33 protein-coding genes are annotated in these 42,437 nt (G+C 45.6%); 8 read left to right on the plus strand and 25 right to left on the minus strand.

Going from position 1 to position 42,437, the window contains the following annotated elements:
* Positions 1–72: 72 nt before the first annotated feature.
* Positions 73–333, minus strand: a complete 261-nt coding sequence (locus tag AB4583_RS02695; RefSeq protein WP_017061084.1) for a DUF5062 family protein — start codon at positions 331–333, stop codon at positions 73–75.
* Between the two features lie 448 nt (positions 334–781).
* Here AB4583_RS02695 and AB4583_RS02700 point away from each other — a divergent pair, with 448 nt between their 5' ends.
* A complete protein-coding gene (locus AB4583_RS02700) occupies positions 782–997 on the plus strand; it encodes a hypothetical protein (protein WP_372051348.1) in 216 nt (71 codons plus the stop codon).
* 162 nt (positions 998–1,159) lie between these two features.
* Here AB4583_RS02700 and AB4583_RS02705 read toward each other — a convergent pair whose 3' ends face one another.
* Positions 1,160–1,816: a QnrS family quinolone resistance pentapeptide repeat protein gene (locus AB4583_RS02705; protein WP_372116332.1), complete on the minus strand. Its 657-nt coding sequence runs from the start codon at positions 1,814–1,816 to the stop codon at positions 1,160–1,162.
* A gap of 320 nt (positions 1,817–2,136) precedes the next feature.
* On the opposite strand from AB4583_RS02705, the gene AB4583_RS02710 reads away from it, so the two are divergent.
* Complete coding sequence (locus AB4583_RS02710) at positions 2,137–2,727, plus strand: TetR/AcrR family transcriptional regulator (protein ID WP_102556057.1); 591 nt, start codon at positions 2,137–2,139, stop codon at positions 2,725–2,727.
* Positions 2,728–2,835: 108 nt separating this feature from the next.
* On the opposite strand, the gene AB4583_RS02715 is transcribed toward AB4583_RS02710, so the two are convergent.
* From AB4583_RS02715 to AB4583_RS02780, 14 genes are all read right to left on the minus strand, one after another.
* On the minus strand, positions 2,836–4,083 hold the full coding sequence (locus AB4583_RS02715) for an anaerobic sulfatase maturase (RefSeq protein WP_372116335.1): 1,248 nt from the start codon (positions 4,081–4,083) through the stop codon (positions 2,836–2,838).
* 116 nt (positions 4,084–4,199) lie between these two features.
* On the minus strand, positions 4,200–5,942 hold the full coding sequence (locus AB4583_RS02720; protein WP_372116337.1) for an arylsulfatase: 1,743 nt from the start codon (positions 5,940–5,942) through the stop codon (positions 4,200–4,202).
* A gap of 61 nt (positions 5,943–6,003) precedes the next feature.
* On the minus strand, positions 6,004–6,435 hold the full coding sequence (locus AB4583_RS02725) for a tetratricopeptide repeat protein (protein ID WP_372116339.1): 432 nt from the start codon (positions 6,433–6,435) through the stop codon (positions 6,004–6,006).
* Positions 6,436–6,629: 194 nt separating this feature from the next.
* Positions 6,630–7,835 carry an iron-containing alcohol dehydrogenase gene (locus tag AB4583_RS02730; protein WP_017070128.1) on the minus strand — a complete coding sequence of 402 codons (1,206 nt, stop codon included), beginning with the start codon at positions 7,833–7,835 and terminating at the stop codon, positions 6,630–6,632.
* 216 nt (positions 7,836–8,051) lie between these two features.
* Complete coding sequence (locus AB4583_RS02735; RefSeq protein ID WP_017070129.1) at positions 8,052–8,495, minus strand: hypothetical protein; 444 nt, start codon at positions 8,493–8,495, stop codon at positions 8,052–8,054.
* Between the two features lie 72 nt (positions 8,496–8,567).
* Entirely contained in the window at positions 8,568–9,983 is a 1,416-nt protein-coding gene (locus AB4583_RS02740) for a coniferyl aldehyde dehydrogenase (protein WP_017070130.1), read from the minus strand.
* Between the two features lie 274 nt (positions 9,984–10,257).
* Positions 10,258–10,740, minus strand: a complete 483-nt coding sequence (locus tag AB4583_RS02745) for a MarR family winged helix-turn-helix transcriptional regulator (protein ID WP_017061075.1) — start codon at positions 10,738–10,740, stop codon at positions 10,258–10,260.
* 362 nt (positions 10,741–11,102) lie between these two features.
* The gene (choV, locus tag AB4583_RS02750) at positions 11,103–12,317 is read right to left on the minus strand and encodes a choline ABC transporter ATP-binding protein (RefSeq protein ID WP_017070131.1); all 1,215 of its coding nucleotides are present in this window, start codon (positions 12,315–12,317) and stop codon (positions 11,103–11,105) included.
* A gap of 2 nt (positions 12,318–12,319) precedes the next feature.
* Positions 12,320–13,162 carry a choline ABC transporter permease subunit gene (gene choW / locus AB4583_RS02755; RefSeq protein ID WP_009845976.1) on the minus strand — a complete coding sequence of 281 codons (843 nt, stop codon included), beginning with the start codon at positions 13,160–13,162 and terminating at the stop codon, positions 12,320–12,322.
* Positions 13,163–13,257: 95 nt separating this feature from the next.
* Positions 13,258–14,229, minus strand: a complete 972-nt coding sequence (locus AB4583_RS02760) for a choline ABC transporter substrate-binding protein (protein WP_017070132.1) — start codon at positions 14,227–14,229, stop codon at positions 13,258–13,260.
* Positions 14,230–14,348: 119 nt separating this feature from the next.
* Positions 14,349–16,061, minus strand: coding sequence for a choline dehydrogenase (betA, locus tag AB4583_RS02765; protein WP_372116345.1), 1,713 nt, complete (start codon positions 16,059–16,061; stop codon positions 14,349–14,351).
* Positions 16,062–16,133: 72 nt separating this feature from the next.
* On the minus strand, positions 16,134–17,594 hold the full coding sequence (gene betB, locus AB4583_RS02770; protein WP_372116348.1) for a betaine-aldehyde dehydrogenase: 1,461 nt from the start codon (positions 17,592–17,594) through the stop codon (positions 16,134–16,136).
* A gap of 105 nt (positions 17,595–17,699) precedes the next feature.
* Positions 17,700–18,302 carry a transcriptional regulator BetI gene (betI, locus tag AB4583_RS02775; protein WP_048610022.1) on the minus strand — a complete coding sequence of 201 codons (603 nt, stop codon included), beginning with the start codon at positions 18,300–18,302 and terminating at the stop codon, positions 17,700–17,702.
* Between the two features lie 430 nt (positions 18,303–18,732).
* Positions 18,733–19,830, minus strand: a complete 1,098-nt coding sequence (locus AB4583_RS02780; RefSeq protein ID WP_372116351.1) for an alpha/beta hydrolase — start codon at positions 19,828–19,830, stop codon at positions 18,733–18,735.
* Between the two features lie 288 nt (positions 19,831–20,118).
* Here AB4583_RS02780 and AB4583_RS02785 point away from each other — a divergent pair, with 288 nt between their 5' ends.
* The 5 genes from AB4583_RS02785 (at position 20,119) to AB4583_RS02805 (ending at position 27,205) form a co-directional block, all read left to right on the plus strand.
* Complete coding sequence (locus tag AB4583_RS02785; RefSeq protein WP_017065179.1) at positions 20,119–20,823, plus strand: response regulator; 705 nt, start codon at positions 20,119–20,121, stop codon at positions 20,821–20,823.
* 35 nt (positions 20,824–20,858) lie between these two features.
* The gene (locus tag AB4583_RS02790) at positions 20,859–22,178 is read left to right on the plus strand and encodes a sensor histidine kinase (RefSeq protein ID WP_372116352.1); all 1,320 of its coding nucleotides are present in this window, start codon (positions 20,859–20,861) and stop codon (positions 22,176–22,178) included.
* Positions 22,179–22,278: 100 nt separating this feature from the next.
* The gene (locus AB4583_RS02795; RefSeq protein ID WP_017065177.1) at positions 22,279–22,554 is read left to right on the plus strand and encodes a hypothetical protein; all 276 of its coding nucleotides are present in this window, start codon (positions 22,279–22,281) and stop codon (positions 22,552–22,554) included.
* A 572-nt stretch (positions 22,555–23,126) separates the two neighbouring features.
* Positions 23,127–25,496 (plus strand): M4 family metallopeptidase, encoded by a 2,370-nt coding sequence (locus AB4583_RS02800; protein WP_372116353.1) that lies wholly within the window; start codon positions 23,127–23,129, stop codon positions 25,494–25,496.
* A gap of 152 nt (positions 25,497–25,648) precedes the next feature.
* Positions 25,649–27,205, plus strand: coding sequence for a M28 family metallopeptidase (locus AB4583_RS02805; RefSeq protein WP_372116355.1), 1,557 nt, complete (start codon positions 25,649–25,651; stop codon positions 27,203–27,205).
* A gap of 143 nt (positions 27,206–27,348) precedes the next feature.
* Here AB4583_RS02805 and lhgO read toward each other — a convergent pair whose 3' ends face one another.
* The 4 genes from lhgO to AB4583_RS02825 all read right to left on the minus strand — a co-directional run bounded on the left by lhgO (position 27,349) and on the right by AB4583_RS02825 (position 33,623).
* The gene (lhgO, locus tag AB4583_RS02810) at positions 27,349–28,563 is read right to left on the minus strand and encodes an L-2-hydroxyglutarate oxidase (RefSeq protein WP_017065174.1); all 1,215 of its coding nucleotides are present in this window, start codon (positions 28,561–28,563) and stop codon (positions 27,349–27,351) included.
* Positions 28,564–28,589: 26 nt separating this feature from the next.
* Positions 28,590–30,767: a TRAP transporter permease gene (locus AB4583_RS02815; RefSeq protein WP_017061065.1), complete on the minus strand. Its 2,178-nt coding sequence runs from the start codon at positions 30,765–30,767 to the stop codon at positions 28,590–28,592.
* Positions 30,768–30,951: 184 nt separating this feature from the next.
* Positions 30,952–31,965 carry a TAXI family TRAP transporter solute-binding subunit gene (locus tag AB4583_RS02820; RefSeq protein WP_372116357.1) on the minus strand — a complete coding sequence of 338 codons (1,014 nt, stop codon included), beginning with the start codon at positions 31,963–31,965 and terminating at the stop codon, positions 30,952–30,954.
* A gap of 317 nt (positions 31,966–32,282) precedes the next feature.
* Complete coding sequence (locus tag AB4583_RS02825) at positions 32,283–33,623, minus strand: sigma-54 dependent transcriptional regulator (RefSeq protein ID WP_102321268.1); 1,341 nt, start codon at positions 33,621–33,623, stop codon at positions 32,283–32,285.
* Positions 33,624–33,853: 230 nt separating this feature from the next.
* On the opposite strand from AB4583_RS02825, the gene AB4583_RS02830 reads away from it, so the two are divergent.
* Positions 33,854–35,917 carry an ATP-binding protein gene (locus AB4583_RS02830; protein ID WP_017065171.1) on the plus strand — a complete coding sequence of 688 codons (2,064 nt, stop codon included), beginning with the start codon at positions 33,854–33,856 and terminating at the stop codon, positions 35,915–35,917.
* Between the two features lie 120 nt (positions 35,918–36,037).
* On the opposite strand, the gene AB4583_RS02835 is transcribed toward AB4583_RS02830, so the two are convergent.
* From AB4583_RS02835 to AB4583_RS02855, 5 genes are all read right to left on the minus strand, one after another.
* Positions 36,038–38,488 carry a family 20 glycosylhydrolase gene (locus tag AB4583_RS02835; RefSeq protein ID WP_372116360.1) on the minus strand — a complete coding sequence of 817 codons (2,451 nt, stop codon included), beginning with the start codon at positions 38,486–38,488 and terminating at the stop codon, positions 36,038–36,040.
* A 141-nt stretch (positions 38,489–38,629) separates the two neighbouring features.
* Positions 38,630–39,259: a bifunctional 4-hydroxy-2-oxoglutarate aldolase/2-dehydro-3-deoxy-phosphogluconate aldolase gene (locus AB4583_RS02840; protein ID WP_055319259.1), complete on the minus strand. Its 630-nt coding sequence runs from the start codon at positions 39,257–39,259 to the stop codon at positions 38,630–38,632.
* Positions 39,260–39,273: 14 nt separating this feature from the next.
* Positions 39,274–40,221 carry a sugar kinase gene (locus AB4583_RS02845; protein WP_372116363.1) on the minus strand — a complete coding sequence of 316 codons (948 nt, stop codon included), beginning with the start codon at positions 40,219–40,221 and terminating at the stop codon, positions 39,274–39,276.
* A 90-nt stretch (positions 40,222–40,311) separates the two neighbouring features.
* Positions 40,312–41,826, minus strand: a complete 1,515-nt coding sequence (locus tag AB4583_RS02850) for a sodium:solute symporter family protein (protein WP_372116365.1) — start codon at positions 41,824–41,826, stop codon at positions 40,312–40,314.
* A gap of 206 nt (positions 41,827–42,032) precedes the next feature.
* Positions 42,033–42,422, minus strand: a complete 390-nt coding sequence (locus AB4583_RS02855) for a RidA family protein (RefSeq protein WP_032545757.1) — start codon at positions 42,420–42,422, stop codon at positions 42,033–42,035.
* Positions 42,423–42,437 lie beyond the last annotated feature (15 nt).

Below are 42,437 nucleotides of genomic sequence, written 5' to 3' on the forward strand. Positions count from 1 at the left end.
GCTCGGCGCACAAGCAAAAAACCCAGCGAAAAATCGCTAGGTTTCAAATATAAAAAATGAGGTAATACAAGTTTACTTCAGCGGGTCATTGTCCGGCAGTGCCTTATGAAGCCAGAGTGCTAAACGCTTCTTGATGTTCGCGCCATCAAGCTTATCGTCCGGTAACGGTGTGATCTGATTGACTTCAACCAGGAACAAGTACACCGCTTTAACCTTTATCGGTTGGGATGAATTTGGTAAATCAAAACCTTGTAGCTTTGCCATCTTAAAACCGACTTCAACTGCTTTTTTTACCAGCTTATCTTCATTAATGATCTTCGCGGTTTTCGACATATCATCTCCATCATCTTTATCGAATGAATATTGAGTATATCAAACCGAAAAATTCACAAGATTACTTCGCTCTCAATTTGAGGAGTCACTTTGATAAATAACATAAAACGAATAACAGGCTCTAGGATGACTCTAATTCGCTTGATAGTTACGCCACCAATACCTGTACGCAAACGGTCTCTTAACAGAACACTCAATAAATGAGATCTTAAGTCAAAAAACAAAAATTCGAATAATATTTGACTTAGCATTCCAAAGAATACGGAATATTATGATGTTCATTTTGAAAGTTAAAATTCAATAAAAGATCAATAAACTGCTGTTATTTAACTGGTTTAATACTAATTCGACTTAGATCTTATTTACAACCAATTGTAACCAATTGTTATTTACAAAATACTCACTAAGAAAATAGAATAAATCCACTAATTTTATACTGGTGTTGAAAATGCGTTACCTCTGGGCTTCATTCTGTCATAAAAATCCAATTCCGGGTCGAATTGTTCATATCCTTGTTATGTTGATAGCGCTAGCTTCTATCACCATTCCATTGATTTCAAAAGACGCCACAACCATCTTAACTTCACTGTGTGCTGCTCTAGTCTGTTTCGTCGTTTTTGTCTTCTTTGCGCTCGCCGACAAAATGCGCTCAAGCATGCATTAATCAACCAATCAGTTCTCTATCACCAAGCATTCTCTTTTTAAAAATTCATTATAAAATGCTGGTTACCAAATACGGAAAAGCCCAAAGTTATTAGCTTTGGGCTTTTCTTCTATAGCGAATTCTTACATATTCCAAATAGCCTGTAGTTAGAAATTACAGCTATCAATCTGGCATCACTACGATACCCATACTTTCAAGCAGTTGCTCTTGCTGCCAAGCAACGATTTTAATCCCCGATGTGTCTACCTTGCGAGGATCTAACCCTTCTAATTCAGCATGGCATAAATTAGCACCTTGCATACTGAATTGCCCCCATACATCTTCCGAGAACACACCTCGGCTGAGATCAGACTCTTTCAGTGACGCACCGCCAAGGTAAGTGCCTATCCAACGGTTCTCAAACAGCTCACACTTCTCTAAACAAGCTTGTTCAAAATTGGCGTATGACAGATTACAGCCCGTAATATACGCAGAGCAAAAATACATTCTATTGCTTACCTGATTGGCAAAATTCGCACGAGTAAAGTTCGCCCCTTTCAGGTCACAATCACGTAACTCAATACCATAGCAATTCGTATTACTAAAATTCGCCATCGCCAACTGACAGTTCTGAAAACTTGCATCACGCAAATCTGCAACATCGAAGTGGCATCCCTCAATATCGCCTTGTTCGATAAACTTACAGTTAATAAACGTTGCATCACGTAAGTTCGAACGTCTGAAATCACAACGGATAAACGTACAGGCTGTAAATGTAAGCTCTGATAAGTCTTGCTGAGCAAAATTGTGGTGATGATAAGTGCTGTTATTGGTGTCCATTTAGCCCCCTAAAGAAATTAAGCTAAGACTACCATTGCGATCTTAAGAAAACACCAAATTAAAAACGAACAAAAACAGCAACTTAAAACACCCAAATTTAGCCATTTTAAGGCACCAAACAGGCCCTTTAAGGTTGTTATTTTCGATTTATAGGATGTGCTTATCTTGAAAAAAGTTTTGTCGCTTAGAAGTGCCAATAAGAGAAAAAGTTACTTTGACGAAACGAGTCAATTATTGACCGCGTCCTAACGCGCTAGACTGGACGGTTGGTATGTTGCTCGTTACACTATTCCTCATTCTCAGCATAAAGAGTAAGAACAATGAAAGACATGCGACAAGCTATGCTCGATGCAGGATTTAGCCTTATTAATGAACACGGGTTTGCTGGTGTTGGCCTGATGAAAATCATCAACCAAGCGGAAGGCACTAAGGGTTCTTTTTACCATTACTTCAAATCCAAAGAACACTTTGGTGAGATCCTTCTTACTAACTACTTTGATGAGCATCTCGCTAAGCTAGACGACTTTTTAAGTGATGAGTCGCTTTCTCTTCGTGACCGCGTAAAAGCCTATTTCGAGTTTTGGTGTGCATCGAAACTGACTGAAGACTTCAATATCCAATGTCTTGTCGTAAAACTGGCGGGAGAAGTATCTGGGTCTGCTAACCCGTTGCAATCGACCATGGCAGAAGGCGCTGAAAAGATCATCCTGCGTATGGCAAAACTGTTTGAAGAAGGTAATGAGGCCGGTGATTTCACTATCGCAGAGCCCGAATCGCTGTCTCGAATGCTTTATGGCCTATGGCTAGGCTCAACGCTCATGGCCGCCATGCAGCGTAACCGTTCGATTCTAAACAACGCCATGGATGAAACTATTCTTGCCATGAGCTCGGCACAAGAATCGGCTGACTAGATATACCCGTTACCAAATACCAAATACCAAATACCAAAAGGCTCGCATAATTTAGCGAGCCTTTTATCTAACTTTAAATCTAGATTGAATCCATTCACGCCTACTCCGTCACCCCAGACGAGACGGAATATTATTGACTTTGAGTAAGCCCTTAATAACCGGGTCGACATGCTTGAAGAAGCTTAGCCATCCTTCACAGAGATAATTTAACCCCGCCTCACCATCTTGGCTTTTGATGATGCGGTTTTTAGGGCACTCGCCATGGCATGCAAATTTAAACTCACAGGCTTGGCATTGTTTCGGCAGAGACTTTTGTTTGGCGAACCCGAAACGCTGCTGCTTTGGCGAGAAGGCTAAAGTTGAAAGTGCTTGTCCCTGAATATTACCCAGCTGAAATTCAGGAAAGACATAATGGTCACATGAATACACATCGCCATTGGGCTCAACCGCTAACCCTTTGCCGCAGATCTCACTCAAGGTACACATGGTGCTTTCTCTGCCCATCCATACTCCGACAAAATTTTCAAAGTACGGCACTAATACCCGACCAAAATCGTGCTCAAACCACTCGTCAAAAATGGTAGTGAGGAATTGTCCCCATTGCGCAGAATCGACACTCCAAGCTTCAACCTCGCCTGATACGGGAATGATCGCTTGTTGGTTGCTCAACCATTTATTGTTGGTGTGAGCTTCGCGCTTATCGACCACAGGAATAAACTGCAATTGCTTCGAACCCACTTCATCACGCAGAAAGCGATAGACCTCTAATGGATACTTTCCTGTCACATCATTCACGCAGCTTAAAGTCGCGAACTCGACGTTATGTTGCTTCAAGTAGCGAATGCCACGCATTGTTTGAGAAAAAGTGCCTTTGCCTGCACGGTTGGTTCGGTAGTGATTATGTAAGTGCTCTGGTCCATCAATACTCACACCAATGATAAAGTCATTCTTCTTGAAGAACTCACACCACGCATCATTCAGTAAGGTGCCGTTGGTTTGAAGGTCATTGCTGATCTTGCTGTGACTAGGGCAATATTTTTTCTGCAGTGCGACCACCTTTTGAAAATATTCAATCCCCAACAAGGTAGGCTCTCCACCATGCCAAGAAAAGATGATTTCAGGCGTATTCTGCCCTTCTATATATTGCTTGATATAACGCTCTAACAGAACTTCATCCATCGTATATTGAGAGCCTTTTGGGTAATCAAGCAGCTGTTGTTTTTCTAAATAATAACAGTAGGTGCAACTGATATTACACACCGCCCCAATCGGTTTTGCTAGCGCTTGAAGCTTGCTGTGTGCTTTGCCATTGAACTGCGGAACTGAACTCAAATTTGATAGCGATAATGTCGTCATGAAAAGTGCCTCGATGTAAAGTTATTGTATTAGCCAAAACAATTCGTAATTCCTTTACACGGTGTTCATCGGCCAACCAAGCTTATTGGCATTAGGTTGGCCGAGTGGTTTTTCCTCTATTTCACGTTTTCAAACGGGTTCCACGTTTCGTCAACTGGGACGATATTTTGCGCTTTTTCGTATTCTTGATATTCAGCGACCATTTCAAGGAACAGATCTGGCATTTCATTTCTCAAGTCATGTTGCTCAGCAGGGTCTTTCTTGGTGTTGTATAAGTGCCACTCACTGTCACCGCCCATTCCCGTAGAAATTCGGATGATCTTATGATCACCTTTAAGCAGAATTCCGCTACCAAACAATTCAAATGGAATCGCATTGTTGGCACTGTGCACGTCTGCCGTTTCCCCTTTGAAGTAAGGCAACAAGCTCACACCACTCATCGGCGCTACTTCTCGACCTTGATATTCCGTTCCTGGATGCTCTACCTCTGCAATCTCAAGAATCGTGGCTGCAATGTCTTTCACTTGTGATAAGTCATCTGTTTGAGTTCCCGGCTGTAACGCATCTTCACCCTCTAGAAGCGCTTTGGCTGGCTTAACGATAAACGGCACACGGATACCGCCCTCTGCTGTGTAAGCTTTGTACCAAGATAGGCCACCGGTTGAAGCGCTTGCCCACTCAGGGCCAAGTGACACACTGGAGTTCGCCTTGCCCAAGTTTTCAGTCGAATTATCAAAATGATGAGCAGTCCATGTTCGTATCAAATCACTGATATTTTCACCGGTAATATCCGCCGCTTCTGGGCCGTTATCCGCTAGGTACATGATGTAAGTATTATCGTATTCCCCGATTTCTTTCAGGTAATCGACTATCTGACCGACTTGTTGGTCCTGCATTTCCATCATGCCCATCGCGACAGCCATTTTCTTTCCGTACCACTTTTGTTCTTTCTCAGAGAGCGAGTCCCAAGGTCGGCTTAATGCGTTACGATCTGAAATATCGGCGTCTTTTGGAATCACACCCATCTCTTTCATGCGTTCGAAACGGTCTTCTCGAACCGAGTCCCAACCATGTTCAACGTAGTAATCGACTTTATCTTGATAAGCAGACTCAGGCGCTTGCAATGGCAGGTGAATACCGGTGAATGGGACGTAAGCGAAGAAAGGCTTACCGTCGTCTTTTTTGCTGTCGATCATCTTGATGATCTCGTTGGTGTAAACTTGGTCTGAGTACTCGCCTTTGTACTTGTCCTCAACCACTTCACCGTTACGGTAAGTTGGCTCAACTTCGACGCCGGGAATATCCCCTTTTTGCAGCGCATCCGCTGTCGCGGCATTTTTGGCCGGGAACATCATATCTCGATTAAAGTGATTCGAGCCGCCCGCTAAGATACCGTAACTCTCTTCAAAACCTCGATCGTCAGGTAAGAAACCATCGTCGTGCCCCAAGTGCCATTTCCCAGAGAGGTAAGTGTTATAACCACTCTCTTTAAGCAGCGTTGCGACCGTAACCCCTTTCTTGGTGAGGTAACCTTCATAACCCGGCTTGCCAATCGCACCCGGATAGACAGCATAGTCGAAGGTGCCTAGCCCAACCTCGTGGCTATTTGCTCCGGTTAACATCATAGAGCGCGTTACCGATGAGGTTGGTGACGCGTGAAAGTTAGTAAACTTAACCCCCTCTTCAGCCAGCATTAGGTTTGGTGTATCCACTTCTGAGCCATAAGGCTGAGTATCGGCAAAGCCCACATCATCGCCAACAATAACAACAATATTCGGTTTTTCTGATTCAGCCGCAAGAGCAGCACTGCTTGCCGCAGCCATTGCAGTGAAGACTAAAGATTTCTTGAATGTCTGCATAAGACGTTCTCCAATTTCTGTGATTAACTTTTTCTGTGATTAACCTGAGTTAGGATTTGAATTAGTGCGCGGCTTGCGACATCCAATGTAATAAGTCGAGCGCGGGGTCATACTCTTGAGCTGCTGCCATGCCGATCCAGATGACAGCTTCCGCTTGGCTGGCTTGAACGCCACTTCCAGAGATATACATCAACCCAAGCTGTGTTTGAGCTTCAGGGCTACCGTTGTTGGCTGCGGTGACGAACCACTCCGCGGCTTTTTCATCATTCTGTTCTACGCCCTCTCCGCTCAGATATAAGTAAGCGACAGAGATCTGAGCATCCAATTGCCCTTGATAAGCCTCATCCAATAATTGCGCGACATCTTGATGCTGCTGCGATTGATCCATGGTGGCTTCATTCTCAAAGCTCTCACTTCCAAAGCTTGCCTTGGCAAAAAACAGAACAACCAAAACACCCGCCAAACTCACGGTAGTTAAACGTTTATTGAGCATTTATTTCCTCCTCGGGAATAAAGGTCACAACGTCCCTGTTGAATGCGTTAGGTGAAAAGTAGGAATGGCGCGATGATGCACAAGCTTGATAGCAATACGTTTTCAATTTTCATAATTGGCTCTCGAGTAATAGTTGTGAGTGAATCAGGGGCTGAACTAAATGGTCATAAAATTCAGTCGATTAAGGCAGAGACTTAAATCGCTTGCTCAATGATGGTTTCAATCGTCTGTTTCGAGATTGGGTAGAACTGAAAGCAGATGTCTTTTTCAATCGCTTCTGCAATGTTGCTCTTCTCTTGCTCATCAAAGTCCCAGCTGCTGAAACGCTTCATCGCACCGACGCGGGTTTGGAAGTTGTTTAAAAAATCCAACACTCTCTGGTAAACCATCTCATCGGTTCCCGTCGTGTCGACAGAGAACGCTTGAGCTAACTTCGCCGCATTCGGCATATAGAATTCAGGCAGCGCTTCAATCACAACCGGCATTAATACCGTGTTGGCATCGCCATGTGGAATGTGGCTAATCGCACCAAAGGCATGAGCACAGTTGTGAATCGGAATACCGCCTAAAGACGAATAGAAAGCAGAAATCGCCATAGTGCTCGCTTGAAGAAGGTTGCCACGTGCCGTTAGGTTTTCTGGCTCTTTTAATGCCAAGGGTAAGTTTTCAACAATCAATTTTGCAGCCTGAATACCGTAAGCGTCGGTGAATGCATTACTCATTGGCGAGACAATTGCTTCAACAGCGTGTGTTAGTGCATCCATGGCGGTAGAACGAGTCAGGTGAGCTGGCAGCTTAGTGGTCACCGTTGGATCAAGAATCGCGATATCAGCTTCCAATCCCGATGCGACTAGGCTTGCCTTAATGTTTTCATGTTCGTTGTAAAAAACAGCAATCGGAGAGGCTTCTGCGCCCGTACCAGCCGTTGTCGGAACAGCAATGTGGGGCACTCGAATATCTTCATTGTTTGGCCACACATCCATATGACCACCACCTGCAATTACGGTGCGAATGTCATCTATCTTCTTATGAAATGCGTATTTCACACCTTTAGAAGCATCAATCACGCTGCCGCCGCCAACAGACAAGATCGCATCAGCATTGACGCTGTTTGCAAACTCAATGGCTGCGTTGATGTTGTCGCAAGTCGCGTCTGGCGCGATATCGGTGTACACGCCAACAAGCTGAACCGCTTGTTGGTTCGCTTCCTGATTCGCACTCTGGTTTACAAACAACGCCGAGAACTGCTCAACAAAGCCAAGAGACTCCAAACCTTTATCAGAAAAGAGCACGACTCTTTGCGCACCTAAGCGACCAAACAGAGAAGGGATATTTTCAATGCCGTTCTCTTGAGCATGAACAATGGTTTTAAGTTGAAAGTTAAAATTATTGGTTGTCATGGTGTTTACCTCATTTCTAGTTGATGACTAAACAATAACCAAAACAAACCGGTCGGTCTAGAGTGTAAATGTCAAAGATATGTCAATTAAGATCTTTATGGATCATTGCCCCAAAACGAAAAAAGCCCGAAAATGCGGGCTGTAATCATAAGTAAGCTATTGATCATTATAGAAGTGTTATTGACTCACCCTGAGTAAGTCACAAACGGTTAACGATTAACGAAGGTGAGCTGGGACCTTACTCTTATCTCTAGTGAGGTAGTAGTACAGATAAACCAAAGAATAAACGGTCACAAAACCATCGAGCGCAAACACGCCGCTCCAGCCATAGAACCACTCATAATCGTTGATACACACGTTGTATAAGAAGATGCCAACAAACATCGACTTCTCAAATGCGCTGTAAATCATCGTCGAGGTGCGCAGCGATTTGTACTTCGCCGAGAACATCAACAACACACCAATACAGCCAACCATCACACCCCAGTGTTGATAAGTCCCCAGCAAGTACTCTTTGTTTTCCATCATGGTATCGTTGTACGAGAACAGCGTCTGCATACTCCAATCTGGCGCTAGGAAAGTGGAAAAAGCCGTCGCTGTTAAGAAACCGGTAATCATCAAATACGATTTGATCGTACGTTCAAAAAAACGTTCTAACATAAAAGTAACCTCTTAAAATAATTTCGTGAAAATAACTTTTTGAAAAATAAACAGTGTCATACCAACAGTGATTTACTGGCCAAGCATGCCCATCACTGCTGTTTTTAATTCGTTGTCTTCTTTTGAAAACAGATGTTTAACTCGATGATCTAAACCCGTTTCCAAGACTGTTTTGGCGTGGGAGAAAGTCAGGAAACCTTCTTTACCGTGATAGTTGCCCTGACCTGATTCACCAATGCCACCAAACGGCGCATCATCAACCGCTAAATGGAACACACAGTCATTAATACACATGCCACCGGAGTGAACTTGGTGCTTAACCTGAGCCTGTAAACTCAAATCAAAGCTCATCAGGTAGAGTGCTAACGGCCTTGGTTTGCTATTGATGACTTGGAACGCCTCTTCAACATTGCGATACGTAATCAAAGGTAATAATGGGCCGAAAATTTCTTCGTTCATCACTTTGGATGACAGGCTTGGTTCAACAATTAGGTGCGTCACCAAACGATGGTTATCTAAGTCCATCGCTTCGTCATGGCAAGCGACGGTTCGCGTTCCTGCTTGTTGCTCTTCATTCAACAAGCCGACAATACGATCGCATTGACGAGGATTGATTAGGGACGTCAAACTCTCGGAATAGACCCCTTCATCGAACAGCAATTGGTACTGTTTTTTATACTCTTGAATGAAAGATTCAACTTTCCCTTCGGGTAGCAATACATAGTCAGGAGCCACACACACCTGCCCGTTATTGAGGCTCTTACCATAAATGATTCGCTCAACCGCGATATCAATTGGCATGTCTTCTGCAACGATAACCGGTGACTTACCACCTAGCTCTAGCGTGACTGGAGTTAGCGTGTCAGCCGCTGACCTCATCACTTGGCGACCCACTTGGGTTGACCCCGTAAACAGAAGATGATCAAACGGCAACGCCGAAAATGCGGCTGCGATTTCTACCTCACCTTCAACCAAGCACACCTCATCGGATTGGAAGACTTCCGCCAATAGCGCTCTTAATACTTGGTTCGTCGCTGGGGTAAATTCACTCATCTTGATCATGGCGCGATTGCCCGCTGCCAACGCCGAAATAAGCGGGCCGACGGATAACATGATCGGGAAGTTCCACGGAGCAATGATCCCGACAACGCCTTTGGGTTGATAAACCACTTCAACACGAGAGGTTGAAAGCAAAGGGCCGGAATGACGAATCGAAGATGTCGACCAATGAGGTAAACACTCAATGCTGTGATCAATATTTCCGATGCAAGGCAATATGTCGGCCATTAAAGTGTCTTGTCGACTGCGGTGACCATAGTCCTCACTCACGGCTGAACACAAACGATCTGTGTAATCGATAAGCGCAGATTTAAGTGCAAGCAACTGCTCAATTCTCACCGATACCGCTGGCATCGGGTTCTGTGCAAAAGCTCCCTGCATGTTGTTCAACGTCATGGTCATTTGTGTTGGCGTCAATTCGTGTTTCATACATCACCTCGTGGTTAAGATGAGCACACAATAATACGCAACAGACCGGTCGGTCTAGCGTTTTTTTGTCAGAGAATAGTCAATGGAGTTTTGATGACAATCCAATGAGGCGGCTACAAACGGGGCAAAAAGTCAGGGGAATTTAAAATAAGAAGGCGTAACTAACACGCAGGGCAAATAGAGATTTTAAATGGCAAGATCAAAAATGGCCGCTTAATGCGACCATTTAATAATTACTTAAGTTATTGTTCTAAAAAACAATTTAAAATTAACGTTAACTCTTGGCTACGTTTGCAATGCCTTCAAGCTGAAGTACTGGAGCGGCGTCGATGTCTTCTGCGTTCATCATTGATGATACTCGCTGCATTGAAGAAAGCAGTAAGCTTTGCTCCCACGGCTCTAGGTTTTGGAATTTTTTAACGAAGTTATCTTGCAGCGGTGGCGGCGCATTGTTTAGCAACTCTTGACCTTTTTCAGTCAGGTTTGCGTGTACTTTGCGTCGGTCTGACGAGCTGCGAACACGTTGTACATAGCCATTCAGTTCCAAGCGATCGATGATCGTGGTTGTGGTGGCTTGGCTTACATTGGTGTGATTAGACAATTCTTTGATCGTCACATTACCCATTTCTTGGATTGCTCTCATTAAGATTAATTGAGGGCCAGTCAAACCATACTCTTTACTCAGCTTTTTCGAATGTAAATCGATAGCGCGAATAATTTGGCGAATAGCGACCAGGATTTCGTCATGTTTGTCCAAGATGCAGACCTTTGTACTAATATACTGTGAATGGTTTTACAGCGTCGAAGCGATGATATGTCCTGATTATTTACGTCAGGTGAGCTCGAATTACACTGTAAATTGATAAATTACTTCATTGATTTTTCCGCATTGTACTGATGTTCATACTATTCTCAATCTTTTCTATACCACTAAACTTGCGTGGTACGGCACTTTTACTTAATGAAGGGGAAATGAAAGCTTCAATGAAGGTAAAAATAGTGAGTCAGAGAATACAAGTTCAAAGAATAATATATTTTAATAATCATAGAGGTAGAGAGACTTAACCCTCTCCACCTAATAAAAAACCAGCCCTAATCGCCAAACTGGAAAACGAAATTTTACGCGGCTGTATTCATCTGAAAATTACCCGTTAGTGCGTTGTAAAACTCGCTGTTATCCAGAATACCGACCAGTTGATTGTCTTCCACCAGCAAAATCGGGTGATTACTTAGCTGTTTCAGTTTAATCGCATCACGCATGCCAATTTCCGGGCTTGCCACAACTACACTCGACTCGTTGATCGCAGTTAAGTCGTCAGACTCACTCCACTCAACAAGCGCCAAAGCAGATTCACCTTTCACAGATAAAGCACCTTCGCTCTGTTCAATCCAGAGATCTTTAGAATCGCAAATCTTCCAGCTTTCATTCTCTTGCGTCAGTGAATCAAGAGGCTGCATCAAAGAGCGACCTTTAAGTACATTCAGTGGGTTGGTGTGAGCAACGAAGTCTTTTACGTATTCTGTTTTTGGCGTCAATACGATCTCTTCAGGCTTACCGTGTTGAATCAGTGTGCCGGACTCCATGATCGCGATGTTGTTACCAATCTTCAGTGCTTCATCTAGGTCGTGACTCACGAACAGAATCGTTTTGTTGAGTTTGTTTTGCAGTGTGATCAGTTCATCTTGCAGCTGAGCACGAATCAATGGATCAAGCGCCGAAAACGGTTCATCCATCAGCAGAATGTCGGTGTCCATTGCAAACGCACGCGCCAAACCAACACGTTGCTGCATACCGCCAGAAAGCTCATGCGGATACTTGGTTTCCCACTCTGCCAAACCCACCATTTCAAGTTGTTCACGCGCTTTAGCACGACGAACATCTTTGGCTACGCCTTGCATTTCTAGACCAAACGCCACGTTATCTAACACGTTTAACCAAGGCATTAGGGCAAATTTTTGGAACACCATAGAAACGCGGTGAGTACGAAGATGACGCAAGGTCGCTTCGTCGCACTGTTCACCTAAATCAACCTGCTTGTCTCCATCTTTGATCGCCAATGAGCCACGGCTGATCTCATTCAGGCCGTTAACTGCGCGAAGCAAAGATGATTTACCAGAACCAGACAAACCCATCAATACACAAATCTCGCCTTCTTCCACCGTCAGCGACACATTGTCTACGCCAACCACTTGGCCAGTCTCATCAATGATCTCTTGGCGAGTTTTACCTTGGTCGAGTAGCTCAAGCGCTTGTTTCGATTTATTACCAAACACAACATCGAGATTCTTAATGGTAATCGCGTCCATTGTCTTTTTTTCCTGAGAGTTAGACATGATTAAGCTTCCTTCTGGTTTGGTGTTTTACACAAGCGATCAAGAATGATAGCGACTAATACAATCGCCAACCCGGCTTCAAAACCTTGTGAGATGTTCACTGTGTTCAATGCACGAACAACAGGTTTACCAAGTCCGTCAGCTCCGACAAGGGCGGCGATAACCACCATCGAAAGCGACAACATAATACATTGGGTTACACCCGCCATGATGCTTGGTAAGGCAGCCGGTAATTCGACCTTCATCAGCAATTTCATGCGGCTGGCACCAAACGCTTTACCCGCTTCAATCAACTCTTCAGGCACTTTAGTGACGCCTAAGTAGGTTAAACGAATCGGTGCAGCTATCGCGAAAATAATGGTAGAGATTAAGCCAGGAACAATACCCAAGCCGAATAGAACCAGAGTTGGAATCAGATAAACGAAAGTTGGGACTGTCTGCATCAAATCAAGAATTGGACGCAAAACTGTATAGAGCCAAGGACGGTGAGCAGCCATGATGCCAACCGGTACGCCAATTAATACGGAAATCGTTGTCGCCGCAAAGACGAGAACAAAGGTTTCCAGCATTTCTTGCCAATAGCCGAGGTTAAGAATAGTCAGCAGTGCTGCGACCACAAAGATCACTAGCGAAGGTTTACGGTGTAAGTACCACGCAATCGCAGCGGTCATCACGATTGGCAGAGCAGGCGGCATCCACTTAAATACATCGACTAAAAACATAATGACGGTTTCTAGAAAAATCGAAATAGCGTCAAAGAATCCTGCTGCGTTGATTGTTAGCCAATCAACACCCGCTTCCATCCATTGTCCGACAGGGATTTTGTTTTCCGTAATAAAATTCACAATATTGCCTTTTATTATGGGTGGACTACTTCAAACCAATCGATAAATTGGTAAGCCCACCTTTATTATTTATGTAGCTGTTGAGATGGGTAGAACTAAGCTTTAACTTGCTTTAGGTATTCAGTAACGGCTTGAGTCGCTGATTCACCTTTATGCGTTTTTACGTTGTCTAACCAAGCTTCAACTTGTTGAGGGTTGTTGTTCAACCACTGTTGAGCCGCTTTTTCTGGCTTCACTTTTTGGTTAAGAATCTCTTCCATCAACTGGTTTTCCATCTCAAGAGTGAATTCTAGGTTTTGTAGAAGTTGACCGACGTTTGCACACTCAGACAGGTAGTTTGAACGAACGTTGGTGTAAACATTCGCGCCACCGTAGTTAGGGCCGAAGAAGTCGTCACCGCCTGAAAGGTATTCCATCTCAACATTGCTGTTCATCGGGTGCGGAGCCCAACCAAGGTAAACAATCCATTGGCTACGACGTGCTGCGCGTGACACTTGAGACACCATGCCCGCTTCGCTTGATTCCACTAAGCTGAAATCTTTCAAGCCAAACGCGTCAGAATCAATCATTGATTGGATTAGGCGGTTACCGTCGTTACCCGGTTCGATGCCATAGATGCGGTCTTTAAATTTGTCGGCATGTTTTGCTAGGTCTGCGAAGCTTTTCACACCAGAGTCGTACACGTATTTTGGTACCGCTAGTGTGTATTTTGCGCCTTCAAGGTTGGCACGAACGGTTTCAACCGTGCCCTCTTCACGGTACTTAGCAATATCGCCTTCCATGGTTGGCATCCAGTTACCTAGGAATACGTCAATATCGCCGTTCGCCATTGAAGAGTATGTCACCGGTACTGAAAGTAGGTCGGTTTTGGTTTTGTAACCAAGGCCTTTTAATAGTTCGGAAGTAACGGCGGTTGTAGCGGTAATGTCAGTCCAGCCTACATCAGCGAATCGAACGTTTTCACATTGCTGCGGTTCAATAGAAGCGTTAGCGCCAAATGCAAATGAACTAATGGCTAATGTTGCTAATACCTTTTTTGTAGCGGTTTGTTTATGTTGAGTCGTCATAATGATTCCTTTTTATCTTTCCTTTTTCTGCCCTAACTCATACTAATCAGGGCAGTTTTGCTGACTTTTGACTAATTTTGGTTGTTACTTTTTATTATTTTTATCTCAATAACAGAGGCTTACGCTTCTCTTACTGGTTTATTGATTCTTTGCTTCTCTTGCCATTCAGGTGCAATCCACACTGGAACGTCCTGCTTTTTGAGCATTGGATTGCCCAAAATCAAATCGGAAGCACGCTCAGCCACCATAATGGTCGGGGCGTTCAAGTTTCCGTTTGGAATAACAGGGAAAACAGATGAGTCGACAACGCGCAGATTATCAATACCGCGAACACGACACTCTTCATCAAGCACTGCCATTGGATCATCATCAGCGCCCATTTTGCAGCCACATGAAGGGTGATACGCACTTTCCACGTTCTGCTTAACCCATTCGTCGATTGCTTCATCGGAAGTCACACTTAGACCCGGCTGAATCTCTTCACCTCGGTAAGCATCCATTGCTGGTTGAGACAAGATCTCACGCGTTAGACGAATACAATCGCGCCAATCTTGGCGGTCTTGCTCAGTCGAGATGTAGTTGAAAATGATCTCTGGCTTGGCATGCGGGTCAGCAGAAGTGATCGCAACCGTACCGCGACTCTCTGGCTTATTAGGCCCAACGTGTACTTGGAAACCGTGACCATCAAAGGCCGCTTGTCCGTCGTAACGCATTGCTGCTGGTAGGAAGTGATATTGAATATTTGGCCACTTCAATCCTTTACGAGAGCGAATGAACGCACACGATTCAAAGTGGTTAGTGGCACCAAGGCCTTTACGAGTCAGAATCCATTCCGCGCCAATCATGCCCTTACTGACCAAGCCAAGCTTGCTGTTGAGCGTGATCGGTTCGTTGCAGTGATATTGGAAGTACACTTCTAAGTGATCTTGAAGGTTTTCACCGACGCCATTCAGTTCGTGTTTCAGCTCAACGCCGGCCTTTTCAAGCACGGCTTTCGGGCCGATACCAGAAAGCTGAAGCAGTTGAACAGAACCGATAGAACCCGCAGAAGAGATCACTTCTTTGTTCGCCACAGCCACTTGGGTATTGCCTGACTTTTCAAACTCGACACCAACCGCTTTCAAGCCCGATAGACCTTCTGAGTCTTGCGCTTCAAGTAAGAAACGACGCGCCACGATACCCTTCTTCAAGGTTAGGTTTGAACGCTTCAATGCACGGCGTAGATAAGCGTTAGAGGTTGAGGCTCTAACACCCTTGTCTACCGTCATATGCATAGTGCCGAATCCTTCTTGCTGGTAGCCGTTGTAATCGTTTGTTTCTGGGTAACCGGCATCTTTACCTGCATCGATGAACGCTTGGTAAAGCGGGTTGAGCTCCATATCGTTACCGTTACAAGTGCCGACAGGGCCATTGTCACCACGGTATTCATCACCGCCTTTGTTCCATGATTCAGCACGGCGGAAGTAAGGTAAGCATGCTTGGTAGTTCCAACCCGCTGCGCCCTCTTCTTCCCATTGGTCAAAATCACACGCGTGGCCACGAACATAAACCATCCCGTTGATCGATGAGCTGCCGCCTAACACTTTGCCACGTGGGCAGTGCAGTTCACGTCCATCAAGACCCGGTTCTTTCTCTGTTTCAAATTGCCAAGCGTACTTTTCAGTATTCATTGGGTAAGAAAGCGCGGTTGGCATCTGGATAAAAATACTCTTATCCGTGCCACCAGCTTCCAGTAATAAAACGCTATGTTCACCGCTTTCCGTTAGCCTATCCGCTAACACACAGCCGGCCGAACCCGCGCCGACGATAATATAATCGTAGCGTTGTTCCATGTTTTGATTTCCCTGAGATGAGTCAGTAGGGCTAGCTCTGTTAAGCTAACCCATAAAATTGAGTGTTACGCTTTAGGCATAAGGGCTGGCGTAGTCGCCAAGTTCAATAAGAATGCTCTTAGTCTGCGTATAATGAAGTAGGGTTTCTGGTCCATTTTCACGGCCAATACCCGAAAGCTTGTAACCACCAACAGGCATTTCTGCCGGTGAGTCACCCCACGTATTAACCCAACAAATACCCGCCTGCATTTGGTGAATAACACGGTGCGCACGAGAAAGGTTTTGCGTGAACACACCAGCCGCAAGGCCGTATTTGGTGTCGTTTGCACGGCGAATCACATCGTCTTCGTCCGAAAACTTCAACACTGACATCACAGGGCCGAAGATCTCTTGTTGAACGTGAGGCATGTTGTCTTCGCAATCAACAAACACGGTTGGGATAACAAAGTTGCCGTTTTCGAGGCCGTTATCTGTCACTTGATAGCCGCCCGTCAGCAGAGTTGCGCCCGACTGCTTAGCTAGCTCAATTGCTTCAAGGACTTTTGAAAGGTGTTCTTTAGAAATCAACGCGCCGATCTGAGTCTCCATGTCCATTGGGTTACCAATGATCAGCTTCTCAGTGCGTGTTTTAAGTTGATCGATGAATGCGTTGTAGATGTTTTCGTGTACATAAACACGGGTACCGTTAGTACACACTTCGCCTTGGGTGTAGAAGTTAGCCACCATCGAAGCGGAAACTGCATCATCCAATTTCGCATCATCAAACACGATCATTGGTGACTTTCCGCCAAGTTCCATGGTGACTGATTTCAGCGTCTTAGCGCTATCCGACATTACCGCTTTACCGGTACCGGTTTCGCCCGTGAACGACACTTTCGCGATGTCTGGGTGCGCCGTTAGCATCTGACCAACACGGTAATCGCCCTGAACCACGTTAAACACGCCATCAGGAAGACCAGCTTCAGTAAAGATTTCTGCAAGCTTGAGCGCCGTTAGCGGCGTTTCTTCTGAAGGTTTGAAAATCATCGCGTTACCCGCAGCCAATGCCGGAGCCGACTTCCACATCGCGATTTGAATTGGGTAGTTCCACGCGCCAATGCCCGCACAAATGCCTAGCGGTTCGCGGCGAGTGTAGAAAAATTGAGATTCGCTCAGCGGTTGTTGGTCGCCTTGTAGCGTTGGTGCCAAGCCAGCAAAGTATTCAATAACATCAGCACCAGACGCCACATCCACTTCAATTGCTTCTTGCAGCGGCTTGCCCGTATCAACAACCTCAAGGTTTGCAAGGTCATTATTTCGAGCTCTAAGTATTTCCACTGCCTTCAACAGAATGCGGCTGCGTTCCACAGCGGTCATTGCAGACCATACCGCAAACCCGCGTTTCGCAGATTCAATAGCACTGTCGACATCTGCTGAAGATGCTTGGCCTAAGGTCGCGATAGGTTCACCGTTGGCAGGGTTAATGCTATCAAAGGTTTCACCAGAGGTTGCTTTAACCGCTGCGCCATCGATGTATAACGAGTTCATTTCCATTTGAGATTCTGACTTAATTATTGTTATTAGACTCTACTGGTCTAGTTTGAATTTTGGGTGTAAGTATTGGTCGTTCTAGTGCTGTTCTAGTTCTAACACTGCGTTCTATTTGGTACTGCACGAGTAGAACGTCAGTTGTTTATCTAGATAATCATTGATGATGGCACGCGCCTTTTGAGCATCGATACCATCTGGGTTTAGTGTGCCTCTCAGCCACAAACCATCAATCAGAGACGCAATCCCGTGAGCAACGAGATCCGCTTGTTCATGATTCAAAATACCTTTCAACTCAAGACGTAAGTGTGAAATCAAACGTTTTTCATTCACACGTTGCAGTCTTTTCAGCTGCTCGTCATGCATTGAATATGACCAAAATGCCAACCACGCCTTCGCGACCTTATTTTCTGCTTGGTAACCTTCGAAGTTACCATCGATGATCGCGTTGATTCTCTGTTGGTGAGCATCAACAGGAAGTGCTTTTAGTGACGTGGTGATGGTATTAGAAAGTTGGCGAAGGATTTCACGCATGGTCTCTTCGAGCAGCCCATGCTTCCCGCCAAAATAGTGATTAATAATGCCAGTGGAGACTCCCGCTTCTTTGCTGATCAACGCAATACTCGCGGCATGCAAACCCACTCGATCAATCACCGTCATGGTGGCTTGAACAAGCTGTGGTTTACGTATATCAGGCATCCCAACCTTCGGCATTTCTCAGTCCTTTTATTTTATATTGAACGTTCAGTTAAATATAAAATGACAGAAATTTAGTTAGTGTTCAAATGATTATTTAAAACAAACCCGTAACAATACAGCATTCAAATCAACAAAAACCATTATAAAACAATAAATTAAATATCATTTAGAGCACTAACGAAAACAATTAAAGATTTGAGGTGTGATAGTTATTGGTCAAATGTTTTTGCTTAGAAAGTTCAAGAATCAATCAGTGAGAGTCCTTGTAGAAACTTTTTGGGGAGGGAGTGGAAAGGAAGTATCAAGGAATTTTCATACTGAAATTTAAGACAAGGAAATCCACAATCAACACAGGTAACGAATCAAAAAATGAACAAAAAAGGTTGGTGACAACAGCGTCATCACCAACCTTCTCAGTCGTTTCTAATGTTATTGCAAGCCTAAACTACTCAATGCGAGTGATGAAGTCGTATTTATCTGACTCAGCCTTAGTCACCCAGTGTTCGCCAGAAGCCGGAGCAGAATCCAACGTGAAGATATAGAAGTCGATTCCTTTGTCTCCCATTACCTTTTTAAAGTAGGTCGCTTGCTTGCGATGGCTTTCGTTCGTGTATGGGAAGTCTTTGGCTGTTTTATCATCCTCAGCCCAACTGTGCACACCAACCTGCTTATTAAGCTCAATGGCTTTAGTGGTATCTGCTCGTTGCAAAACTCGTGGGTTACCCGCAGCGAAAAGATCCGTGCCGCCAGAGAACACCGAGCCCGTAGGCGTTACGATCGTCGTCATGTTGTTACTGTGGATCATGCGACCGGTGTACATATTGATATCATCGTCGGCACTTCCACCAATATGGTTGGTAAACTTCAACGTCATCTCACTGCCTTGATACAATTTCACGATATCAAAAAGCTGAGAATAGGTTGATGCGCCTAGAGTGGAAGTAATGCGATCAACAGCGCCAGTCTCGTTGAGCACATCACGGTAAAAAGCGTTGAAAGCAAACGAGGTGGTTATCGTTACCTTGTTCCCACTTTTAGTGTTACTCAGAATGGTAGACCCAAGGCTAGTCACGTATTGAACCCGTTCATTGTGATACTCAAGCTCGACGGGCTTATGAGTATTCGTCGTCGTGTTAATTAACGTGGTGTCATTGCCGATTGAGCGTTGAGCCGCACCACAATCAAACACGTCCAAACCCTTGCTCTCTGTGTAGATACCGCAGCTATCAAATCCTGCATCAGGGAGGTACAGATCCACACTTTGACCTAAACTATCCGCAAGCCTAACCACTTTTTGCTTATCACTAATATCTTCCGCAAACAGAACGATTTCATACTGCACACCGTTGTAATCAAGTTTTATGGATTCTTGGACCTCTTGTCGCTCTTTATACAACTCACCCAGTTTCGCTGATGAAAATACGTAATCCGCTTGAGGTTTTGCTTGCACTTTGGTGGCAGCTTTACCTGAGTTAGAGCTTGAATTACAGCCCGCTAACAGAATCAAAGGTAACGCCAGTAATGCATTTCTATAGTCGTTCATACCGTTATTCCCAAAATGTTTGATGAGAAAATTCTATTGTTTAGCGCTGAATTTATCTGTCGTGGAAATGTATGAGAATGTCGAGCCTATTTGAACGATGTTTTTTATTTTCCTATAAATGCCAATTCATCATTGAACTAACTTATAAAGTGTTTAATCATTCGCTTTAGGTATTTGGCGAAGCATCTGAACTTATATGCAATAGCGTATAATCGTAATGGTTCATCACGACGAAGACTCGCTCACCTAATCTCAATAAGTGAAACGCACGACAAGGCTGATAATGGAATGACAAAACCTAAAATGATCATCGTGGAAGACGATTTGAAACTTCAGAAAATGTTGCAGGACTACTTCGTCGCGCAAGATTTTGATGTCACGGTGTTGGACGATGGCAGTGATGCCGCACACACCATCCTCACGGAGCAACCTGACATCGTACTGCTGGATTTGATGCTTCCTGTAACTGATGGACTTACAATCTGCCGACAGACGCGTACGCACTATAAAGGTAAAATCTTGATGCTCACTGCTAGCGATGACGACTTTGACCACGTCGCTGGTTTAGAGACAGGGGCTGATGACTATGTCACCAAGCCAATCAAACCAAGAGTTCTGCTGGCCAGAGTTCGTTCGCTATTACGCCGCCAAGACACCAATACCGCTTCAGTCGATGACTCAGACACCCTTCAGTTCGATCAACTCGTTCTGAAAAACACTTATAAGAAGTGTGAACTTTATGGTGCGGTTTTATCACTCACTGACAGCGAGTTTGACCTACTTTGGTTATTGGCAAGCAACCCAGACACGCCGTTATCTCGTGACTACTTGACGCAAACATTGCGCGGGATTGAGTACGACGGAATAGACCGGACGATTGACAACAAGGTTGTACGTCTAAGGAAGATTTTGGGCGACGACCACACACCAGCAGAGAAAATTCAGACCATTCGCGGTAAAGGCTACTTATTTGTTTCGACCGCCTGGCGTTAACCTCGCTCAATACGAGCGTAATAGAGAGAGCGATTATGCGACGTATCTTTTTGGAGTCCCTATTAGGGCTGTTAGTTTGCTTCATGGCCGGCCTTGTCGCCTACGAGATTAGCGTCTATCAGCTCAATACCGACTACGAATATGTACTGGAAGATTACGAAGCGACTGCCCACCAGCAATTGATCGAAAATATCGCTAAAAATCAGGGTCTTGAAGCTGCTCATCAAGCGATAAACCAATTTGTAGAAACCACACGAAATAAACTGGTTACGTTCAGCCCAGACGATGAAATACCAGGCCCCGTTTCAGAGTTCTTCAGTACCAATCCGAATACCTTTATCTTTCACGATGATGAGCGTGACCTATGGTTTCGCTTAGCAAGCAGCGACAATACCTATCACTACCTTCCCAACAGTGAAGCGTTCGTTAGGCAAAAAATTGAGTTGGAGGATGACCTCATTTGGTTGTTCTTTTTAGCGAGCTTTATCTTATATGGCTTGTGTCATCTATTTATTATCTTCCGCCGAGTCAAAAAGCTTGAGTCTGCCACTCTGCGTTTTGCTGAAGGGGATCTCTCCACACGAGCCGAGACTTCAAGCGGTGTTGCGATTGGTTCACTGAACAAATCCTTCAACCTGATGGCCGACAGAATTCATCGCTTAGTTGAAAGTAATCGCTCACTCACTAATGCTGTCGCTCATGAACTGCGCACGCCAATATTCCGTATTCAGTGGCAAGCTGAAATGTTGAAAGACACCCAGCTAAACGCAGAGCAAGAAAGCACGATTGAGAGTATTGTCGAAGACACGGAAGAGATGGAAAAGATGGTCGATGAACTATTGTATTACGCCAAACTCGATAGCACTGACCTAGAAAACTTAAAAAAGCCATTAGAGATTCGAGACTTTCTCGACCACGCAATGGCGCGTTGGAACAAAGACACTCAGCTCAACATCGACCTATCGCTACCAGAGCAACCTAGCTCAATAATGGCGGATGAAACGCTATTTAACCGAGCACTAGATAACCTAGTGCGTAACGCAATGAAATTCGCACGTTCGCAAGTGTCGATTGAAGCAAGCGTGCATCAAGATAAGCTACAGATCGCGGTACATGATGATGGTGATGGCGTGGCACAAGAACATCAAGCTCGCCTGTTCGAACCCTTTTACGTTGGCGACAAAGCGCGTAACAAGGCCAAGAGCGGCCATGGTTTAGGGCTGTCTATCGTCGAAAAGATCTGTGCTCAACATAACGCGACCGTAGAGGTTGGTCAGAGCCAAACCTTAAAGGGGGCGGTATTCACCATAACCATTCAGCTATGTAATGATTCAACTGACAAACCCATACAGTAACGACAAAACACCTCTGGAATAATGTTCAACATCGGTCGGGAGATGCTGTCTCCCAATGAACCTATTGAATCTAAATTCCAATCTTTCTTAAGGTGTTTGTATGAAAAAGTTATTAGTTGTTTTAGGCATTGTTTCTCTAGCGGGTTGTTCTGGTATCAGCCACAACGAAGAAGTGTACACAGCGCACGCAGAGAGCTTCAACATTGTCGGTTTCCAAGTGCCAGGTAACACTCAAGACCGCGCAATGGAATTAGTACCTGAAGGTGCAACGGTTGATACGATTCGCTCAACAAACTCTGATACGAGCTCTGTTCTGGGTATCATCAACCGTATTATCGGTATCGACTACGTACAAGTTGGCGGTAAAAAGCAGTAATTCGCTATAGTGACGTTAGCCACGTACCATAATTAAGTGTCGCAGTTGCCTACCTATATTCAGTAGCCTACACAAACTAAGTTAATCTAAGCCAGTGACCCGTCGCTGGCTTTTTTCATCCAGCAGATTTTGTGCTCTGTGCCAAACAAGTGCCCGATTCCCCTTCCCTCTTTTAACTAACAATTCGAAAAATAAGCCGAAAAGTCTTCGATTTCTTATCAAAATTGCCCCTAAATTCGCTAAATGGCCTTCTGTTTAAAGTGACACTTTCAAATCGTTGATCCTTCTATCAACCCAGAATCCGTTAATTGAGGCACAGATCAATTTACTCGAAAATCTTAATTTCCAAGAGAAATAAACACTTAATAAAAGTGTCATGATTTTATAAATAAACATATAGGTGCGTTCAAAAATAAACAGAAATGATAACTATCTGTAAATACGAGAAATATAAGTTTCATAAATAAAAGAGATCATTGCCATGCTACTAATTAATCAGATCGAATGATGTAAATTCGCTGTGATTAATTTGTTACGTTTTCTTGGATTTTACATGGAAAGAGAAAACAACAATGAAAATAAGAAAACGTTTAGTTGCCGTTGCTATAGCCAGTGCTATGTCTTTGTCAGTGCATGCAAGTGAATCCGTTCAAATCGATCAACCGATCAACTTTACTAGCTTCTCTGGGTTAAACGCTCAGTTAGGAGTCAGTAACGCCTCTAGCTTCAAGATGGTGAAAGAAGTAAACCTGAAAAAGCGTGGTATCTATAAAGTTAAGATCCAGCAGAACATCTGGGGAACACCGGTATGGGGACATTACCTAAATGCCACCCAAAGTGTCCAAGGTGGCGCACTTAAGTCCGTTCAAGGTCGCTACCTTAAAACAACGACCTTAGAGCGATCTTTTGTTAAGCCATCAATCAACAGCGCTCAAGCGGTTGAACTCGCAAGTAAAGATCTAAAGACTCAAGGCTTAACCAGCAAATCTCTAGACAACGTTCAACATCAGCTATTTATCTATCAAGGCTCTGTGAAGCAAGGCATCGGACAGCAAAGCGTAGATAAAACACGACTAGTGTACGTTGTCTCTTACCTAGTAGAAGGCAGTGAACAGCCGACTCGACCGTTCACCATGCTAGACGCGCACACAGGCGAAGTCATCGACCGCTGGGAAGGTATTGCCCATGCTCAGATCGGTACTGGCCCTGGCGGCAACGAAAAAACCGGCATGTACGAATACGGCACCGACTACCACTACCTTGATGTTCAAGAAGTGGGCACAGAGTGTGTAATGGAGTCTGAAAATGTCGTTACCGTTGACCTTAATGGCGCGACCGACGGCGACACCACTTACAGCTATGAATGTCCTCGTAACGAATATAAAGCCGTGAACGGCGCATTCTCACCACTCAACGATGCCCATTACTTTGGCAACATCGTGTTCGATATGTATAAAAACTGGTTCGACACAGCGCCACTCTCCTTCAAGCTCATGATGCGTGTTCACTACGGTGAAAACTACGAGAATGCATTTTGGGACGGCAGAGCCATGACCTTTGGTGATGGGGAGAGCTTCTTTTACCCGCTTGTTAGCCTAGATGTATCAGCCCATGAAGTGAGCCACGGTTTCACTGAGCAAAACTCAGGTTTGATATACGCAAACCAATCCGGCGGTATGAACGAAGCCTTCTCGGACATGGCGGGTGAAGCGGCTGAATACTACATGAAAGGCACCAACGACTGGATGGTCGGACGCAATATCTTTAAAGGCGAAGGTGCACTGCGTTACATGGACGATCCATCACGCGATGGCTCTTCAATCAACAATGCATCCGAGTACTACGATGGCTTAAACGTGCACTACAGCTCTGGCGTGTTCAACAAGGCGTTCTACCATCTTGCAACCACACAAGGTTGGGATACCAAGAAAGCGTTCGAACTGTTCGTGTTAGCCAACCAGATCTACTGGTCTGAAAACAGCGACTTCTGGCAGGGTGCTTGTGGCGTGAAAAACTCAGCAACCGACCTTGGCTACAGTGCCGATGATGTTGTTTCTGCGTTTAACTTAGTGGGTGTGTCACCGTGTAGCGAACCACCACTTCCACCAGAACCGGAATACCAACGCCTTGAAAACGGTGTTGAAGCCGCAGTTGCTGGTGAAACAGGCTCAAAAACTTACTTCGATATCGAAGTACCAGAAGGCCAAGACAAGCTAACGATTGATCTTGCTGTGTCTACTGGTGATCCGGATATGTATGTTGGTCTAGATTATGCGCCAAGCTCTCAAGAGAATATCTGTAAGAGTGAAAGCGTAACCGATGAAGTATGTGTAATTGAAAACCCAACAGCTGGTCGCTACACGGTGAACATTCTGGGTTACTCAGATTACGCAGGTGCAAATCTGAAAGCATCGTACGAATCAGGCAATGCTAACGTACCGCCCGTTTCTTCTTTCGAACACACGGTCGTAGGCAAAGAAGTAGAGCTGCGTAGCACAAGTTCGGACAGCGATGGCCAGATCGTCTCTTACCAATGGAACCTAGGCGATGGCAACACGCAAACAGGTGAAGTGACTCGTTATACCTACGCTGAAGCTGGTGACTACGTGGTAACGCTAACCGTGACTGACGATGCAGGCGTTACAACATCGACAAGCAAGTCGATCACGATTGAAGGTGATTCAGCGGAAGGCTTCCCACTAAAACTGAAGTTTGGTAACAAAAACCCGAACGGCAAAGCTCGCGTTAAGCTGGCATGGGATTACGACACCAACGACTACTTCGTGATTAAGCGCAATGGCAAGAATGTTGGTGCAACAGACTTCAACTCATACGTCGACAAGTTCCGTCATAACGGAACAGTAGATGTGGAGTACCAAGTGTGTACCTCAAGCGATATCTGTTCAGAAACCAAGCTTTACCGTTTCATTAAAACTCAATAATCGAAAGTAGATGCAGGGCTCCTTATAGGAGCCCTTTTCGCTATTTGGCTAATGATCTATTTAGCGAATGAAACGTCTACATGAAAAACCTACGCATTACACAAAAATCGAACCCATCAACATAACAATACTCACCATAAAAAGGACGACAAATGGCTATTCAAAAAAGCATGCTAGCTTTAGCTGTGCTCGGGGGATCGTTAACCCTAATCAACAGTACTGCGGCTTACGCATCCCTAGGTATCACACCACCAGCGAACGAAGAGGTTTGGATCACCACCGATGCTGACGCACAACATATTATGACTCAACATGGCGCAACGGTTTACCCAGGCGTGACAGGAAACAAGCATTCCATCGTCGCGAAAATCAACCAGAAAGAGCTCGCGAAGCTCTCCAGCTACATGCACGAAGAAACTCACCGTTGTGGTGGCTACATGGTGCACGAAGACAAAGCAAGCGCACTCAAAGCCGCAGCGATGCCATTGACAATGAGCACCTTCGAAAAGCCGGTGATCAGCCATCAAGACACAGTGAACGACCTACTCGCTCAGGTCGAGCCGAACAACATGGTCACGACCATAGAAAATCTAACCAACTTCACCAACCGTTTTTATACTACTTCTACTGGTGTTGCTGCTTCGGATTGGCTTTTAGAGCGTTGGGAAACAGAAATTAAAGATGTGCCGTATGCGTCTGCACGCCAAATCACACATGCTGAATATCCGCAAAAATCTGTTGAAGTGACACTGCTTGGCGCGAAATATCCTGCAGAGATCGTCGTGGTTGGCGGACACCTTGATTCAACGGTTGGTTCTTGGACAAGCGAAGGCACCATCTCACCAGGAGCCGATGATGATGCGTCAGGCATTGCAACGGTAACAGAGTCGCTTCGCCTGATGATCGCCAGTGGTATTCAGCCAGACAAGACCATTAAATTTTATGGTTATGCAGCCGAAGAAGTGGGATTGAGAGGCTCACAAGATGTCGCCAACGCTTTAAGAGATGAGCAAGCCAACGTTGTATCGGTATTGCAATTAGACATGACCAACTACAACGGTTCAGCGCACGATATCACCTTCATCACAGACTACACCGACAGCAACCTCACCGCCTATTTAAGCGAGCTGATCGACACTTACGCGAGCGACATCAGTTACGGTTTCGATGATTGTGGCTATGCCTGTTCTGACCACGCCTCTTGGCACAATGTTGGCTACCCAGCCGCCATGCCATTCGAGAGCATGTTCAACGACTACAACCCAAGTATTCATACCCAGCACGACACGCTTGAGAATTCCGATCCAACGGCGACACACGCGACCAAGTTCGCCAAACTGGCCATTGCTTACCTTGTCGAAACCAGCCTTGATTCGCCCGTTGCAGGCCCTAAAGAGCTGCAAAATGACGTGCCTGTTGAAGGACTTACTGCAGGATATGGTGAAGAGCAGTTCTTCACATTTACGACTCAAAGTGCAGGTCAGTTAACAGTAACGTTAACCGGCCCTCGAAGTGGCGATGCCGACCTTTACGTGAAACACAACGGCAACGTATCGAAAGCGAGCTACGATTGCCGTCCATACCAGAACAGCAGCAACGAACAGTGTGTATTAGACATGCCTGCGGGGGAATTCAACATCATGGTGCGCGGCTACCGTAACTTTAACGATGTCACCATCGTCGCTAACTTCGTTCCTGATTGGCTTTAAGGTTGGTTAATTGACTAACAATTAAACCTAGCAAACACGGCTAAAACTAAAAATCCGCAAGCCCACGATCATAAATAGATTGGAGCTTGCGGATTTTTTATTGTCTTCGGAGAGCATCTCAACTTAATAACCTTTAGTTATCATCAAGCCGTCTTTTTCATTACCTTGCCACAGATGTACTCACCAATCGGCATTGCAGAGGTCGCAGCCGGTGATGGCGCGTTACATACATGTAAGCTTCTTGGGCTTTCGGCAAACAGGAAATCATGGACCAAGGTGCCATCCTTCAGTACCGCTTGAGCACGAATCCCAGCAGGATAAGGCTTAAAATCATCAACCGTAATACTCGGGCAGTATTTGTTCACTAGCTTTAGATATCCCGGTTTCCACCACGAGTTCTTAAACTCGACCAAACCCGTTTTCAAGTGATTCGCAGTCACTTTCCAAAAACCCGCAAAGCTCAGCATCTGCCAAGTGTCCTTGAAGCTAAAGTTAAGCTTGCCATAACCTTCTCGCTTCCAGCCTTGAACTGCATTTGGCCCTACTGTTACGGAGCCATCAATCATGCGTGTTAAATGCACGCCCAAGAAAGGCAGTTCAGGGTCAGGGATCGGATAGATAAGATGATTCACCACTTGGTTGTGCTTAGCGTCTAACTGATAATACTCACCGCGATAAGGCACGATTTGGAAGTCGGTTTCGATGTCTAACATCTTGGTCATTCTATCGGCCATCAAGCCAGAACACGTGATCAAGAATCGACTGTTCAGTTGAAGAGTCTGACCATCTACTTTGCACGTTAACTGCACTTCATCTTCTTGCTCATCGGCCATGATCACTTCCGTACCAAGGCTAAGCTTACCACCCGCCTCAACAAACTCTTGAGCCATCACTTCGGTGACTTTTTTGTAGTCGACGATACTGGTGGTTTTGACATAAATCGCACCCAAACCCGTGATATTTGGCTCGGCAAGTTTGAGCTGAGCTTGATCCAACAAATCAACATCAATATCGTTATCGTGGCAACGCTGATAGAGCGCATTCATTCGCTCCACTTCTTGCTCATTGGTCGCGACCAACAACTTACCGCAGTTTTCGACGGGGATATCGTGTTGGCTACAAAAGGCGATGGTGCGCTCTACGCCGCGTTTACAAAAATCCGCCTTTAAACTGCCCGGAGCGTAGTAAACACCAGCATGAATCACCCCGCTATTATGGCCAGTTTGGTGCTGCGCGAAACCACGTTCCTTCTCGACTAAAAGGATACTTTTATCAGGGTGAGCTTGCTGTAATTGCCAAGCCGTAGACACGCCAACAATGCCGCCACCAACGATAATATAGTCGTATATTGAGTTCATAATATTCCTACATTCAATCCTTTTAATTATAGGGAAGACGCGACAGTGTTAGACCCGGTTTGAGGTAACTTTTTTTCCTCACTTTCTGATTCCATTTTCACTTGATTAGCATCGTATTTACGACCGCTGTAGATAAAGATGCCAACAAAAATGGCAACACATACCAAACGGATCACGACGGAAACATCAGGCCATACTAGAGCTATACCTACCGCAACCAACGCTACTCGAGTAATAATATTAACTTCGCTCTCTAGATAACCTTCAATCGCCGCGATAAACGCGTAAGTACCAATAACAGCAAAGCCACCCGTGACTAACACGGAGATCACATCCCAACTTACCAAGTTAGTGTAGGCAATCAACAATGGTACTAAATACAAGCCTTTGGCTATCTTCCATGCCATTAATCCCGTTCTCATCGGGGGTGTTTTAGCAATGGTTGCAGCCGCAAATGCAGTTAAACAAACAGGCGGAGTCACGTTGCTGTCTTGCGATAGCCAGAAAATGATCAAGTGGGCAGAAAGCAGTGCAAGGCTGATCGCTTCTAAGCCAAGGCTCTGTTCAAGCAGAGTTTCCACAAAATCAGCAGGGACTAACGCAATCATCTCTTTGGCTGTTTCAAGTGCCATTGGCGCGTTCAGCAAATCAAGCTTATCTGGCGCAGCCAACATGAAGATAGCTTTAGCTTGCTCAGGAAGCTGACCTGACACCAACAAGTCGAGCAACTGACTTTCAGCAATCAGTTTATACAAAGCTGGTGCAGACAGAGTACCCAACACGATATAAGCCGCGGTTACTGGTAACCCCATGCCCAGAATCAAAGACGCCAGTGCAATTAAGGCGATCATCACCAACAAATCGCCGTTCGCCCAGCTATTGATCATCAACGAGAAGGTGTTACCAATACCAGTCGTGCTGATCACGTTGATCACCAGACCAATGCCCACTAGCAACACAGCCGTGGTCGCCATGTTTTTTGCGCCTTGAGAAAGCGCTTCGATGATCGCCTTTGGACCCATTTTGTGATTTTTAGAGAACCATGAAGCCACCACGACAGACAGAATCGAGATGCCCGCAGCGTAAGTCGGCGTAAAGCCCTTCACCAACAGAGTCACTAACACCGCTAATGGGATCAGGTTGTGCCAACCCGACAGCAATACTTTCAATAGAGGCTCACAGCCAGAAGTCACCTTTTGCACACCACTGCGTTTTGCTTCGATGCGCACGAAGAATGCCACAGACAAAAAGTAGATAAGCGCAGGAACGAAGGAAACCGCAATAATATCGACATAAGGAATTTGCGTGTAAGAGGCCATGATGAACGCGCCCGCACCCATCACAGGTGGCATCAGCTGCCCGCCAGTAGATGCAGCCGCTTCAACACCTGCCGCGAAGCGCGAAGGGAAACCTGCCTTTTGCATCAAGGGAATACTGATCACGCCCGTCGATACTGTGTTTGCTACGCTCGACCCGGAGACTGAGCCCATCAAGCCGGAGCCAATAACGGCAATGAAACCAGGGCCACCAATCACTTTGCCCGCCGCGGCACGAGATACATCAATAATGTAGTCGCCGACACCAGATCGAACTAAAAATGCGCCAAATAAGATGAACATGAACACGAAGGTCCAACTGATTCTTGAGATCGAACCAAACATCCCTTCTGATGAATAAAAGCTTCGATAAAGTAACGTCTCAAGGCTTAAACCCGGAAAATGAAAAATACCGCTGGTCCATTGTCCCCAAAGCACTACATAACTTAAACACACTAAGATAAGCACTGGAATGAACCAGCCCATAGTGCGTCTAATCAGCTCAATGACGATGGCAATCGCCAAGATAGAGAAAAACCAATCACTGGCGATAAATTTTACGCCTCGGTCATACAACGCATCTTCTGCAAAGGGGATGTAGATAAGACAAGCCAGAGCCGCCAAGGCAATTCCGATATCGACAGCCAGCGCTATCTTGCTATTTTTCAGCGAGATATGAGCGGGATACCAGAGTGCACAAATGATCGCAAAGCCAGCGAAGTGGGTCGCCGAGATCCAAAGCTCAGGCAAGGTAGATAAGGTGTTAAACCAAATGTGTAACAACGAGAGGAGCACTCCCATTGTCGTTATTGCTTTGCCCACCCACGGAAAATCCGTTCGGGTCGGCAGTTCAAATTTTTTCAGTTCCTGCTGCAGCGAATCGCTCATAGAAAACTCCTGCTCTCCGCAGCAAACACGAAGAGAAAATCCATAAAGTGAGGAGGTGCACGAACACATTCTTGAGCGAACGTGCACCAAGCAATTAAGTCACGAAGGGGTTAGTTGATGACAAACAGCTAGTTCGCGACAAATCATTAGCTCACGAACCAATAGTTACCTGACAAAAGATAAGCTAGTTAACGATCAACTCAGAAGGGATCTCGATGCCCATCTCTCGATAATAACGTGCAGCGCCTGGGTGAAGAGGAACAGGCAGACCTGCGATCCCTTTCTCAAGTGCCATTGCTTTGGTTGCTTTATGGATACCTTGTAGGAAAGGTAGGTTTTCATAGATAGCTTTGGTCAGTTGATACACATCGTCTTCAGAAATGTCTTCGCGAACTGCTAGGAAGTTAGGTTGGGCAATCGTAGTAATTGGTTTGTCGACACCTGGATAAGTGTTTGCTGGGATCTCGTACTTGGTCCAGATATTGTAATCGCCATTCGCTTGTTTGATCTGCGCATCGGTAAACGACAGGATTTGAATATCTTCACCCAAGGCAGCAAAGGCTTGTGTTACCGCACCAACAGGCACACCAGCAGGCGTATTCATGCCATCAATCGTGCCGTTTTGTAGTGCACTAGCACTGCCACCGTAACCCATAAAGGCGAGTTTAAATTGTTCTGGGTTAACCAATAGGCCCTGCATGATCTGGCGTCCTGAATTCTCAGTGCCTGAGTTCTTCTTACCGATAGAGAATTTCTTACCGTTTAGGTTCTCTAGATCGCTTACCGTACCTGTTTTTGCTAGATCTGAACGCACAATAAAGTGTTCTACATTTTGCCATAACATGGAAACTGAACGCAGTTGAGTTTGTCTGCCAGATTTCTCATATGGCCCCAAACCCTGCCAAGCCCAAGCACCGTACAAACCTTGTAGAATTGCGAACTGAGCTTCGTTCTCGTTCAACAACTTTACGTTCTCACCCGAGCCCGCAGAGCTGATAGCCGCTAAAGAAAAGTGCTGCTTAGGCGCAAGCTTAACTTTACTCAATGTCGCTAAGGCCACACCTACCGGATAGTAAGTACCACCCGTTGAGGCCGTCGCTAAAATATAGCTGCGATCTTCTTCAGCTGACGCATTACTGATAAGGCCAAGAGAAGCCATTGCTAGCGCTAAAGTTTTAACCAGCTTGTTGTATTTCATTGTTACTCTCCATGTAGGGTTATTCACGTTATATTTTTGTTAACAACAATAGATAGCAAGCGTAATGCCAGTTTTTAACTATTTGTTTTAATTTACTTTTATTTTAAAACCTATTCAAAATAAGCCGTTTTTTGCTTATTCCCCTGTTATTAAGTAAGCCATTTTTGGCTTATCGGCTACCGGAATTAACACCTGTAGATCGGGAAGCAAGTCACACCATGTTGCAGTTGTGTGATCAATGTATGTAAATTGATAAATATGCAATGAGCCATTTATTGCTCATTAAAAATCAACAAGCACTGCGATGAAGCCGCTCTCTAAGGGTCAACATAGTCACTTCGATTTAACCCATAACGCACCATCTTTTGGTTCAATGTTCGACGAGGTAAATCCAAATCTTGCATCACGTCATTGATACGCCCTTTATAACGAACTAAGGCATCATGAATCACTTTCCTTTCAAAGCTCTGTACTTGAACCGCCAAAGGGATGCCCGCCGTTGTGGACTCTGTGACAGAATTGGGACGACACGCCAAAATATCCCCAACGGTCAAGCTTTCATCCAATGCAAAACGAATCGCAACATTACGCAGTTCACGCACATTGCCCGGCCACGCATACGAGAGCAGTGCATAGCGATCAGCCTCACTGGCTATACGTGTTTCGGAATTGGCTTCTTGGGTGAAGTGTTCAAACAAAAGTAAGGCATCTTCTTCACGCTCACTGAGTGGAGGCAAATGCAGCTGGGCAACATTCAAACGATAGAATAGATCTTGGCGAAAGTCGGGGTGATTCAGTAGATCGCTTTTCGAGGCAGAGACCACTCGTAGATCAACATGTTGTTGCTGATTCCCCCCCACGCGTTCGACGACATTATCTTGCAAGGTGCGCAGCACTTTTACCTGCATCGACAGCGGCATACTCTCTATTTCATCAAGGAACACTGTGCCTTTGTCGGCAAATTCCAGCTTACCAATGCGTCGTTTGGCCGCACCAGTAAACGCTCCGGCTTCGTGTCCAAACAGCTCGCTTTCAAAGAGATTTTCTGGGATTGCGCCACAGTTGAGCGGAACAAACGGATGGGTTTTACGTTGGCTGAATTCATGTAAGCAAGAGGCGACCAGCTCTTTACCACAACCCGTTTCACCATAGATGATCACGTTGGTGTCTATGGAAGCGACTTTCTGGATTTGCTCGCGCAGTTCACACATCACTTTACTGCGACCGATCAGCACCTGTTCAATGCCCTTAAGGTTATCCAGATAGTTCTGACGACTGTTTCTGTCTTGGCCACTTTGATGTTTATCTACCGCTTCCGATACCGTTTGAGACAGACGCTCTGGGTCGAATGGCTTCTCAATGAAGTCATAGGCACCTTGCTGTAAGGCTTTCACCGCCATATCGACATCACCATGCCCAGTAATCAAAATAACAGGCACATCTGGCACAAGACCTTTGAAACGCCCTAGCAGATCAACACCATCAATATCAGGTAAACGAACATCGGTGATAATGGTTTGAAAATCACCCTGCTCTACGGCGTTTAACGCATCTTGTCCTACTTCAAATGCGGTGACATCGAAGCCCGCCAGCTGCAACCATTGGCTGGTTGCTTGACGCACAATCGCGTCATCTTCAATTAAAGCAATACGCTGCATAGTTTGGTTCCGCCACTCTACATCTGATTAATATCGTCCACGGTATGTAAAAAAACCTCAGACGAAAAGGAGCTAGCTCCCACTTTGAATAACACTCCTTTAACAGTTTAATAATGTTTGTTAGCTTCGATTTGTCTCACTCTCCATTCGCTTAAAAAGCAAACATAAAACCTTGTCAAACCACTAGCTCAAAGAGGCAAGCCACTAATTTTAAAGGGATTTGATCAGAAATGATGAATAACAATCGATATTGGTTATTCCTGTGTACCTGTTTATTGATTGGTTTGGTGCAGGTCACCACCAAGAATGGCATCAGCCAGTGGAAGCTTGAACAAGCCCAACGCTATGCCGAACAGCGCTTCCTTGGCTACATTGCCGAAGCAAGGCGAACCCTTAAGCGTTTCTATTATCTGCCCTACCTAGTAACCAATGATGAAACCAGTGTGCGCTTCATTGATGGTGAAGCCCGCCTAGAAAAACGCATTAAGAAGCAGCTGATTCAATTGGATAAAGCCGCCAACACCAAGGGCTGGTATCTGCTTTCTGGCGAAGGGGACTTGTTGGTATCGAGTGTTGAAAGAAGCAAACTGAGCAATAAGAACGCCAGTACAATTGTTTCGAAGATCCACCAACAAGGTGGTGCGATTTCAGTGGTGACAAAAAACAAAGGCGTGACACCCGATTACTTCATAGCGGCACCCGTATATCGAGCCTCTGATGTGGTTGGCATTGTCGCGGTGCAAATCGATTTGTCATTGTTAACCGATCAATGGTTTGCCGATGGTGAGGCGATACTGTTTCAGAACCCTCGCGATCAGTTCTTTCTCTCCAGTGACAACAGGTTGAGTGCCGATTGGTTCAATGACACCTTCAATTCTCAGCCCACAGCGACAAAACGTGAGCTGTATGACCAAACCCATATTCGCGTGTGGCGATTGCAAGATAAAGATTACCTAATTCAGTCCATCAAGTTAGACGATCTGAATTGGCGTTTAACCTACCTAACGCCATTAACCAGCCTCAACCAGACCACGAACTGGATCAGCTGGAGTGTGGCGGTTGGCTGTCTTTTCATTCTGTTACTGTTGGTTATTCTTTACCAAAGACGCCAGAAAAAGCTCAGCAATCTGAGAATCCAAAAGCTTATCGAAGAGTCTGAGAAACGACTGTCTGGGATGATCAATAAAACCCATGTTGGGTTAATACTGATCGATAAACACGGACGCATTCACGATATCAACCTGATGGCGAAGAACTACTTTTCACTATCTGATTCAATGATCAATAACATCAAGGCGTGGCAGTTATTTGAGGCAGGTAACCCGAATTCAACCACCTTGCAACTGCTCAAAAACTTAGAGCAGCATCAAGAGCTGGCCGAGATAACTAGCGTCGAAACCATGGCAAGACGCAGCGATGGCAGCTACTTCCCTGTTTTATTCTCTATTAGCGCCTTTCCTTGGCATGCGACGACTTACTACCTGTGTACCGTAATCGATATCAGCAAACGTAAGAAAGCCGAAATTGCGGTGCAAAACGCCAATAAAACGCTACAACTGCGGGTCGAAGAGCGAACTCAAGATCTAAAAGATGCGCAGCAAGAACTTGTCGAATCTAGCAAACTGGCTGCACTAGGGCGGATGTCGAGTGCGATTACTCATGAACTCAATCAGCCGCTTACTGGCCTAAAAACCCTACTTTCGAGTAACCAGTTGCTGATGGAAAGAGGCGAGACTAAGATGCTGAAAGCGAACATGGATCTGGTGATGAGCCTAATCGACCGAATGGCTAACATGACTAGCCAGCTGAAGTCATTCGCCTTTCAAAGGCTTGAGAAACCTTATCCTGTTTCCCTAACAGACGCACTGCAAGAAACCCTGCGAATTCATCAAGCCGAACTGGAAAACGTCGATATTCGCGTGCGTGTCGCTTCCAATATTTCGATGGTAATGGGAGAAGAGGCGCGACTTCGTCAAGTGCTTGGTAACCTGCTTAGAAACGCTGTCGATGCCACGCAGAATCAGAAACCAGCAACCATTGTGATCAGCGCTCATACCGAGCAACAACGCGTGATCATCAAGGTTCAAGATAACGGTTGTGGTGTGTCTGAAGATCAACTCGAAACCATTTTCGAACCGTTTCATACCAACAAAAAGATGGGCGAAGGCTTGGGGCTCGGGTTGGCTATCACAGCGAACAACGTTCGCGATATGCAAGGCACATTAATAGCGAAGAACAATTCAGACCAAGGCATGACATTTACGTTAACACTAAACAATAGCGATAGTGAGTAGTTACTTACACAGACCTTGAACTCCACATTCTATTGAAGCGCTAGAACTAAAAAACCGCCCACAGAGGGCGATTTTGATTCACTTATTGGCGTGTGACTTATTCACTAATCCGTTAACGACTTACTCAGCCAACTGCTTCAACAAAAGCTCTGTCGGGCGAACAATCGCGATAATCGATTCGTCGTAGATTTTCGCCGAATCAGACAGTATCGCTTGATAGGCATTCACGTCTGCTGCTCTTACTTTCTCGCCTGCTTGTGCTTTAGCAATCAAGGTTAACGCCAAGTCTGCCACTTCAACGGTTTTCTCTGCAACCACCACAGTCTCTACCGAAGATACGTTGCCAACGAAGACAGTTTTAGCCGCTAGTGCAGCCGATTTTGCTTGCTGATAATGCTCAGCAAGTTGCTCAAGCACTTGTTGATTGCCTGTCGCCATGTCATTGACCAAGTCTTGCATCTCATACACGGCGTAGCTTTCCACAGGCAGCGCATCAACGAAGCGGTTTAAGCGCTCGTATTGGCTGTATAAAGTGCCCTTAGGTTCCGTAGAATTCCACTTCTCCCAGTTGCGAGCGTAGTATTGAGCAGGCTCGGTGTATTTCGCTAGCACGCGCAGGTCGTGAATATCTTGGCCTTTGGCAATGCGCTTCAACAACATATCAGCATCTGCGTGATGACGTAGCCCTACCGATACTTCCGACCATGTATCCATTGCTTTCATGCGCTTATACATACTGCGTTCGTCTGTCAGTTCTGCATCCGACCAGAAACGTTCTGCAATTGCATAACTGCGAGGCCATAGGTAGTTTTCGACCGTGAGGCTGTCTTTGTTTTCTAGCCACATGGTGATCTCGCCGCCTAAAATCAGCTCTTTTTCTTTGTCGGTTAGCTCCGCGGGGTAGCCTCCGTTTGGCTCAGGGATCACGCTGCCTTCTACATCGCTGCTCGCAATCACTTCGCCTGTGGTTGGCCAGCGCACGTTACCAATTAACTGATAGCTGCCTTCCGCAAACCCATTTGGATTCAAGTTCAGGTTGAATTCGGTATACGACATGAAGTTATCGAAGTGGCCGACAAAGGTTTTACCCGGCACATAATCAAGGATGTAGATCTCTTCACGAGACTTACCGTTGTAATCACTGAACGCGCGGAAAGTACCGTCTTGCGCTTCAATGATAGTCAGTGTTCCCTTACGTGGGCTGCCTTTAGAGCGAGGCTTCTCCCATTGATACGTCACGAACTTCTCGCCACTATGAAGCTTATCATCAACCGTGATACCCGTTGGCATTGGGTCATTGCGATAGTGGTAACTCGTAGGCTGAGGCTGGTCTAGGTAATAACCAGTAGACAGGATACCTGGGTAACCCTCTTTCGCCGCACGACCGATACTATCGTGCCCTTGCCAGCTTTGAATCACGATAGAAGTTGGCAGATCTTTATGCCAGATCTCATCCCAACCCGTCATCTTCTTACCGCGCTCTTCGAGCATCTTCTCAACTTTTACATTGAGGTAAGACTGCAGGCCACGCTCACCATCGATATTATTCTCTTCAATGAACTGTTGGTGCTTTTCGCTGTTTTTCCACTGCGCATAGTTCGGCTCATCGCCACCGATGTGGAAATACTCGTCTGGGAACAGCTCGGTCACTTCATCAAATACGTCGCCCAGCATTTCATAGAGCTCTGGATTCAATGGGTCCATTAATGGTTCAAACACGCCCCAACCACGCTCTTGCTCATAGCTTTGACCTTCACCACCCGACATCAGGCGCGGGTAAGCATAAGCAACCGCAGAAGAGTGACCCGGAAGAGACACCTCTGGAATCACACGAATACCAAGATTACGCGCGTATTCCACTAAGTAACGGACTTGGTCTTTGGTGTAGTAGTTACCATCAGCGGTTTCAGACCACAAACGTGGCCATGATTCGGTTTGAATGCGAATACCTTGGTCGTCCCAGAAGTGCCAATGGAAAACGTTCATCTTCGCCGATGCCATCGCATCTAACTGACGAATCAGCACATCGAATTCGATAAAGTGACGAGAGGTATCGTAAGAGACACCACGCCAGCGGAAGCGAGGCTCATCGACAATCGTGACAGCAGGAATGTGGTAGCCAGTCGCTGTGGTTTCAACGAGCTGTAAAAGGGTTTCGATGCCGTGAATTGTGCCGTATGGGCTTGGAGAGCTCAGCGTGATTTTCTCACCCTGAGTCGTAATTTTGTAAGACTCTACAGAGTCGATGTTCTGTACTTCAGACTTTGGCGCCGCGTCGATATCAATGATCAGGTTCGCTTCGTCTGCGCTATCAACCTGCCAGTTTAGAATCGGCACGCCAGTTTGGCGCTCTAGGCGATCGATAAAGCGTTTCGCGGTGTATTCAACGCGATCAGAGTTAAAGCCTTTGATGTAAACCTTGAAGTTACCGTCGACCTTAACTTGCCCAGCTTGCAGCTCGACTGTTTGTGGATACGGCATTAAATTTAGATCGGTATTCGGAGCCATTGCTAACGCCATTGGGGACACTACTGAACTTGAAATCAATAGAGACAATATAGTTTTTTTCATTATTAGTTTTCCTATATAACGGACGTTCTGTTTTGTTTATCGGAGGCGATTCACAAAACAGAACCTTCAGCCACTGCTGTTGTTTATCGTGAGCTCAAAGCCTATCGTCTGTGAAAAACGAATGAGCTCACAAACTTATGATTAGCTAACCAACTCAACCGCTTCACGAACCAACACCGCGATCTCATCCCACTGTTCGTTCTCGATCATCTTTGGAGAAACCATCCACGTGCCACCGCAACATACGACGCGATCAACGGCTAAGTAATCATTCACGTTGTGTTTGCCGATACCGCCCGTTGGCATTAGTGACACATCAACGTAAGGCGCTAGCAAAGATTTCACCATGTTGATGCCGCCAGACGCTTCTGCTGGGAAAAACTTCAAGAAGTTAAGACCTAGCTCCAACGCTTGCTCTACTTGGCTTGGGTTGTTTACGCCCGGAACGATTGGCATGCCGATCTCTTGGCAGCGTTTTACGGTGTTTGGATTCAGGCCCGGTGCTACGATGAATTCGCTGCCCGCCTCTTTCGCAAGGTCGATCTGCGCAGGTGTGAGTACTGTACCTGCACCGATACACATCTCTGGGTAGGCATCACGCATCGCACGAATCGAATCCGCTGCCGCTTCGGTACGGAACGTCACTTCTGCTACTGGCAGGCCGTTTTCTACCAACACTTTTGCTAGTGGAATCGCATGTTCCACCTTGTTGATTTGGATAACAGGGATAACTTTGAACTGCTTAAGTGTGTTGATCATTTCTTGAGACATAATAGTTCCGCTTTTTATTTTTTAATCAGTTGGCTCATAGCGCTCATAGGGATTATTGCGCCAGAGTATTGAATAACGATGGAAGCCAGTTGGTGGCCAAATTCGGCTGCGTCGGTGGCGCTCTCGCCAGTAAGACGCGCAGCTAAATAACCCGCAGCGAATGAATCGCCCGCAGCGCAGGTGTCGACCACGTTAGAAACACGAGTCGCGGATACATAACTCTCAACAACATCGCCTTGTTCAACTTGAACAATCTTGCATGGCTCACAGCCACGTTTGATGACGATCTCTTGGCAGCCTAAGCGAAGGCAGCGTTGTTGAACGCTCTCGCCATTGCCCCAAACCAGCAGGTCGTCGTCTTCGGTAATCAGTGCAATGTCGACCAATGGTAGTAACTTGGCGTACCAATGCTGAGCTTGTTCAGTCGTCCAAAGTTGCGGGCGATAGTTGTTATCAAAAATCAGCTTTCCGCCTTGATTTGAGAACACACCAATGGCTTTCAACAGACGTTCACGTGAGGTGTCATCTAAAATCGCGATACCGATACCGCTGATGTAAACCGCGTCGACTTGTTTCTCTGTCAGCGCGATTTCAAGCTTATTCAGGTCGTCAGTTTGAAAGTAAGATTTTACTGCCGCGTCATTGCGCCAATAGTGGAAATGTCGCTCACCCGTTTCGTCCGTTTCTACCATGTACAAACCGGGCAACTTGTTTGGAATACGTTCAACGAAATTGGTTTGAATGCCTTCTAGTTGCCAGCTATCAATCATGTTTTGAGACAGTTCATCGCTACCCAAACCAGTCGCGTAATGAACAGACAGGTTTTGATGTTGGGTTAAGCGAGAAAGGTAAAGCGCGGTATTAAGCGTGTCACCGCGAAATTTTTTGGTTAATGGAGAGCCGCTTATTTCGACCATACATTCGCCGAAGAAAGCAATATTGAAATGAGAAGATGCAGGCATAGCCGATCCTAAAATAGAGAGATATATGTGGGAGAAGGCCCTGCCACTAAGCAGGACCTGAATTAAGCAAACCAGTTGTGGAGACTAGGTTTAGCTTGTTTGATTTGCAGGACGTTGAGGTGCCGCTTCTTCTTCAAGTACGCCAGTCTCAGACATTTCCATCTCCATCAGAGCACGCTCGTCATCAAGAATCGCTTTTGCCATTTCAGGTGTTACTTGGTTAGCCGGAGTCACTAGGCTCACAACCACACCTGCCGTTAGAGCAAACAGACATGATGGGATAACTGGGTTGCCCCAGAAGGCTGTGTAGTCAGCGTTTAACATTACTACGAATGAAGCTACAGAAGCACCCGCTAGTGTTGCAAGCGCACCTTGCCAGTTGTAGCGTTTCCAGAATTTACCCAACATACCGCACACAAACATGCCCGACATAACCGTTGAAATCATCTTAGTGATGTAGCCAATGATGTCGTTTGACGTCAGTGCGAACAGTAGTGCGAAGCCAATCACCACAACCAAAGCTAGACGAGAGTAGTTCAACATTGATTCTTTGTTTGGTACGCGGCCTGTGAACATCACGTACACGTCACGCAGTAGGATAGATACACCGGCAATCGCATCTGAGCTTGCACTCGACATGGTTGCAGATAGACCTGCGATAAGAACAATCATGCCTACGCCAACTGGAAGAACCGTTGCAGCTACGTATGGGAACGAGTAGTTCGGGTTATCCAATGATGGGTCGATTGCGTGCGCAGCCATACCAATGATTGCTGGAATAATAGAGAAGAAAAGGTACAACACACCAGAAGCGACAAATGAGCGACGGATAGTTGAAACATCTTTACCAGAGTAGATACGCTGACGGAATGAAGGTGTTGCAAGTACGCCCACACCGATAACCACAGCCAGAGAAACAGCAGGCAGAATGCCCAGTTTATCGATTGCTAAAAAGCTTGTAGCATCAGGGTCCATCGCAGCGTAAAGGTTATCCATGCCACCAATGTGATCAACAGACATTACCGCCATTAGGATGAAGCCAGCAAAAAGGATGATTGCTTGAATCGTATCGGTCCATACAACTGCTGTGTAACCACCGATAACAACGTAGATAGTGAAAGCTGCAGCAATAATAATTTTCGCAAGGTTAAGGTCGATGTCTGCAATCCACGCTAGGTACATGCCGCCACCTAGAATGTGCGCACCTAACCAACCGATTGACGCGATAAAGATAAGTAGGCCAACCACGTTTTTTACGATTCGGTTAGCGCCAACGTAATAAGCCAGCTCTTCACTCATGGTCATGAAGTTCAGTTTACGAACCGGAGCAAACCAAAGTGCAAGCAATAGGATGCCCACAGCACCGCCAATTCCGTACAGAGCACCTGCCCAACCATTTGCGTAGCCAAAGCCAACCGCGCCCATACTTGAACCCGTGCCGACCATAGTCGCAACTGTTGTACCAAGTACTAAGAATAATGGCAGGCCACGGCCGCCTAATAAGAAATCTTCGCCAGATTTTTGATTACGCGAGACAAACCAGCCTAACCAAATTAGAAAACATACGTACACGCCGAAGCCTGTAAGAAAAAGTGTGCTGTTCATTTGACACCTCTCAGTGAAATATTGAGTTCATTCTTGAACTTTATTTATGATTCATTCATTTTTATATTTCATATAATTACTTTATTGATTTTATCTATTTTAATTAAAGTAATTTTTATAAATGTAGGGTGAGAGTATTAAAGGATAATAACAGGGATGACTAACCCCTAATACTCTCTAAGTAGGTAATTGTGATTAGGTTATTACTAAACGCGATCCGCGCGGTAGCAAGTCACATCTACTTCAACCTTCACGTCTACAACTAGGTCGCAAACCATGCAGATACGAGCCGGTGGGTTAGCACCGAAGAACTCTTTGAATACCTTATTAAAAGATTGGAAGTAACGAGAATCCGTTAGCACAACCTTTACGTGCATTACGTCTTCTAGGCCGTAGCCCGCTTCAGTCATGATATCGACACAGTTTTGGATCGCTAGGCGAGACTGGTCAACAATGCCACCCTCTACCACTTCACCATCTGTCATCGGTGTCTGGCCAGAAACGTATAGGAAACCACCCGCTTCAGTTGCGCGTGCAAATGGTAAATGTTGTCCGCCTGTACCTGTACCGCCTTCAACACCGTAACGTTTAATCATAGACAGGATCTTAAG

Source organism: Vibrio sp. 10N.222.49.C12 (genome assembly GCF_041475025.1).
In the GTDB taxonomy this organism is placed as follows: domain Bacteria; phylum Pseudomonadota; class Gammaproteobacteria; order Enterobacterales; family Vibrionaceae; genus Vibrio; species Vibrio crassostreae_C.

Coding starts and splice junctions, on each gene's coding strand:
- AB4583_RS02695 (WP_017061084.1), bottom strand. CDS start 333: ATGTCGAAAACCGCGAAGATCATTAATGAAGATAAGCTGGTAAAAAAA.
- AB4583_RS02700 (WP_372051348.1), top strand. CDS start 782: ATGCGTTACCTCTGGGCTTCATTCTGTCATAAAAATCCAATTCCGGGT.
- AB4583_RS02705 (WP_372116332.1), bottom strand. CDS start 1,816: ATGGACACCAATAACAGCACTTATCATCACCACAATTTTGCTCAGCAA.
- AB4583_RS02710 (WP_102556057.1), top strand. CDS start 2,137: ATGAAAGACATGCGACAAGCTATGCTCGATGCAGGATTTAGCCTTATT.
- AB4583_RS02715 (WP_372116335.1), bottom strand. CDS start 4,083: ATGACGACATTATCGCTATCAAATTTGAGTTCAGTTCCGCAGTTCAAT.
- AB4583_RS02720 (WP_372116337.1), bottom strand. CDS start 5,942: ATGCAGACATTCAAGAAATCTTTAGTCTTCACTGCAATGGCTGCGGCA.
- AB4583_RS02725 (WP_372116339.1), bottom strand. CDS start 6,435: ATGCTCAATAAACGTTTAACTACCGTGAGTTTGGCGGGTGTTTTGGTT.
- AB4583_RS02730 (WP_017070128.1), bottom strand. CDS start 7,835: ATGACAACCAATAATTTTAACTTTCAACTTAAAACCATTGTTCATGCT.
- AB4583_RS02735 (WP_017070129.1), bottom strand. CDS start 8,495: ATGTTAGAACGTTTTTTTGAACGTACGATCAAATCGTATTTGATGATT.
- AB4583_RS02740 (WP_017070130.1), bottom strand. CDS start 9,983: ATGAAACACGAATTGACGCCAACACAAATGACCATGACGTTGAACAAC.
- choV (WP_017070131.1), bottom strand. CDS start 12,317: ATGTCTAACTCTCAGGAAAAAAAGACAATGGACGCGATTACCATTAAG.
- AB4583_RS02760 (WP_017070132.1), bottom strand. CDS start 14,229: ATGACGACTCAACATAAACAAACCGCTACAAAAAAGGTATTAGCAACA.
- betA (WP_372116345.1), bottom strand. CDS start 16,061: ATGGAACAACGCTACGATTATATTATCGTCGGCGCGGGTTCGGCCGGC.
- betB (WP_372116348.1), bottom strand. CDS start 17,594: ATGGAAATGAACTCGTTATACATCGATGGCGCAGCGGTTAAAGCAACC.
- betI (WP_048610022.1), bottom strand. CDS start 18,302: ATGCCGAAGGTTGGGATGCCTGATATACGTAAACCACAGCTTGTTCAA.
- AB4583_RS02780 (WP_372116351.1), bottom strand. CDS start 19,830: ATGAACGACTATAGAAATGCATTACTGGCGTTACCTTTGATTCTGTTA.
- AB4583_RS02785 (WP_017065179.1), top strand. CDS start 20,119: ATGACAAAACCTAAAATGATCATCGTGGAAGACGATTTGAAACTTCAG.
- AB4583_RS02790 (WP_372116352.1), top strand. CDS start 20,859: ATGCGACGTATCTTTTTGGAGTCCCTATTAGGGCTGTTAGTTTGCTTC.
- AB4583_RS02795 (WP_017065177.1), top strand. CDS start 22,279: ATGAAAAAGTTATTAGTTGTTTTAGGCATTGTTTCTCTAGCGGGTTGT.
- AB4583_RS02800 (WP_372116353.1), top strand. CDS start 23,127: ATGAAAATAAGAAAACGTTTAGTTGCCGTTGCTATAGCCAGTGCTATG.
- AB4583_RS02805 (WP_372116355.1), top strand. CDS start 25,649: ATGGCTATTCAAAAAAGCATGCTAGCTTTAGCTGTGCTCGGGGGATCG.
- lhgO (WP_017065174.1), bottom strand. CDS start 28,563: ATGAACTCAATATACGACTATATTATCGTTGGTGGCGGCATTGTTGGC.
- AB4583_RS02815 (WP_017061065.1), bottom strand. CDS start 30,767: ATGAGCGATTCGCTGCAGCAGGAACTGAAAAAATTTGAACTGCCGACC.
- AB4583_RS02820 (WP_372116357.1), bottom strand. CDS start 31,965: ATGAAATACAACAAGCTGGTTAAAACTTTAGCGCTAGCAATGGCTTCT.
- AB4583_RS02825 (WP_102321268.1), bottom strand. CDS start 33,623: ATGCAGCGTATTGCTTTAATTGAAGATGACGCGATTGTGCGTCAAGCA.
- AB4583_RS02830 (WP_017065171.1), top strand. CDS start 33,854: ATGATGAATAACAATCGATATTGGTTATTCCTGTGTACCTGTTTATTG.
- AB4583_RS02835 (WP_372116360.1), bottom strand. CDS start 38,488: ATGAAAAAAACTATATTGTCTCTATTGATTTCAAGTTCAGTAGTGTCC.
- AB4583_RS02840 (WP_055319259.1), bottom strand. CDS start 39,259: ATGTCTCAAGAAATGATCAACACACTTAAGCAGTTCAAAGTTATCCCT.
- AB4583_RS02845 (WP_372116363.1), bottom strand. CDS start 40,221: ATGCCTGCATCTTCTCATTTCAATATTGCTTTCTTCGGCGAATGTATG.
- AB4583_RS02850 (WP_372116365.1), bottom strand. CDS start 41,826: ATGAACAGCACACTTTTTCTTACAGGCTTCGGCGTGTACGTATGTTTT.
- AB4583_RS02855 (WP_032545757.1), bottom strand. CDS start 42,422: ATGATTAAACGTTACGGTGTTGAAGGCGGTACAGGTACAGGCGGACAA.